This is a genomic window from Streptomyces sp. JW3 (assembly GCF_052216785.1).
Lineage (GTDB): Bacteria > Actinomycetota > Actinomycetes > Streptomycetales > Streptomycetaceae > Streptomyces.
The window spans coordinates 1-54,956 of the sequence record NZ_JBQOUX010000036.1 but is presented as its reverse complement, the minus strand read 5'-3'; the positions used below and the strand labels follow the sequence as shown (position 1 = coordinate 54,956).

Here is a 54,956-nt window from a genome sequence, read left to right as displayed (position 1 = left end):
AAGGGCTTCAAGGACGCGTTCAACCCGCAGGGCCTGTTCGAGGACCTCGGACTGAAGTACGTCGGCCCGATCGACGGACACGACCTCGGGGCTGTCGAATCGGCGCTGCGGCGCGCGAAACGCTTCCACGGGCCCGTCCTGGTCCACGTCCTCACCGAGAAGGGCCGCGGCTACGAACCCGCCCTCGCCCACGAGGAGGACCACTTCCACGCCGTCGGCGCGATGGACCCGCTCACCTGCGAACCGCTCGCCCCGTCGGGCGGGCCGTCCTGGACCTCGGTGTTCGGCGAGGAGATCGCCCGGATCGGCGCGGAGCGCGAGGACGTCGTGGCCATCACGGCGGCCATGCTGCACCCCGTGGGCCTGGGGAAGTTCGCCGAGAAGTTCCCCGACCGGGTCTACGACGTCGGCATCGCCGAGCAGCACGCCGCCGTCTGTGCGGCCGGCCTCGCCACCGGCGGCGTCCACCCGGTCGTCGCCGTCTACGCCACCTTCCTCAACCGCGCCTTCGACCAGGTGCTGATGGACGTGGCCCTGCACAAGTGCGGCGTGACCTTCGTCCTGGACCGGGCCGGGGTCACCGGCGTCGACGGTGCCTCGCACAACGGCATGTGGGACATGTCGATCCTCCAGGTCGTCCCGGGCCTGCGGATCGCCGCGCCGCGCGACGCCGACCAGCTCCGCGCCCAGTTGCGCGAGGCCCTCGCCGTCGACGACGCGCCGACCCTGCTGCGTTTCCCCAAGGAGGCCGTGGGCCCCGCCCTTCCGGCGGTGGACCGGATCGGCGGCCTCGACGTCCTGCACGCCGCCGACGCGTCCGAGGTGCTGCTCGTCGCCGTCGGGGTGATGGCGCCGGTCTGCCTGAAGGCCGCCGAGCTGCTGGAAGCCCGGGGTGTTGCGTGCACCGTTGTGGACCCCCGCTGGGTCAAGCCCGTCGACCCCGCGCTGGCGCCGCTGGCCGCCCGGCACCGGCTGGTCGCCGTGGTCGAGGACAACAGCCGCGCGGCCGGCGTCGGGGCGGCGGTCGCGCTGGCTCTGTCGGACGCCGAAGTCGACGTACCGGTACGGCGGTTCGGCATCCCGGAGCAATTCCTCGCGCACGCCAAACGGGCCGAGGTGCTCGCCGACATCGGCCTCACCCCGGTCGAGATCGCCGGCCGGATCAGCGCGAGCCTGGCCCTCGCGGCAGGACCGCTCGCGTCAGGACAAGGAGAGAACTGAATGTCCAAGGAGTTCGACCTCGGCGCGCTCTTGGCCGAGCGCGGGGCCGAGCGGTACGAGCTGCACACCCGGCACCTCAACCACCAGCTTCCGCGCATGCTGCGCACCATCGGCTTCGACAAGGTCTACGAGCGCGCCGAGGGCGCGTACTTCTTCGACGCGGCCGGTGCCGACTACCTCGACATGCTGGCCGGCTTCGGGGTGATGGGCCTCGGCCGTCACCACCCGGTCGTGCGCGAAGCGCTGCACGACGTCCTCGACGCCTCGCTCGCCGACCTGACCCGCTTCGACTGCCAGCCGCTGCCCGGCCTGCTCGCCGAGAAGCTGCTCTCCCACAGCCCGCACCTGGACCGGGTGTTCTTCGGCAACAGCGGCACGGAGGCGGTGGAGACCGCGCTGAAGTTCGCCCGGTTCGCCACCGGCCGGCCGCGCGTCCTGTACTGCGACCACGCCTTCCACGGGCTGACCACCGGCTCCCTGTCGGTCAACGGCGAGGGCGGCTTCCGGGACGGCTTCGCGCCGCTGCTGCCGGACACCCCGGTGCCGCTCGGCGACCTCGACGCGCTCGCCCGCGAGCTGAAGAAGGGCGACGTCGCCGCCCTGATCGTCGAACCCATCCAGGGCAAGGGCGTGCACGAGGCGCCGCCCGGCTATCTGCGCGCCGCCCAGGAACTGCTGCACCGGCACAAGGCGCTGCTCATCGCCGACGAGGTGCAGACCGGCCTCGGCCGCACCGGCACCTTCTACGCCTACCAGCACGAGGCCGGCGTCGAGCCGGACCTGGTGTGCGTGGCCAAGGCGCTGTCCGGCGGATACGTGCCGGTGGGCGCCACCCTCGGCAAGGACTGGATCTTCAAGAAGGTCTACTCCTCGATGGACCGGGTGCTGGTCCACTCGGCCAGCTTCGGCGCCAACGCGCAGGCCATGGCGGCCGGGCTGGCCGTCCTGCACGTGATGGCCGACGAACGGATCGTCGAGAACGCCCGGACCACCGGTGACCTGCTGCGCTCCCGGCTCGCCGCCCTCATCGACAAGTACGAGCTGCTCGCCGACGTACGCGGCCGGGGGCTGATGGTCGGCATCGAGTTCGGCCGGCCCAGGTCACTGAAGCTGCGCAGCCGCTGGACCATGCTCCAGGCCGCCCGCAAGGGCCTGTTCGCGCAGATGGTGGTGGTGCCGCTGCTCCAGCGGCACCGCATCCTCACCCAGGTCTCGGGCGACCACCTGGAGGTCATCAAGCTCATCCCGCCGCTGATCGTGGGGGAGCGGGAGGTGGACCGGTTCGTGGACGCCTTCACCGAGGTGATGGACGACGCGCACAGCGGCGGCGGACTGATGTGGGACTTCGGCAAGACGCTGGTGAAGCAGGCGGTGGCACACCGCTGAGGCGGTCTTTTGCCTGTGGGGCAAAAAAGTTGTCCCACAGGCAAAGGTGCGGCTGAATGGAAGGCATGAGCCCTTCGGAAGCCTCGGGCCCCTCGGACACCGAGCCGGCGGCGGATCTGACCGCCGTCGCTCCCCAGCTCCGCGCGCTGCGCCGCCGCGCCTCCCTCACCCTGGAGGCCGCGGCCCGCGCCGCCGGACTCTCCCCGGCCCACCTCTCCCGGCTGGAGACCGGACAGCGCCAGCCCTCACTGCCCATGCTGCTGGCGCTGGCCCGTATCTACGCTACGACCGTCTCGGACCTGCTCGGTGAGACGGCCGCCGAACGGGACGCCGTGGTCCGCGCCGCCGACACGGAACCGATCGCCGCGGGCGGCTGGACGTACTGGCCGGCCGGCGCGTCCGGCCGCGGCATGCAGGCCCTCAGAGTCCAGGTGCCGTACGGCTCCCAGGGCGACATCGTGCGCGTGCACCCCGGCGAGGAGTGGCTGTACGTGCTCGGCGGGCGGCTGCGGCTGCGGCTCGGCGACACCACTCAGCTGCTCACCCGCGGGGACAGCGCGCACTTCGACTCGCTGACCCCGCACCGCATCGCGGCCCAGGATCCCGACGGGGTCGAGCTGCTGTTCGTCCACACCCTGCTCCAGAGCCCCACGGCCGCGCTGTGCCTGGGCCCCACCGACGGAGTCACACCATGAGCGACATCGAGGAGAAGTTCCCCCGCGCCCTGTGGGTGCGGCTCATCATCTACATCGCCGTGGGCCATGTCTTCGCGGCCTTCGTGTACTTGCTCTTCGAGGTGGGCGCGAAGTGACGTCCCGCGCGAGGGTCCCAGTCCGCGCGAGGTGTCTCAGTCGAGCAGGCGGTCGCGCAGCCGTTCCCGGGTCCCGGGGGTGATCCGCAGCCCCCGCTCCAGGTAGGCGTCGACGCCGCCCCAGGTCCGCTCGACGGTCTCGAACGCGGCCGTCAGATACTCGGCACGCGCGTCGAACAGAGGGCTCAGCAACTCCATGACCTCGGCGGAGTAGGCCGACTCCGAGGTGCCGCTGCGCTTCACCTTGTACCGGCGGTGCTTCTCGTTGGACTTCAGGTAGTCCTCGACGATCGCGTCCCGCTCGACGCCCAGCGCGAGCAGCGTCACCGCGATGGACAGCCCCGCGCGGTCCTTGCCGGCCGCGCAGTGCATCAGGGCCGGGACGCTGTCCTCGGCCAGCGCGTGCAGCACCCGGGAGTGCTCGGCGGTGCGGTCCGTGATGATCGAACGGTACGAGGCGATCATCCGGTCCGCGCCCTTGCCGCCATCGAGGATCTCGCGCAGCTGGTCGAGGTCGCCGTCGCGGACCATCTTCCAGAACTCGGCGCCGTCGGCGGGGTCGGACAGCGGCAGGTTCACATTGCGCACGCCCGGCAGGGTCACGTCGGGGCCTTCGAGCTTCTGGTCGGCCGCGTTGCGGAAGTCGAAGACGGTGTGCAGGCCCAGGCCGGCGAGGAACGCCGCGTCCTCGGCGGTCGCGTGGGCGAGGTGGCCGCTGCGGAACAGCACGCCGAACCGCACCCGCCGTCCGTCGGTGGCCGGCAGCCCGCCGACGTCACGGAAGTTACGTACCCCGGCCAGCTCCGGCTCGGTCGACGGGACCTGTTGCGTCATGGAGGCTCCTCACGGTCGCGCACACCGCCGCGGCTCGGCGGTCCGCACGGACCGACGATACGGCATGACCCCGCCCGGACCCGGCCGTGTTCCGAGGTCCCGCGGACCGCCCCGGGACCGGACTGAACAGGGTGCCGACCGTGCCGCCGAGCCGGGCGTCCACACGATCGATCTGACCGTTAAGTCCCAATGGATACGAATAGTTCGTTTTCCTTTAACGTGCCCCGATCCAGCGGTATATGAGCGAAGGCGCGTGAGCAGCGTCATATCCGTACCTGGTGGTGACGAGAAGCCTTTCGCCATGCGCACGTAATCGACGTGCTCTCAAAGGGTTTTCGCTGAAGGGTGAAGATCCTTAATCCACGGAGAGTGACCGGGAATTGGTCGGCCATTCCCGCACAGTGCGAACTACGGGCCGGCATCGGCTTGTCCACGCGTGTTCCCGTCACTTACGTTCACCACCGATCCGGACGGACGCCTAATCCTGCCGCCGCCCGGAGACCCCACCCACTCACCACCCGTGTTCGGCAGGAGCGGGGGACCCACAGGTAAAACCGCCTGTTCCGGTTCCCGGGACGGCTAGGGGTAAAGCCGCGCCTTTTCCGGCGCGGCCGGGCAGCTCCAGCCCGCACCCGACAGCTCACCTCGCAGGCGCCGGAGAGGAATTCGTCATGCCCGCGAAGGGTAAGCACCGCCGTACCAGGACCCAGCGTCTGACCCGCACGCTCGCCGTCGCCACGACCGGCGGCGCCGCACTCGCCCTGCCGCTCGTCGGAGCGGCCGGCGCGCACGCCGCCCCCGCCGCCCAGTCCGACTCCGCGAAAACCGCGCAGACCTACACCGTGCGCGCCGGTGACTCGCTGGCGAAGATCGCCGACGCGCAGCACGTCAGCGGCGGCTGGAAGAAGCTCTACGAGGACAACCGCGCCGCCGTCGGCTCGGATCCCTCGCTGATCCGCCCCGGCCTGAAGCTCACCCTCGGCGCCGGGGCCGAGGCGTCCGCCACGGCCGAGAAGAAGACGACGGCGCAGCCCGCGGCGGACACCTCCACCGCGGCCACCGGCTTCGTCGCCCCCGTCGACGGCGCCACCGAGGGCACCCCGTACCACCAGTCCGGCAGCATGTGGTCCAGCGGCTACCACACCGGCACCGACTTCGTCGTCCCGACCGGCACCTCGGTGAAGGCCGTCGGCGCGGGCACCGTCGTCACGGCCGGCTGGGGCGGCGCGTACGGCAACCAGGTCGTCATCAAGCTCGCCGACGGCCACTACGCCCAGTACGCCCACCTGTCCGCGCTCTCCGTCTCCAGCGGCGACGCGGTGACGGCGGGACAGCAGCTCGGCCTCTCCGGTGCCACCGGCAACGTGACCGGCCCGCACCTGCATTTCGAGATCCGCACCACGCCGGACTACGGCTCGGACATCGACCCGCTCGCCTACCTGCGGTCGCAGGGCGTCTCCGTCTGACGCCGGCTGCCCCAGCCCCGTGCTCACCGAAGGCCGGACCCCGATCCCCGGGTCCGGCCTTCGGTGTGGGTGACCTGTGGAACGGCGCTCACTTATTCCGGAATTGGCCAACACTTTAGAAGTGGCCTTTCTCACCGCTCGTCAACCCCGTCCTACGGTCGCGTAGGTCACAATCCAAGGTGAATCATGGGTCGACGTGGCAGACGATTCGAGAAGTGAGAAGAGTGCCGGCAAGGCAGTGATCGGGTCGTACGTGGCGGTGGGGGACAGCTTCACCGAGGGGGTCGGCGACCCCGGCCCCGACGGGGCGTTCGTCGGCTGGGCCGACCGCTTCGCCGTCCTGCTCGCGGACCGGCGGCCCGAGGGCGACTTCACGTACACCAACCTCGCCGTACGCGGGAAGCTGCTCGACCAGATCGTGGCGGACCAGGTGCCCAGGGCGGCCCGGCTCGCACCGGACCTGGTCTCCTTCTGCGCGGGCGGCAACGACATCATCCGGCCCGGCACCGACCCGGACGAGCTGGCCGAGCGGTTCGAGCGGGCGGTCGCCGCGCTCACCGCCACGGCCGGCACCGTCATGGTGACCACCGGCTTCGACACCCGCCGGGTGCCCGTCCTCAAACACCTGCGGGGCAAGATCGCCACGTACAACGGGCATGTGCGGGCCGTCGCCGACCGCTACGGCTGCCCGGTGCTCGACCTGTGGTCGCTGCGCAGCATCCAGGACCGCCGCGCCTGGGACACCGACCGGCTGCACCTCTCGCCCGAGGGGCACACCCGGGTGGCGCTCCGGGCCGGCCAGGTGCTCGGCCTGCCGGTGCCGGCCGACCCGGAACAGCCCTGGCCGCCGCTGCCGCCGCGCGGCACCCTCGAGATCCGCCGGGACGACGTGCAGTGGGCGCGGGAGTACCTGGTGCCGTGGTTCGGGCGCCGGCTGCGCGGTGAGTCCTCCGGCGACCACGTGACAGCCAAGGGCACGCTGTCGGCGGACGACATCAGGATGCGGATCTCGGCGGTGGCGTGAGACGGCGGGGCGGGGGACCGCCGAGCGGGACGGCTGAGTTCCCGGAAACCGGTGATACGCGGTGGGCGTAAGTGACCTGCGGCGAAGGCCGCTGTCACACCGGACGACCATAATGAAGGTCTGTCCTACTCCACTTGGAGGTACCGTGGCCGGTTTCCGTTCCCCCAGCTCCGGGCTCCGCGCGCTGCGGCCCGAGGCCTTCGGCGCGGACCCGAGCGGTGAGCGCATGGCGCGCATCCGCAGATCACCGCACTTCGCGAACGGCGTCTTCCAGAACCCGGGAGGCACCGCCCGCACCCGGCCCTCCGGATCGACGTCGCAGCTCGCCAAGAGCTACCTCGACCGCCAGGCTCGGGCCCGCCGGGCCCCGGCCGGCACCATCCCGGTGCACCCCACCACCGTCGCCGACCTGTCCCGTCCCCCGGCCACCGGTCTCCGGCTGACCTGGGCCGGGCACTCCAGCGTCCTGGCCGAGATAGACGGGCAGCGCGTGCTCTTCGACCCGGTCTGGGGCGAGCGCTGCTCCCCGTTCCCGTTCGCCGGACCCAAGCGGCTGCACCCGGTCCCGCTGCCGCTGGCCGCCCTCGGCCCGGTGGACGTCGTGGTCATCTCGCACGACCACTACGACCACCTCGACCTGCCCACCATCAAGGCACTGGCCGGCACGGACACCCTGTTCGCCGTGCCCCTCGGCGTCGGTGCCCACCTGGAACACTGGGGCGTGCCCGCGGACCGGCTGCGCGAACTCGACTGGCACGAGTCGACCAAGATCGGCGGCCTCACCCTGACCGCCACCCCGGCCCGCCACTTCTGCGGCCGGGCCCTGCGCAACACCCAGCACACCCTCTGGGCCTCCTGGGTGGTCGCCGGACCGGAACACCGCGTCTACCACAGCGGCGACACCGGCTACTTCGACGGCTTCAAGGACATCGGCGCGGCACACGGCCCGTTCGACGCGACGATGATCCAGGTCGGCGCGTACTCCGAGTTCTGGCCGGACATCCACATGACCCCGGAAGAGGGCGTCCGGACCCACCTCGACCTCCAGGGCGGCCGGCCCGGCGGTGTGCTGCTGCCGATCCACTGGGGCACGTTCAATCTGGCGCCGCACGCGTGGGCGGAGCCGGGAGAGTGGATGAAGGACGCCGGCGAGCAGGCCGGCCAGCCGGTGGTGTTCCCCCGCCCGGGCGAGCCGTTCGAGCCGACGGGGGAGCTGCCGGTGGAGGCGTGGTGGCGGTCGCTGTCCGGGCCGATCGCGCGTCCGTGGCGTCGTGCGGGAATCGCTGAGGGCGCGGCCGGCACGAGCAAGGGGGATCTCGACCTCGCGGGGGAGCGGTGACGTCGGCCGGGCTCGAACGGTGGGTCCGGCGCGGGCGATGGACGAACCCGGGGATCAGCCGGTACCGCCGAGAGGTCCCTCGCCGGACTCCACCAGTTCCTTGAGGCGGGCCAGGTCGGCGGCGACCATGTCGGCGTCGCGCTCGAAGTCGGCATCGCTGGTCTCCGGCCCTCGACGGAGGGTGAACACCACTTCGCTCCCCGCGCCGTTGGCGATCACGCGGACCGGGTTGTAGACGGTCTCTCCGGAGGGCAGCGTGACGTCGTGGTCGAGCACGCCCAGCTCGTTGGGCGGGGTGAAGGTGATCACGACCCGTCCCATGGGGGAGTACTCCGCGACCCAGTGGTCGTCGCTCTTCTCGATGGACCGTCCCAGGCCGTGGGCCCACGCGGGCAGGTTGGCCGGGTCTGACGCATAGGCGTAGACGTCGTTGACGGTGCGGTCGATGCGGATGCTGAGATGACGTGATCCCTCGCCGATGTCGTTCATGGCGGTGACGGTAGCGAACCGGTGTCACCGACTTCTTGAACGAATCGGACGTGGCGCCCTGCCGGGGCCTCTGGACGCCCGGCCCCGGCCGACGTCCGGCCGGGGTGGCTCGGTCATGCTCCGGCAGGCTTCACCAGCGCTCCGGTGACTCCCGCGTGCCCGCCCTCACGCCCGAGCCGACGTCACCTCCGTGACCAGTGCCACGAGGGCGTCGGCGGCCGGGGCCGAGGAGGCGGGGTTCTGGCCGGTGATGAGCAGGCCGTCGCGCACGACGTACGGCGCCCAGTCGTCGGTCTTGGAGTAGGTGCCGCCGAGGCGCTTGAGCTCGTCCTCTACGAGGAAGGGGACGATGTCGGTGAGGCCGACGCCGGCTTCCTCGGAGTCGGCGAATCCGGTGACCTTCTTGCCCCGGACCAGGGGGGTGCCGTCCGCGTCGACGGTGTGGCGCAGGACGCCGGGGGCGTGGCAGACCAGGGCGAGCGGCTTGCCGGCCCGCAGGGTGGTCTCGATCAGGCGGGCCGAGCGCCTGTTCTCGGCGAGGTCCCACAGCGGGCCGTGTCCGCCGGGGTAGAAGACCGTGTCGAAGTCGTCGGCCGAGACCGCGTCCAGGCGCACGGTGCGGGAGAGCGCCGCGGTCGCCTCGGCGTCGGACTCGAACCGGCGGGTCTGCTCCGTCTGGAAGCCCGGCTCGTTGCTCTTGGGGTCCAGCGGCGGCCGGCCGCCCTTCGGCGAGGCGAGGGTGATCTCCCAGCCGGCCTCCTTGAAGCGGTAGTACGGCGCCGCCAGCTCCTCCAGCCAGAAGCCGGTCTTGCGGCCGGTGTCGCCGAGCTCGTCGTGCGAGGTCAGAACGATGAGGACCTTCATGTCTGCTTCTCCTTGAAATAGACCGGTCGTCTAGTGGGCGGCGCAAGGAATGCCCGCGCCTTCCGACCGGCGAGGAATTGCCGGGCTCAGATGTGCAGGAGGTGCCTGGTGACCGTCATGGCGGTGTCGAGGGGGGCGAGGTCGCGGTGGATCTTGGCCATGACGCTGGCACCGAGCCACATGTCGTACAGGGCCTGTGCGGTACGGCCGGGGTCGCCGTCGACCGTGATCGATCCGTCCGCTAGACCGCCGGCGACCGTGCGCTCGATGCGGTCGACGATCGCCCCGGTGCCCTCCTTCAGGACCAGTCGCATCGGCTCCGACAGGTCGGCGACCTCGGCGCCGAGCTTCACGGCCAGACACTTGCCCTGGCACTCGTCCAGACTCTGCGTCTGCCGCCACTGCTCCCAGTAGGCCATCAGCCGCTCGGCGGCCGACGCGCCGGGCCGGGCGAGAACGCGGTCCATGTCGGAGGCGTACTCGTCGAAGTAACTCCTCAGCAGTGCTTCACCGAAGGCGTCCTTGGAGGCGAAGTAGTGGTAGAAGGAGCCCTTCGGCACGCCGGCCTCGGCGAGCACCTCGTTGATGCCGACCGCGGAGTAGCCCTTGTGGGCCATGATCCGCTGGGCGACGTCGAGGATGCTTCGGCGAAGGTCGGTGCTGCGTGGGGTACTGGGCATGACGTGAACGTAGCAGATGATTAGACCGGTCGTCTAGTACTCCGTCCGCGTCGAGAGCCGGCTGCGGCTCGCCGCTGTCAGCGGACCAACTCTGGTCGGTCCCGACTGGCCTGCTCCGCAGCGCTGTTGACGGGCCGTCACCGCTCGCCCCGGGGTGCGCGACCGTCGGGCGACGGCGTTCGGCGGGCGGTGTCAAGTGATCTACAGTGGCGCTCTGTCCAGCACACGGGGTGCGTCACCGGCACCTGTACCGGCTCCGGGCCGTGCTCGTACGAAAGGCAAGCTGTGCGTCCGCTTGAGGAAACCGATCCGGTGCGTATGGGCCGGTATCGCCTGGTAGGCAGACTCGGTCAAGGCGGAATGGGCAGGGTGTACCTCGCCCGCTCGCCGGGCGGACGCCCCGCGGCGGTGAAGGTGATCAACGATCACTTGCAGTACGACGAGCAGATCATGGTGAGGTTCCGGCGCGAGGTGGAGACATTGGGGACGATCCGCAGCGCCTACACCGCCACCCTGATCGACTCCGAGCTCGCCACGCCCCCGTACTGGCTGGCCACCGAGTACGTGCCGGGGCCGACCCTGCACGCGGCCGTGACGACGGACGGGCCCTTCGCGGCGGAGCTGTGCCGGGCCCTGCTGGCCGCCCTGGCCGAAGGGCTGGACGACATCCACGTCCACGGCGTGTGGCACCGTGACATCAAGCCGCACAACATCATCCTCTCCAGCACGGGTCCGCAGCTGATCGACTTCGGTATCGCCCGCAGCGCGCACACCGCCGGCCTGACCCAGGCGGGCAGTTGGGTCGGCAGCCCCGGCTACACGGCGCCGGAAACCATCACCCGGGGCGAGACCGGACCCGCCGCCGACGTCTTCGCCCTCGGTGCCACCCTCGCGTTCGTCGCCACCGGCCGGCCGCCCTACGGCGACGGCGACATCGCCACCGTCTCCTACCGGTCGGTCCACGAGGACGTCGATCTGCGCGGTGTGGCACCGGACCTCGCGGCACTCGTCGCGGCCTGTACGCACCGCGATCCGGACCGGCGCCCCGGGCCGCGGGAGATCATCGAGATGTGCGCGGCCCGGACCGACCTGGTCCTGCACCCCACCTATCAACGGGCGCTCACCTCCGGTATGGCGACGGCTCCGGCACTCGCCGCCCCGGTGACCGCCGACCGCCCCACGCACCCCGCGACCCTGGTGGCCGCCACCCGGGTCGGCCCGCCGCCGGCCCTCGACGCGGCCGCCACGCAGCCGCGGGCGCCGATCCCCGCGGCCGTGCCGCCGCCCGCCGGGGCGGCCGGGACAGGGATGCGAAGACGGCCGCTGGTGCTGGCGGGCGGCGCCGTGGCGGCGGTGGCCGTCGTCGCCGCGGTGCTGTTGAGCCTGCGGGGAGCCGGAACGGCGGATCACCCGTCCGCGAAAGCGAAGGCGAAGGCATCGACCGCCGCCGGCCGGGCCGTCGGCGACTCGAAGGGCTCGGCCGTGTCGCCGTCCCCGACCCGAGCCGCGGCGACGGAGCCGGCCGCGGACGGTACGGACCTGCCGGACACCCTCGTCGTGGAAGCGGGGCGCCGGCTGACCGCGGGAGAGTACCTCCAGACCGGCCGCGCCAAGCTGATCATGCAGCCGGACGGCAACCTGGTCGTCTACGACGAGCAGGGCGCGGCCCGCTGGGCCAGCAGGACGACGGGGGACGGCATCTGGGCCGTCTTCCAGGACGACGGCAACCTGGTGCTCTACGGCGGCGACGCCAAGCCGGTGTGGGCGAGCCGGACCCCGGGGCACCAGGGGGCCGTGCTCGAACTGGAGCAGGACGGGAACGTGGTCATCAGGCAGGGCGACGACACCGTGTGGCAGACCGGCACCGGCCACTGACGACACCCCGGCGGAGGACTTCCGCGTACCCGTCCGTCACCGGCCCCCGGGCCCGCTGTTCCGGGCGCCCGGTGTGTGAGAGCCAGGTGAGCGGACAGACGCAGGGCATGAGCACTTTTCCGGAGAGGAGCGCGGCACCCCGAAGCCCGGCGACGCCCGGTCTGTCGGCCGGGGCGGCGCCGATGCGGCCCAGCCGGGACGGCGAGGGCAGCCTGGCGCACGTGGTGGAGACCCTGCTCGACAAGGGACTCGTCCTCAACGCCGACATCATGGTCTCGGTGGCCGGGGTCGAGCTGCTGGGCATCCGGCTGCGGGCCGCGCTCGCCTCCTTCGAGACGGCCGCGCGCTACGGACTGGAGTTCCCGTCGGGCACGGACACGGAGACCGCCGCGTGGCGGGAGGCCCGCGCGGAGAAGGAGACCTGCCCGGAGTGCGGCAAGCGCGCCCCCGTCGAGCAACTGCTCAACCAGTGGTGTCCCTGGTGCGGTTGGCGCAGCGCACAGGCGCGGCACGGGCAGCGGGGAGCGCAGGAGAGTCCCCGGGCCGTAGCCGGTGCCGAGGAGGACCGCGCGGTCGGCTCCGGGCGGTGTGGCGGTGAGGCGTCGGACGGGGGCCCGGACGCGGACGACCGCCGCGTCGCCGAGCCCGGGGCGACGCGGGGCGGTTCCGAGTGACGGCCGGACAGCCGCCGTTGCGGCCCACCCGGGACCCGCGGGTGACCTTGGACGACCTGGTGGAGGTACTGCTCAACAAGGGCGCGGTCCTGCACCTCGACCTCATCGTCGCGGTGGCCGACATCCCGTTGATCGGCGTCAGCATCCGGGCCGCGATAGCGGGCATGGAGACGATGCTGGAGTACGGCATGATGCGCGACTGGGACGAGGCCACCCGGGCCTGGGCCGAGCGGTCCGCCGTGCGCCGGGCGCTGGAACTGCGGGACGGCGAGACCTTCGTCTCCCGCATGAGCGGCGGCCACTTGGAGACGGAAGGCATCTGTACCGGGTGGCGGCCCGGCACCGTCTGCCTCACCGACCAGCGCCTGGTCGTACTGCGGGAGGAGCCGCAGGAGATCCTCTGGCAGACCGGACTCGACGCCGTCGCGGCCGTACGGCTGGAGCCCGAACGCACCGTCGGGGGCGAGGAACGGCTGCGGCTGCGGGTGGCCCTGGCCGACGGTCGGCAGGCGCTGCTGTCGGCCCGGGAGCCGGGGAAACTGCGGGACCTGCTCGCCGACGCGTGCGGCGGGCGCCTGCTCCGGCCCTTCCCGTTCGACTCCGCCGACGAGGAGGAAACGCTCGCCGAGGGGCATCTGTGGTACCAGGAACCCCGGCGCGGCGAGGCGTTGTGGCGCGGCGGCCAGGGACGGCTGACCGCCGGCCGGCTGACCTGGAAGTCACCGGTGGACTCCCGGCCCGCCCTGGCGCTGCCGACGACCGGCATCGGCGAGATACGGCAGGCGGCCGAGCGGGGACCGGCCGGGGACGGCCGGGTGCTGGTGCTGCGGACCGCCGCGCACGGCGAGGTGCGGCTGGCCGCCGACGACCCCTTGGCCTGGGCCCGGAAGCTGACCGAGGCCGCCGCGGCGGCCGGACGACCCGTCGAACACAGTGACTTCAGAGGTGAGCACCATGTCCTTGACCGTTGACGAGAAGAGCCTGAAACACGGGGTGCTGTCCCTCGTGGTCACCCTGGTGGAGGTCATCCAGGAGGCGCTGGAGCGGCAGGCCATGCGCCGCATGAACGGCCAGGACCTCACCATGGAGGAGATGGAACGCCTGGCGGACGCCCTGCTGGAACTGGACGAGGCACTGGAACAGATCAAGGACGACCACGGCATCACCTCCTCCGTCGCCGATCTGCACCGGGGGCTGGACGAGGTGGTCGACGACGTCGTGGACAAGCTGATCAACCCCCGGCGCTGGGCGGAGGAGACCCGCGGATGACCGACGGCAGTGCCCTGTACGTGTACGCCCTCGTCCGCCACCGGGAGGCGGCGGCCGACGGGGTGACCGGTCTCGACGGCCGGCCCCTGCGCCTGCTGCGGGCACCCGGCACCGAGGTCGCCGCCCTGGTGCACGAGGCGTCACCGGTTCCCTTCCAGGGCGGTGACGAGCAGGTCCGCCGCTGGGTCGGGGAACAGAACGCCGCGGTGACCACCGTGTGGGAACGGACCGGCAGCGTCCTGCCCATGACCTTCAACGTCCTGGTCGCCGACGAGCCGCCCTCGGACCGGCTGCCCGGTGGACGGTCCGCCGAACAGCGCCTGACGAGCTGGATCACCGAGCGGGCACAGGAGATCACCGAGCGGCTGGCGGAGTTGGCCGGCCGCTGCGAACTCCGGGTCGAGATCACCGTCGACCGGACGGCCGTCGGAGCACCGGAGCAGGCGGCGCGGGCGGGCGAGGAGCAGCCCGAGAGCCGGTCCGCCGGTATGCGCCGGCTCCTCGCCAAACAGCGGGAACAGCAGGCCAAGAACGTCGCGGGGCAGCTCGCCGACACCCTGCACGCCCAGACGCGACACGCCCTGCTGGCCGTCGCCGAAGACCTCCGCGACCGCGGCCACGCCCGTACCGGGCCGGACGAGACCGGGGTCCTGTCCGCCGCCCTGCTGGTGCGCGACGAGGACATCGACACGGTCGGCCGCCTGCTGAGCGACCTGCGCACCCGGGAACCCGCCACCCGCGTCCGCTTCCTGGGACCCTGGCCTCCGTACTCCTTCACCGACGACGCCGCGTCCCCGGCGACGGCGTGACCTCCCCGGTGGACCCGTGCCCCGCGCCCGCGTCACGCCCGATGCCCGATGCCCGATGAGGGTGCGCGATCAGACGGGTGCGTTCGATTGTGCAACGACAGGCAGGCCGGTTCGCCGGAGCTCTGGGGAGAGCATCCCGCGCTGTGGCCAAAGTTGTTGTACAATACCGGCCGCACCGGCATCGCCAGGCGGGCCGGGAATCTGTCGGAGACAACGCAACGCGTGTGCTGATCCGGGCCACGTTGGAGGACCACACCATGGCGTCAGCTACGGGGACGGGACCGGGCAACGGGGGCGGTGCGGACGCGAGCGCCAACCGGACGGTACAGGCGTACAACGACCTCCGTGCGCTGCTCCTGTCCGGTCACTATCCACCGGACGCACGGCTGACCGAGTCGGAGCTCACCAGCCGGCTGGGAGTCTCCCGGGGCACGCTGCGGTCCGTGCTCGCGCGGCTCGCCCAGGAGGGGTACGTCACCGCCGAGGCCCACCGCAGCGCCCGTACCCGCTCCTTCTCGGTCAGCGAGGCGCTCGAGATCCTGGAGACCCGCGAGGTGCTCGAGTCGGCGCTGGCGGCGAGCGCGGCCACCCGGGCCACCGCCGCCGACATCGCCGCGATGACCGAGACCTGCGAGCGGATGTGGGAGTGCCAGGTGCCGGGCGGCCGCGACGAGTACTGGCGGCTCAACCGCCGCTTCCACGAACAGATCCGGGAGGCGGCCCGGCACGCCACGCTCGCCAGGTTCGTCGACAGCCTGCTCTACCCCCTGGTCATGCAGCAGTACCGGGACGCGGACCGGGCACATCCGCGGACCGACTCGGTCCGGGAGCACGAGGCCATTCTCGCCACGATCGCCACCGGCAACCCGGAGGCCGCCGCGGCGGCGATGAAGCACCATCTGTCGGCGGCCCGGCGGGCTCTCCAGCTGCAACTGGCCGAGCCCGCCGACCCGTCGCGGCCGGCCGGCCGGTAGGGCACGGGTCCGGCGGTCAGGACCACAGGGCGATGGTCCACTCGGGGTCCAGGACCACGGTCACCTCGTCGCCCGGACGGGCGCCGAGGTGGGCGGAGGCGTGCGCGCGCAGTTCCACGTCGCCCACCGCCACGACCACCTCCTGACGGTCCCCGAGGTACTCGCTGGACACGATGCGCGCGGTGAACCGGTTGGCGGTCTCGGTCATTGGTGCCCCCGCGGTGACGCGGATGTTCTCCGGCCGGACGCACACGGACAGTTCCTGGCCGGCGGTGGGCAGCACCGGGGGAGCGGTGAAGCGCTCGCAGCGCACCACGCCGACGGCGGTCTTGGCGTCGACCACGCGGTCACCGGAACCCACCGCCGTCTGCGTCACCCCGGGGATCAGGTTGGCGCTGCCGACGAAGTCGGCCACGAACCGGGAGGCCGGCGAGTCGTAGATCTCGTTCGGCGTGCCGATCTGCTCGATCCGGCCCCGGTTCATGACGACGATCGTGTCGGACATGGCCAGTGCCTCGCCCTGGTCGTGTGTCACGTAGATCGTGGTGACGCCGAACTTCTGCTGGAACGAACGGAGTTCGGCGCGCAGCTGGGCGCGCAGCTTGGCGTCCAGGTTGGACAGCGGCTCGTCCAGCAGCAGCACCTCCGGCTCGCACAGCAGGGCCCGGGCCAGCGCCAGCCGCTGCTGCTGGCCGCCACTGAGCTGGGTCGCCCACCGGTCGGCGTACTCGGTCAGACCCACCTGTTCCAGCATGGCCAGGACCCGCCCCCGGGTCTCGTCCCGGGAGTAGGTGGTGCGGCCGTGCCGCAGCGGGAACGCGGCGTTGTCGAAGACCTTCATGTGCGGCCAGATGCCGTAGGACTGCGGCACCATCGCGATCGGCCGGGCCTCGGGGGAGACGTCGCGGCGGGTCGCGGCGGAGAAGACCGGCCGGCCGTTCATCGAGATCTCGCCGCGATCGGCCGTCTCCAGCCCGGCGAGACAGCGCAACGTGGTCGTCTTGCCGCACCCGCTGGGCCCCAGCAGGGTGAGGAACTCGCCGTGTGGCACGGTGAAGTTGACATCCTCGATGCCGCGGCTGCCCTCGCCGCCGCGCTGCGGGGTGTATCGCTTCTCCAGGCCGGAGATCTCGACGGAGTAGTCGGAGGAAACCAGGTTCTGCACGGTCACGACACCTCAGATGTGTTGTTGGAAGCCACGCCGGTTGACCCACCAGACGGAGACGGAGGAGAGGGCGAGCAGCAGGACGGCGAGGGCGCTGGCCTCGGGATAGTTCGCGCTCTCGCCGATCATGTCCCACAGCAGGACCACGACGGTGCGGTTGTCCGAGCTGGACAGCAGCAGTGCGATGGGCAGTTCGCCCAGCGCGTTGGCGAACACCCACAGCCAGGTCCGTGACACGGCCGGCGCGATGAGCGGAAGCACCACCCGGCGCAGCACCGTGACGTTCGACGCGCCCGAGACCCGGCCCACTTCCTCGAGACCGGGGTCGAGTTGCAGCAGGGACGTCTGGATCATGCGGGAACCGCGCGGTATGTAGCGGGTGGTGAGCGCGATGACGATGATCCACACAGTGCCGTACACCGGGATGGGCAGGAACAGGTACAGGAACAGCACCGCGACGCCCAGGACCACGCTGGGGATGGCGAAGACCAGGAAGGACAGGTCGAACAGGGCCTGGCCGGCGCGGCCGCCGCGGGCCGAGGCCAGCGCCAGCCAGGTGCCGAAGACGGCCGTCAGGGTCGCGGTGAGCAGGCTGATGACCAGGGTGTTGAGGACCGCGTGGGTCAGGTTCGGGTCGGTGAAGATCGAGCCGTAGTTGGCGAAGCTCAGCCCGTCCAGGTTGTCGACACTGATCGGCTGGAGGAACGGGGTCAGGCTGGTCCAGATCAGGGTCAGGATCGGCACGACGATCGCCACACACACGTAGAGCGTCACCAGGACGGCGACCGGGACGCGCCACCGTCCCAGCCGCACCGGCGCGGCCCGGTACCCCTTGCCCGACACCACCCGGAAGCGGTGTGCCTCGCGGGTCTGGCGCCGGTAGACGGCGATCATCACCAGGGACAGCAGGACCAGGAGGATGCCGTAGGCGCTGGCCTGGCCGTAGTCGGGCAGACCCGAGGGGGGTTGCAGCGCGGCCTGGACGTAGCTGCTGAACACGTAGATCTGGTTCGGCATCCCGAGCATGGCCGGGATGGCGAACTCCTCCAGCGCGATGACCACCAGCAGCATGCTCGCCGCGGTGATGGACGGCAGGGTGAGCGGCAGCACCACCTTGCGGGTCCGGGTCCACCAGCCGGCTCCCGAGGTGGCCGCGGCCTCCTCGAACTCCAGGTTGAGCCGGGCGAAGGTCGGCGCCAGCATGATGTACATGCCCGGTACGCCGAAGACGCCGGCCACCAGGATCATGCCGGGCAGCGAGTAGATGTCGACGGTGAATCCGAGGGTCCGCTCGATGGCGATCGCGAGCGGGCCGTTGGCGGGGTTGGCCGCCAGCACCCAGGCGACCGCCATCACCGTGGCCGGCACGGCCATCGGGGCCAGGGTGCTCGGCGCGAGCAGGCGGCGGCCGGGGATGTCGGTGCGTTCGAAGAGGTAGGCGAGGGTGACGCTGATGACCGAGGCCAGCACCACGGTGCCGGCCACGAAGACCACCGAGTTGAGGGTGACTTCGAGCAGCCGCTCGGAGCTGAAGACCTGGGTGAAGTTGGAGAGCGAGAAACCGGCGACCTGGAAGGGCAGTTTGAACTCGCTGTCCTTGAGACTGCTGTAGACCAGCATGCCCAGGGGGAAGAGCACGAGATAGGCGAGGACGGCGCCGATGGCGATGTTGACGCCGCCCAGGACACGGTCCCGGCGCCGGGGGCGTAGGTCGGCCACGTCGGCCTGGACGCGGTCCTGACGTTCGGGGTCAGGGCGTACAGCGACGGAGGGCTGGGTGCCAGACTGCATCGTCGAAGTCTCCAAGAAGGGGCGGACGGGCCCGCTGCCCGCGGCGGCCGCCGGCCGCGGGCAGCGGTGCGTCGGGGCGGTCCGTCAGTTGACGTCGGTGCCCAAGGCGTCTTCGACCTTGGGGAAGAAGGCGGAGAACTGCTCGTACTGCTTGATGTCGGTCTCGCTGAACCACTTGACGCCGGCCTCGCACAGCGCACCGATCACCTTGTTGGTGGCGGCCTGCGTGCAGTCCGTGTCGGTGGGGATGACCGAGTTGTAGGTGTCGACCAGGGCGGCCTGCCCCTGCGCGGAGGCGAGGAAGGCGGTCAGCAGGCGGCCCGCCGCCGGATGGGGGGAGCCCTTGGGCACGAACAGATAGGACTTGTTGGCGTTGGTGGGACCGACCGGCGCCACACTGATCGGCGCGCCCTTGGCCTGGTCCTCCAGCACGAGGTTGATCAGGTCGGTGCCCACCGGTGTCTGGCCGGAGACGATGTTGGTGTGCGCCTGTGTGGTGTTCTCGGTGTAGTGCGGGTTCAGCTTCGCCAGCCGGGAGGCGTAGTCGAGAGCGGCGTCGGAGCCCAGGGAGGGGTCCTGGTCCCACACGGTCATGAAGGAGCCGCGTGACTCGACGGTGAGCTTGCCGCCGTTCCATCGGGAGGCGAGCAGGTCGTCCCAGCTCGCGGGCGCGTTCTTCGCGGCGACGGCGTCGGTGTTGTACGCCCACACCTTCGGGACGGCCCACACGTAGACGAAGTCGTCGGCGAAGACCTGGTCGGCGGGCACCTGGTAGTCGGCCCAGTCCACCTTCGCCGCCATGTCCAGCGACGGCAGCACGGTGAGCCCGCCGGCGTTGGAGACGTCGAAGCTCACCCGCTCCGCGGCCTGTTCGACATTGAGCTGGGTGACGAGGTCGGGGGCCTTCTTGTTCGTGTACTTGACGTCGATCCCCGGGTACTTCTTCTTGAACGCGTCGATGGCCGGCCGCATCTGCGCCTCCGGCTTCGGCGCGAACCAGATGACCTGTCCCTCGGCCTTGGCCTCCTGGTACAGGGTGTCGAGGTCCTTGGCCTTCGGGTCGGGCGGCGGGCCACTGCCGCACGCGGTCGCCAGCAGGGCGACCACCAGGCCGAGGGCGGTCAGGGCGGCGCCGCGGCGCCGGCGGTCGGCGGGGGGCCGGGCTCGGTTCATGGCCGCCGCCTAGCGCCGAAAGGCGGCGGAGTCGTCACCGGCGAGGCCGTACAGCCGGGCCGCGGTGCCGCCCGCGACCAGCGCCAGGTCCGCGGCGTCGAGGGCCGGCAGCTGCTCCTTGACGAGGTCGGCCAGCTCGGCCAGCTTCCCGGCGGAGGCCGGGTAGTTGGAGCCCCACATCACGTGTGCCGCGCCGAACTCCTCGATCAGCGTCGCGACCAGCGGTGCCGCGGAGCCGGCCTCGCGCTGGGCCCGCAGGACGGCCGGCGGGGTGAGCTTGACGAAGACCCGGCCGGTCGCGTGCAGCGGGGGCAGGCCCGGGGCGTCGGGGTACGGCGGAGCGCCGGCGTCGAGGCGCGGCCGGCCCGCGTGGTCGAGGATCACGGTGAGTCCGGGGTACTGCTGAAGCAGGCCGGCGAGTATGGGCGCGTGCTGGGCGTGCATCTGGACGCACACCGGCACCCGGCGTTCGGACAGGAACTGCCAGACCGGCGCCATGCGCTCGTCGTCGAGGCCGCGGCCGGGGGTGGGGACCGCGGTCGTCCCGTCGGCGGCGCGGATACGGACCCCCGTGAAGCCCCGCTCGTCGATCCAGTGCCGCAGGTCGTCGACGGCACCGGGGGAGAGGAAGTCGACCGAACAGACGCCGCTGACGCGGTCGGCGTGCCGGGTGAGCTGGTCGGCCACGTAGCTGTTGTCGAAGCCGTAGACGGTGGACGCCTGGACGATAACGAGGTGGTCGACGGCGGCGGCGTCGGCCTGGCGCAGCAGGCCGTCGATGTCGACGGGCCGTTCCCTGGACCAGTCGGAGCGGTGACCGCCGAGCGGGGCCGCGGGGTAGGCGGCGGTGTCGGGCGAGATGATGTGGGTGTGGGTGTCGACGTGGAACATGAATACCTCGGTACGGGTGGAGGGCGCGCGGCGGGGCGGATGTGATCAGGTGTGCTCGCGGAGCTGCCGGGTGCGGGCGGCGAGGCGGTCGGCGACGGGAGCGGGGCAGCGGCTGCCGTGGCGCCGCGGGGCGGGGGCGACGCCGGGCGGGTGGCTCATCCCGAGCCGCGGGACGGGTACGCGGCGGGGGCCGGACCCGGTCCTCGGCCGCCTCGCGTACCGCGGTCCGGGCGCCGCACCGCAGCGGTGAACGCGCACATGGTGCTGGACATGAAACAACTCCTCTGTTGCTTCCGGACCCGGAACCCGCACTGCCGCCGATACGCCGACGGCGCGACTCGACCCGCAGGCCGACGTGAAGTGTCTTACATTTTCGGCCACCGTACGCGCGCGAAACGGCTCTATCAAGACTTGGGTGTCAGGATCGTCAAACAATCCTGACGCGCTCGGTACTGGTGGTCAGGAGGCGACGTATTTCGTGTAGTCGGCGAACAGGTCCTCGGGTGTCACCGCGGACCGGATGAGCCGCTGTTCACGGGCGTACTGGATCGCCAGGCGCACCCCCGCGAGGAGTGTGTCGTTGAGGCCGTGCGTGACGGCACGCTCCCGGACCGAGCGGGGGGTGTCCGTGCGGGTGTCGTCGATGCTCGCGGTGAAGGCGGCGTAGATGTCGCGGACCGCCTCCGGGTCGCTGCGCAGCAGCTCCGTGCGGACGGTGAGCATGTGGTTGATCGGCACGGTCCGGTGCCGGGCGGACCACGCCTGTTCGGCCGTCTCCCAGTCCTGGATGACCGGGACGAGTCCGCTCCCGCCGATCACGGCGGCGATGTCGCCGTCCCACAGCAGGTCCTTGAGGGCGCCGTCGGTCCGCTCCACGTTCGAAGGCTCGGCGTACTCCGCCACGTGCGGGCCCTCGGTGGTGACCCAGGTGATCCGGTCGGCGTCCACGCCGTAGTCCTCCTTCAGGACACCGCGCACCCACAGCCCCGTCGTCTGGCTGTACGCCCGCACGCCGACGCGCCGGCCCACCAGCTCGGCGGGGTGGCGGATCGGCCCGTCCGGCAACTGTGCCAGCGTGTTGTGGTGCAGCCGGCCGCTCATGACGATCGGCAGCAGACTGACGCCCTTGTCCTGTTCCCAGGCCTGGAGATACGTGGCGATCGCCAACTCGGCCACGTCGTACCGCAGTTCGCGGACCATGGGGGCGAACGCCCGGTGGATGGGCTCGATCTCGGGGAATTCGAGGGTGCGGTTCCTGACCTCGCGCTGCCCCGTCTTCAACGGGGTGGTGTGCGCGTAGTCCCGGACCGCCACGGTGTACGTGCTCAAAGGGTCCTCACCTTCCGATGGTGCTCAGGCGTACGTCGTCTCGATGACACCTTTGCGAGCGGGAAGCTCTTGTCGCGCCGAAGGGCCGGCGTTCGACGGGCGTGGCCAACTGGCCGGATCTGTCGGGTACATCAGTCCCGGTGAAGCGTCACGGTGACCGTCCGTTGTCAGGCTGAGGTGCTCGGCCAGGGTTGTCAACCCACTGGCATGACATTGATCGCTCTGATTGTTAAACACCTTGCCCGAAGCGCTCCGTCTATTGCGGACACGATGTGCCACTGTTACCGTCCTGGCCGCATTGATTGTTCGACAACTGTCCGAGGTGGGGTGAGCGTGCGAGCGGCCGACGAGCCGCAGTGGGCCGCCTCGGCCGGACAGTCGTGCCGCCGGGGTACCGGCCACGGCTCCTGACGGGACTCAACTTCCCGGTAGCAAAGGAGTCATCAGAAGGAAGCGGACTCAGGCATCACTGGAAGGCGGACGGCTCATGGGCGCATGTGTCACGAAGGTGGTCGGGGTACTGAGGCGGCGCGTGCGACTGGCGCTCGTGCTCGCGGTGGACCCGGAGACCGCGCTCCTGGAGGCCCCGTTCATCGCTCTCGACGCGCGGATGTGTGACGAACTGCGGCGGGTGGGGTCGTTCCGGTCGGAGAGATGCCCCGGGCGGTTCGCGGGGTGGTGTGCGACGGTGAGATCGAGCTCAACGGCAAGCCGGCCGAGCTGGTCGAGCCGGGGGCAGGGAGGACGGCGATGCCGACGCCGAGGCGCGACAGGGTGGTCGAGCGGCTCGCGGCCGGTGAGCACGTGTGCGCGACGTGCTCGGCCCCGGGCGCCGCTTCGACGGCACCACATACACCCTCGACGCCATCGGCACCCTGACCGGGGCGGACCGCCGGGCCGTCGTCAAGGAAGGCACCCGTGATGTCTTCGGCATGACGGGGGACGCCGCCATGCCGGCTGGACCGACTCGCCGACGATCTGGTCCGAGCCCTGCGCGACCCCCGGGGTGCTGCCGCCGCCTCCGTCCTCCCTCCGCTACAGCCGCAGGTCGTGTTCCACAAGACCGGTGCCGGGGGCGGCGGGCACGTGCAGGAACTCGGCGTGCGGCGCGTGGTCGGGTGTCGACACGACGAGGGTGTGGTTGCCGGGCCACAGCCCGTCGACCCGGTAGCGGCCGGCGCGGAACGGGCCCGCCGCGACCCGCTTGCCCCGGGCGTCGATCACGGTGACCCAGCCCGCACAGCCGGCGGGGTGCGCGGCACACCGGACGGCGCCCACGACGCCGACCCCGCCGGTGCCGTGCGGCACCGGCCGGGCGGCCGGCGCGGCCGGTGCCGTCGCCGTCCCGGCCGGGGTGCGCGGTGCGGGTTCCGCCGGGGCGACGGCGGTGGCCGTGTCCCGGGCCGCGGGCCGCACCGCCCACTGGGCCACGAGCGCCCGCGCCCGGCGTTCCATCGGCGAACTCGCCACCTCGCCGGGCGCGGCGCTGCGCAGGGTGAGCCCGCACCGCTCCGCGTACCCGGCCAACGTCTCGTCCAGCGCGGCCAGTTCCCGCAGCGCCCGGCGCAGCCGGGTGGCCCGGGGACCGGGCGGCGCCAGATCCAGCTCCGCCCGCAGCTCACCGATCAGCGGTCCCACCCGCTGCCAGGTGCCCTCGGGCTCGCCCGCCGCCAGCGAGCGTTCCAGCGCGCCCAGCGAGCCGGCCAGCGCCGTGGTGACCAGCGTGAACCGTTCGGCCTGCCGCGGCGCCAGATCGACGTCGATGTCGGCCGCCGAGGCCAGCGCGCGGGCGTGCCCGGTGGCCGTGGTCAGCAGCGCGGTGCGGTGCTCCGCGGCCCGGCCACGCACCCCGAGCGGCATCCGCACCAGCGGCCGGGCCAGGCTCACCACCTGCAACAGGGCGGCGTCCACCGCGCGGGCGGCGCCGCGCAGCCGGACCGGGGCCTCCGGGTCCCGCCAGCGCTCGCCGAGCTGCCCGACGAGGTCGTCGACGGCGGCGACGTAACCGCGCTCCGCCTCCCGGGTGATCCGCCGGCTGGACAGCGGGAAGATCAGCGCGGCGCAGGCGGTGGCGATCAGGATGCCGAGCCCGTTGTCCAGCAGCCGTTCACCGAGCAGATGGTCCATGCCGTCGTACGAGGTGGTCAGGCCGTACAGCTGCACCAGCGCGACCACCAGGCCGACCACCCACAGGGCGTAGGCGCGCTGCATCCCCCAGGCGCCGAAGGTGAGGCCCAGCACGATGACGGTGAGCGTCGCGTAGACATGGCCGGTGCCCAGCACGCCGAGCAGGGCGATGCCGATCACCGCGCCGATCACGGTGCCCGCCATGCGGTGGCCGAACTTGCGCAGCCGCTCATGCGTGGTGTTGGTGCCGAACAGCGTGATCATCACGCCGACCAGGCCCCAGTAGAAGCGCTGCGGGTCGATGGCGTCGGTGAGCGGGCAGACGATGGCGGCGGCGATCCCGGCGTGCAGGGGCGCGCGTACGAAGGGGACGATCCGGCGCCAGCTCCGGTCCGCGCCCGCCGCCAGGACCCGCCGGGTGGCGGGGGCCGAGCCGGGCGGAAGGCCGCGCTCCAGGGCCACGGTCGGCTGGAAGGGGACCTTCGCCGGGGCCGCGGGGGAGCTCCAGCCCAGGGTGAGCCACTGGGACAGCGAGCCGGCCAGCGAGTCGAGGAGACCGGCGACGCGGTGGGCCAGTTCGACGGTCTCCGCCTGCCGGTCGCCGGGGGCGGCGTGGTGGAGTACGTGGTCGGCCTGGCGGCGGATGTGCTCGGCCGCGGGGTGCAGCCCCTGGGCGCTGCCGAGGGGTGTGTCCCGGGCCAGCACGAAGCCGACGGCCATCGCCTCGCGCAACCGCGGGGGCACGTCCCGGCCGGCCAGGTCCTGGACGGCGCGGCCGATGCCGCGCAGCGCCAGTTCGGCGTCGAAGAGGTGCCGGTGCAGCAGCTCGGCCATGTCGGGGTTGGCGGCGACCTCGGGCTGGGCGAGGCAGCCGTCGATGGTGACGGTGGTGATGTTGAGGCGGCGCAGTGAGCGGGACATCCGGCGCACCGCCCGCTGCTGGTCGGCGTCGGGGTCGAGGGCGTCCACGGCCGCGTCCGCCACCCGGCGGGCCTCCACGACGAAGGCGCGCTGGGTGCGCAGCAGGTCCTCGCGGGGCATCGGGTAGCACAGCAGCAGCCGGGTGGCCAGGACCGCGGCGGCGGCGACCAGCGCGACGACGAACGCCTGGCCCGACATCGACGCCGGGATGTTCGCCATCATGCCGACCATCAGGCCGTTGAACAGCATCATGCCGGTGAGCAGGAAGAGCTGGCCGAACCGGGCGAGGAAGAAGGTCAGCGCGAGCGCGACGACCATCAGGCCGATCTCCAGCGCCCGCTCGTCGTGCAGTTCGGCGGCCAGGTAGAGGATCGCGGCGTAGGGGAACGGCATCCACAGGATGGCGCGGGCCAGCCGCTGCCAGGTGTTCTCGGCGACGGCGAAGGCGCTCATCAGGCCCATCATCCCGCCGACCATCATGCCGATCATCGCGGGCAGGTCCAGGGCCCGGGCCATGCCGTAGCCGGTCGCCAGGGCGGTCACCATGGCGACGAAGGTGCGCCAGCCCGACTGGAGCCGGCCGAGGCCGGGGTCGGCCGCGAGCACCCAGTCCCAGCGTCTCGGGGGGCCACCCACCCGGCGCGGCGCGAGGGTGCCCGCCGGGTGGGCGGGAGCGGGGGTGGCGGGGGTGGCGGGGGGTGGCGCGGGGGGCATCGCTTCCGGTGCCGTGTCCGACGCCGCGGTGCCTGGGCTGCTCAAGTGGCCTCCGAATCCTTGTCCATCGAGTCCGTCGTGTTCATCGAGTCCGTCGTGTTCATCGTGTGCACGGTGTCCGTCGTCTGCGCTGTGGTCATCGCGTTCGATGCGATCATCGCGTCCGACAGGACGGTGAGCGCGTCCCGGGCGGCGCCCACGGCGCGTTCGGAGTCCTCGACACCGGCGTCGAGGCCCCGCAGCAGGGCGGCGGCCATCCGCCGGCGCCCCTGTTCCAGCAGCTCCCGGCCGGTCGGCGTCAGGGACGCCTGGACCACCCGCCGGTCGGCCGCCGAGCGCTCGCGCGTGGCCAGGCCGCGCTCTTCGAGGCTCTGGAGGACCACGGTCACGCGCGGCTGGACCATGCCGGTGCACGCGGCGAGCGCGGTCACCCGCCGGGGGGCGTCCTCCAGCGCGTCCAGCACGGCCACCTGGCTGCGGGTCAGCCCGAAGCCACCGGTGCGGAAGAGCGCCTGTGCCAGCTGTCCGATGCCTCTGAGGAGGCCCCGAGCCGCGCACTCGATGCGCTGCTCGTCGGATTGATGCATATAGCAATCATATATATGTCGGAGAGGCGGGCGAACCATGTGCGGGCAAAAGGACCGAGTGGGGGGTGTGTGGTAACCGAGGGTGATTGCTATCTGATCGTTCTTGATCGTTATCTCGCGCTTTAAAGGTCATCTGCGGGGGATTTCGGCAAACAGCCCAGCACGCCTGATGCACACGCGACTACTGTGAGTGTCCGCCCACGGACCCGTACCCGAGGACACCGATGTCTCACCTCCGCGCCCCGGCCGTGCGCGCCGACCGCCGTGAAGGCGGCCGGCACGGCCGGCCGGCCGCCCGCACCGAGCCCGTGCTGCCCGAGACCCCCATACGGTCCCAGCTGCTCCGGCTCGCCGTGCTGCCGCCCGTCGCGGTCGCCCTCAGCGCCTCGGCGGCCGTCCTGTTCACCGTCCGGTCCACCGGCATCCGCCCGGCCCCCGCGCTGTGGGCCGTGCTGACCGGCGCCCTCTGCGTCACCGCGGCCGCCGTCGTCATCGCCGCCGTCGCCGCCGACCGCGCCGCCCGAACCGTGGGCGAACGCCTGGGCGCGCTGCGCCGCAGCACCGCCCGGGGCGAGGCGGAACTGCGCGCCCTGGTCGAGACGCTGCGGCGTGGCGAGGCCGCGCCGCAGCGCAAACCGCGCGGCGGACCGCCGGACGACGCCGACGACTTCGAACTGCTCGCCGCCGACCTGTCCCGCGCCCACGAGGGTGCCGTCAGCGCCGTCGTCCGGGCCGCCCAGCTCTCCAGCCAGGCGGGCAGCGAACAGAAACTGGAGGTCTTCGTCAACCTCGCCCGGCGCCTCCAGTCGCTGGTGCACCGGGAGATCTCCATCCTCGACGAGCTGGAGAACGAGCAGGAGGACCCCGACCTGCTCAAGGGCCTCTTCCACGTCGACCACCTGGCCACCCGCATCCGCCGCCACGCGGAGAACCTCGCGGTGCTCGGCGGCGCGGTCTCCCGCCGGCAGTGGAGCCACCCGGTCTCCATGACGGAGGTGCTGCGCTCGGCCATCGCCGAGGTCGAGCAGTACTCCCGGGTGCGGCTGGTGCCGCCGGTCGACGGCACCCTGCGCGGTCACGCCGTCGCCGACGTGATCCACCTGCTGGCCGAACTGGTGGAGAACGCCACGGTGTTCTCCGCCCCCGACACCCAGGTGCTGCTGCGCGCCAACCTGGTCACCGCCGGACTCGCCGTCGAGGTCGAGGACCGCGGCCTGGGCATGCCGGTCGCCGAACAGCAGCGGATGAACGGCCTGCTCGCCGACCCCGACCAGGTCAACGTCGCCCGGCTGCTGGCGGACGGCCGCATCGGCCTGTTCGTGGTCTCCCAGCTCGCCAAGCGGCACGGCATCGGCGTCCGCCTCCAGACCAACATCTACGGCGGCGTCCAGGCCGTCCTGATCGTGCCGGGGGCCCTGCTGGGGACGGCCCCGGACACCTCGGCCCCGGACACGGCGCCGCCGCCGGCGACCATCGGCGGCGGCCTGACGGCCGTACCGCCACCGCCCCTGTCCACGGCCGGACCCGTGTCCACGGCCGGATTCGAGTCCGCGGGCGGGTTCGAGTCCGCGGGCGGGTTCGCCCCCGCCGGAGGGGCCGCACCGGCCACCGGGCCCGGGTCGGCCACCGATTCCGCGTCTGCCGCCCCGACCCCGCACCCGACCCCGCACCCGGCCCCGCTACCCTCCCCACCCGCCGCCGCCGTACCGGCGTCGCCCGTCCCCCCCGAGCCCCGGCTCGCCCCGGCCGCTTCCCGCAGCACGGGCACGGGTGTCGCCCCGCCGCTGCCCGTGCGCGGTGCCCGGGGGGCGGTGCGGGCCACCCCCGCCGAGGCGGTGGCCGGCATCCGGCCCGGCGACCGGCCGCTGGTCGCCGAGCACACCACCGCACCGCCCGTCCCGCGCCACACCGCCGTGCGCGGCACCATGGACAAGCCCCGGCTGCCCCTCCGCCGCGCCCAGGAACATCTCGTGCCGCAACTGCGCGAGGGGCCCGCGCCCCGCCAGGACACCGACCAGGTCGCCGGGCACGATCCCGGCCTGATGGCCGCCTTCCAGCGCGGCATCGGCCTCGCCGAGGCCCAGCAGCGCCTGGAGCCGGGGCATCCGGAGCCGTTCCCGGCCGACACCGGCGACGTCCCCCGAACCACCGACGCCCGGTCGGCGCCCGCCCCCGGCAGCACCGACCCCCTCACCCGTCCCGACGGGAGCGCACCGGCCGGATGACCACACACCACCCCGCTCCCACCCCCACCCCCACCCCCGCCCTCAGCGCTTGCGCAGATCTTCGTACCCCAAGGAGTCGATCCACCATGGCGAGCGATGCGCCCACCGGACAGGTGTCCGACCTCGACTGGCTGATGAGCGGCCTCGTGCAGCGGGTGCCGCACACGTCCAGCGCGGTGCTGCTGTCCTGCGACGGACTGGTGAAGTCCGTCCACGGCCTCGACGCCGACAGCGCCGACCACATGGCCGCGCTGGCCTCCGGCCTCTACTCCCTCGGCCGCAGCGCCGGGATCCGGTTCGGCGACGGCGGGGACGTACGGCAGGTCGTCGTCGAACTCGACTCGACGCTGCTGTTCGTGACCACCGCGGGCTCCGGCACCTGTCTGGCCGTACTGGCCGGCCGCGAGGCCGACGCGGCGGTCCTCGGCTACGAGATGGCGATGCTCGTCAAGAGTGTCCGCCCCTACCTGGTGACCGCGCCCCGGCAGCACACCGTTCAGTCCGCGGTCTCCCCGGCTTCCCCGGCTTCCCCGGCGATGAGGCCGTGAGCGTGGTGACGGCCGGCGACGGGCCGTGGGTGGACGAGGCGGCCGGGCGCCTCGTGCGCCCCTTCACGGTCAGCAACGGCCGTACCCGGCCCACCGTCGCCCTCGACCTGATGTCGCAGGTGATGGCCACCGGGGCCACCCCCCTCGGTTATCTCGGTCCGGAGCACACCCAGGCCCTGGACCTGTGCCGCGCGCCCGTCCCGGTCGCCGAGGTGTCCGCCCATCTGCGGCTGCCGGTGGCGGTCGCCAAGGTGCTGCTGTCGGACCTCGTCGACTGCGGCGCGCTGACCACCAAGCCACCCGCCGAGTTCCACCACAACCCCACGGACCGGGCCCTTCTGGAGGCAGTGCTCGATGGACTACGACGACAGCTGTGAGTACGACGCGTCCGGCGCCGACCCGTTCCCCACCGCGCTGAAGATCCTGGTGGCGGGCGGATTCGGGGTGGGCAAGACCACCTTCGTCGGCGCGGTCAGCGAGATCGCGCCGCTCAGTACCGAGGAACTGCTCACCACGGTCAGCGCCGCGACCGACAACCTGGAAGGGATCGAGAACAAGCTCGAGACCACGGTGGCCATGGACTTCGGCCGCATCACCCTCGACCCGCGGCACGTGCTGTACCTGTTCGGCACGCCGGGCCAGGAACGGTTCTGGTTCATGTGGGACGAACTGTGCGAGGGCGCGCTCGGCGCGGTCGTCCTCGCCGACACCCGGCGGCTGGAGGAGTCCTTCGCCGCCATCGACTTCTTCGAGCAGCGCGGCCTGGCCTTCATCGTCGCCGTCAACGAGTTCGACGGCGCCCACCGCTACGACACCGAGGAGGTACGCGCCGCCATGGACCTGCCCGCCGAGGTCCCGATCGTGCGCTGCGACGCCCGTATCTCCAGCTCCGGCGTGAGGACCCTGCTCACCCTCGTACGCCACCTCATCGCCCACACGCCGGAGCCCGCCACGGGCCGCGGCGCCCACATGTGATCGCCCGCCCGCCCCGCCACAGCCCTCGCCCTGGAGCCGCCCATGACCTACGACCCGCCGCGCCCGCCCGGACGGCTGCTGCTCACGCCCGAGGACCGGGAGGCACCCGCGCGGGTACGGCGACTGCGGCTGCTCGGCCTCGCGGAGCGCCCCGACCCCGCGCTCGACGCCTTCGCCGACCGGCTCGCGGACGTGGCCGACGTGCCGTACGCGATGGTCAACTTCCTGGTGGAGAACGGGCAGTTGTTCGCCGGTCTGCACGCGCCCCGGGCCGCGGCGACGGGCGACGGCCGGGTCCTCGAGTTCGCCCGGGTGCAGCCCCGCGACCACGGCTTCTGCCCGCATGTGGCCGCCCGGCGCCGGGCGCTGGCCCTGGAGGACGTCCGCGACTATCCGCGGTTCGCGGGCAACCCGGTCGTCGACACCTTCGGCATCCGCTCCTATCTGGGCGCCCCGCTCATCGACAGCACCGGGACGGTACTGGGCGCGGTGAGCGCCGCCGACGTACGGCCCAGACCGTGGGGGAAGGCGGGGCTCGCCACCATCAAGGCGATGGCGGCGGAGCTGATGGGCCGGATCGAGCGGAGCGCGGCCGACGGTCTGCCGCTGTGAGGCTCCCGCGCCGGGACTGGTACGGCCGGGTGCGGGGCATGGGGCGCGCCCCGCTGGCGCTCGGGCACGAGTTCGCTGACGTGGCGAGCGGGCGCGGCGGCAGGGTCGTCCTCGACTGGACCCGCTGATCCGCCCGGTGCTGGACTCGCTGGCGGCGGCCGCCGAGGAGTGAGCGCCCCGTAACAAGGCTGTCTCACATCAGGGATACTGTCCCGGATATGAGACAGAGTGACCGCGATTCCCCGGACCCGATGGACGTCCGGCTCGGCACCCGGCTGGCCGAACTGCGCGCCGAACGCGGCTGGTCCCTGGACGAGTTGGCCGAACGCACCGGGGTGAGCCGCTCCACCCTGTCCCGCGCCGAACGGGCCGAGACCAGCCCCACCGCCGCCCTCCTCAACCGCCTGTGCGCGGTGCACGGACGCACCATGTCCCAGTTGCTCGGCGAGGTCGAGGCCCGGCCCGCCCCCGTGGTCCGGGTCGCCGACCAGCAGATCTGGACCGACCGCGCCGCAGGTTTCGTACGCCGGTCGGTGTCCCCGCCGCACGCCGGGCTGCGCGGCGAACTCGTGGAGGGCCGGCTCGCCGCGGGTGCCGACCTGGCGTACGACCGGCCACCCGTGCCCGGTCTGGAGCAGCACATCTGGGTGCTGGAGGGGGAGTTGGAGGTGACCGCGCAGGACACCGCGCACCACCTGGCGACCGGTGACTGTCTGCGGCTGCGGGTCTGGGGACCGACGCGGTTTTGCTGCCCCGGGCCGGACGGCGTCCGGTACGTACTGGCGGTGGTGCTGCCATGACCGCCGCCATGACGGTGACCCGGCTGGACGCGGCCCGGCTCACCGAGCGCGCGGGGGAGCTGGCCGACCTGCTGACCGACACCGTGCACGGCGGGGCCTCGATCGGCTTCCTCGCCCCGCTGGACCGGGCCGAGGCGCTGGCCTGGTGGCGGTCCCGGGCCGACGCGGTGGCCGCCGGGAGCCTCGCCGTATGGACGGCCCGGGAGAAGGGAGCGGATGGACCGGACGGACCGGTCACCGGTACCGTCAGTCTCGTTCTGCCGGACAAGCCCAACAGCCGCCACCGCGCCGAACTGGTCAAGCTGATGGTGCACCGCCGGGCCCGCGGCCGGGGTCTCGGCCGCACCCTTTTGGACACCGCCGAACGGGCCGCCGCCGCGTCCGGCATCACCCTGCTCCACCTGGACACCGAGACCGACAGCCCCGCCGAACGCCTCTACCGCGCGGCGGGCTGGACCCGGGCCGGCGAGATCCCCGACTACGCCGCCACCCCGGCCGGCGTCCTGCGGTCCACCACGCTGTACTTCAAGCACGTGGGACCGCCCGGCTGAGCCGGCTCAGGAGGCGCGCCGCGCGGCCCACACCATGCGCTCGGTACGCACCGTCAGGTCGGTGCGGCGCAGCACGCTGTGCGGACCGTCGGTGTCGAGCAGCCGGTCGAGGGCGGCCAGGTCCTCGGCCGACAGCAGGGCGGCGACCCCGCCGCGCATCCGGCGCAGACCGCTGAGCGCGTAACGGCCGACCGCCGCACTGCCCGGCAGGTCCACGGTGACGGTGCGCTCGGCCTCGACGGTGAAGCCGGCGGCGGTGAGTTTCGCGCCCCAGTCGGCGCCGCGGTGCGACAGGTGCTCGGCGTGGTGCCGGTCGAGCGCGGCGTGACAGCGTTCCTCCAGACCGGGCCGGTCGGCGGGCGCGTCCGGGGGCAGGAACCTGGGGAACCCGGCCAGTTCGACGACGGCGAACAGCCCGCCGGGCGCGAGCGCCTCGCGCACCTGGCGCAGCGTGCGGTCCGGATCGGCCATGTGGTGCAGGGCGGCGGACGCCCAGACCAGCTCGGGCCTGCCGAGGTCCGGCCAGCCGGCGTCGAGGTCGGCCTCGACGGTGCGCACCCGGTCGGTGAGACCGGCCGCGGCGGCCTTCTCGCGCAGCCGGTCCAGGTGCCCGGCCGAGGCGTCGACGGCGGTCACCTCGGCCGCGGGGAAGCGCTGGAGCAGGGCGAAGGTGCCGGTCCCGGTCCCGCAGCCCAGGTCCACGATCCGCTGGGGCGCGGCCGTGAGGGGCAGCCACGCGGTGATGTCGGCGAGCTGCTCGGCGAGCACTTCGGCGTCCAGGTCGAGGATCTCCGCCTGATCGCCGGCGTGCTCGTCCGTGCGGTGATCTGTGCGGTGATCTGTGCGGTGATCTGCGTGGTGGTCGGTGTGCGGGGTGGTGTGTGTCATGCCGGCCACGCTAGGAGCCGCACCGGCGGATCGCGTGGCCGCTTCCCGGAAGGGCAAGACACCGGCCGCCCGGCGTGCCGGTCGCGCAAGATCTCAAGGGGCGGGCCGGTCCGCGTGGCCCCGGCGGGCGTCCCGGTCGAAGATGCCCAGCACGTCGCACGGCCCGCCCTCGGCGCCGAGGGCGTGCGGGAGCATCGTCGGGAACTCGGCGGCCTGGTTGGTCTCCACCCGGAGCCGCCGGTCGCCCAGCAGCAGCACCGCGGTACCGGACAGGACGACGAGCCACTCCCGGCCGGGATGCGCGCGCATCCCCGCCGGACCGTCGGGCGGCGGGTCGGTCAGACGCTGACGTACGACGGTCAGCCCAGGATCGGCGCGCACCCGCCACTGCATGCGCTGCTGGGCCGCGTAGATCATCGGGCTGGAGATCACGTCGTCGGCGGCGGTCTCGACCAGCTGGTCGAGCGAGGTGTCCAGGGCGCGGGCGAGCGTGACGAGCTGGTCCAGCGCGAGCCGCCGCCGGCCGGTCTCGATCCGGCTGAGGGTGGAAGGGCTGAGCCGGGCCCGGCTCGCCAACTCGTCGAGGGACCAGCCCTGCGCCAGCCGCAGGGCGCGGATACGGGCGCGGACCAGGGCGTCGAGGCCGTCACCGCCGGATTCTTGCGTCATGGGCAAAAGCGTATGCGGGCCGGGCAAAGCACCCGGTACTGCGGGCGCCTGCGTCCCAGGCCGGCTGTCAGTGCCCCGGGCTACGGTGCCTGACATGCCGGACGCCGAAGACGTACGCCGTATCGCCCTGTCCCTGCCGGACACCGCGGAGAAGACCGCCTGGAGCATGCCGACCTTCCGGGTGGCGGGCAAGATGTTCGCCACGCTGCCCGAAGACGAGACGTCCGTCGCCGTGCGCTGCCCCAAGGAGGAGCGGGACGAACTCGCCCTCGCCGAACCGGAGAAGTTCTGGATCGCCGGGCACGAGGCCCAGTTCGCCTGGGTGCGGGTCCGGCTCGCCGCGCTGGAGGACGAGGGCGAACTGCGCGACATCCTCGCCGACTCCTGGCGCCAGGCCGCCCCGGCCGGCCTGCTGGAGAGCCACCCCCGGTTGGGCCTGCCGCCCACCGGCTGACGGCCCCCGGGGTCAGCCGCGCGCCGCCGCCCCGAGGAAACCGCCGATCCGGTCCCGCAGCGACCGGGCGTCCAGACCGTGCGCGGCGGTGTGCTCCTCGGCGAGCCCGTAGCGCCGCAGCTCCCGCCGCCCCACTCCCAGCCCCAGCACCCGGTGCGGTACGTCGGACAGCGCGTCGTTCACGGCCGCCGTGGAGGTGCCCGCGAGATACGGCTCCACCAGGACCACGTCCGCCCGCGCCGCCCGGACCGCCCGGCGCAGTGTCCCGGCGTCGAAGGGGCGGACCGTGGTGGCGTACAGCACGGTGACGTCGAGTCCCTGCGTGCCGGCGAGCACCTCGTCCAGCACCGGCCCGACGGCGACGACCACGCCCGACCCACCCTCGCGCAGGGTGCGGAACCGCCCGCCGCCGACCGGCAGCCCGTCCGCGTTCGACCGCACCGACAGCCGTACGTACACCTTGTCGTCCCCGGCGGCGACCGCGTGCCGCAGCAGCGTCTCGGCCTCGTCCGGATGTCCCGGCACGTGCACGGTCCAGCCGTCCAGGGTGTCCAGCAGTGCCACGTCGCCGGGCGCCATGTGGGTGTACCCGCCGGCCGGCCAGTCGAAGGACGCGGCGGCGCTGACCAGCACCGCGCCGGCGTCCTGATGGCCGAGGTCCAGTTTGACCTGCTCGAAGGGCCGCTCCACGAGGAAACTGGCGAAGGTGTGCACGACGGGCCGCAGTCCGGTCAGCGCCAGTCCCGCGGCGGCGCCGACCAGGAGCTGTTCCCGGATGCCGACGTTGATCACCCGGTCGGGATGCCGGCGCCCGGCCTCGGCGAAGCCGTCCGCGCCGATCTCGGCGAGGACCACGGCGACCCGCGGGTCCTCGTCCAGCAGTTCGGTCACGACCGGGGCGAAACGGTCACGCATGGTGTCCATCGGGAGTCCTTTCACAAGAAGACGTGCGGGGCGGGGCCGGGGCTCAGGCGGACTTCGGCTCGACCCGGGCCACCACCACGTGCGGGCGGCCCGGATGCGGCGCGGTGAAGGCGGCGTACAGCGCCGCGTGGTCCCGGCCGTCGACGGTCGCCGTCGACCAGCCCGCGGCCGCGAACCGGGCGGTGACACCGCCGGGCCGGGCGTGCCGGGCGGAGGCGTTGTCGACGACGACGGTGTGCAGCCGCTCCAGACCGGCCGCCCCGGCGAAGGCGATCGCCTCGTGGTTGCTGCCCTCGTCCAGCTCGGCGTCCCCGGTCAGCACCCACACCCGGGGCTCGCCGAGCCCCTGGGCACGCAGCCCCAGCGCGGTGCCCACGCCGATCGGCAGCCCGTGCCCGAGCGAACCGCTGCCGATCTCCACGCCCGGCACCAGCGTCCGGTCGGGATGGTGCCCGAGCGGCGAGTCGTACGTCCCGAAGCCGTCCAGCCAGTCCACGGGTACAAAGCCCTTGGCGGCGAGCACGGCGTAGTACGCCATCGGCCCGTGCCCCTTGGACAGCAGGAACCGGTCCCGTCCCGGATCGTCCGCGCGCTCCGGACCGACCCGCAGCACCCGGTCGTACAGCACCCACAGCACGTCCAGGGTGGACGTCGCGGCGGGCCCGTGCTTCTCGTCCCCCGTCATCAGCGCCATCAGGCCGGACAGGTCGGCGTACCCGTGGGCACGCCCGCGTTCCTCGGTGGTGGTCGTCATACCGGCGATCGTGCGACCTCAACCAAGCTTGAGGTCAAGTGCGGGCGGCGCGGGAAAGGGATGCGCGACCACCGCCTGGAGTGCGGTATGGTTTTCCTGCACGCCCTGCCGGGGAAACCCCAGGTCAGGCAGGCATCGGGACGTGGCGCAGCTTGGTAGCGCACTTGACTGGGGGTCAAGGGGTCGCAGGTTCAAATCCTGTCGTCCCGACTGGAGACAGTCGCAGAGCAGGCCGGTTTCGGAGATGTCCGAGACCGGCCTGCTTCGCGTGTGCCGGAAGTACCGGTCCTTGCCGTGTCAGGGCCGGGCGAGAGCGGGTCAGCCGGCCCGGTCGCCCGGCGTGGTGACGCGTCTGACGGCTTCCAGGGTCAGGGCGCGGTCGTGCGGGTGCTGGGCCAGTGCCCGGTGCAGGGTCAGGCCCTCGATGAGCGCGTCCAATTGCCGGGCGGTGTCCGGGTCGAAGTGCCGCTCCAGGTGGATGCGGCTGCGGGCCATCCAGGTGTGGGTGAGTTCCCGGTAGGCGGGGCGCCGGGCGGCCAGGGTGTACAGCTCCTGGGTCAGCACCAGGTCGCGCTGACTGCCCTCGGACAGGGTGTGGATGAGGTCGGTCACCGCCGCCCTGGCCTCCTCGCGGTCGGCCGGGGCGCTCAGATACCGGTCGAAGAGTTCGACGATGTGGTCGGTGAAACGCCGGAACGCCTCGCTCAGCAGGTCGTCCATGCCGTCGAAGTGGTACGTCATCGACCCCAGCGGCACGCCGGCGCGAGCGGCGATCCTGCGGTGCGAGACGCCGGCGACCCCCTCGTCGGCGATGAGGTCGAGGGCCGCGGCGAGGATGCGTTCGCGGCGCTGCGGGTCGGTGTGTCCGGTGGCCATGAGGACAGGCTCACAGACTCCGTACCACGCGGGCGGGATTGCCCACGGCGACGACGTCCGCGGGGACGTCCTTGGTGACGACCGCGCCGGCGCCGATCACCGAGTTGTCCCCGATGGTCACACCGGGCAGCACGATCGCGCCGCCGCCGAGCCAGACGTTGTCCCCGATGGTGATCGGCCGGGCGGCCTCCAGCTTGTCGCGGCGGGGCCCCGGCGCCAACGGGTGGGTCGGGGTGAGCAGTTGGACGTTCGGTCCGATCTGGCAGTCCGCGCCGATGGTGACGGCGGCGACGTCCAGCGCGGTCAGGTTGTAGTTGACGAAGGTCCTGGCGCCGATCGTGAGGTTGCTGCCGTAGTCGACGTACAGCGGCGGCCGTACGTGCGCCTCCGCGCCGAGCGCGCCGAGCAGTTCGGCCAGGAGCGGCCGGGCGGCGTCGGCGTCCTCGGTGTAGGCCGCCTGGTAGCGGGCGGCCAGGCGGACGGCCCGCTGCTGGCGGCGGGCGATCTCGGGGTCGTCGGCGATGTAGAGGTCGCCCGCCCGCATGCGTTCCAGGTTGCTGCGCGGGTCGTCCGCGAAGTGGTCCGTCGTCGACATGGGCAGGAGCGTAGCACCGGGAGTGTACGGGCGTACCTTCCGGTGCCGGGCGGGTTCGGTCAGCGTGCGCGTGGGCGCAGTACGACGGCGAGGAGGATGACCAGGACTCCGGCCAGCGGTACCACCAGCAGGCCGAGGCGGAGGCCCGCGGCGTCGGCGACGAGGCCGACCAGGGGCGGGGAGAGCAGGAAGCCGAGACGCATCAGCCAGGAGACGATCGTCAGCCCAGAGCCGGGTTTGAGGCCGGGCAGGGCGTCGGCCTCGTGCATCGCGGCGGGTACGAGGGTGGCGACGCCGAACCCGGCGGCGGCGAAGCCGGCGACGGTGCCGGGCAGGGTGGGCACGGCCAGGGCCAGGCCCATGCCGGCCGCGGTGATCAGGCCGCCGGCCCGGGCCACGGCGCGCTGCCCGAACCGGTCCACGAGCCGGTCGCCGATGACGCGGCCGGCGAACTGGGCGCCCACCAGGGCGATGTAGCCGCTCGCCGCGAGCGCCGCGGAGGCGTGCAGGGGGCCGGAGAGATAGAGGGCGGCCCAGGAGTTCCCGGCGTCCTCGACGAGGGTGCCGGCGGTGGCGATCAGGACGAGGGCGGTCAGTACGTACACCGTGCGGCGGGCGACGCCCGTGTGCCGGGGGCCCCGGGCCTCATCGCCGTCGCTCCCGGCCCCGGCGCCGGCCCCGGTGTCGGCCTCGGTGCCGGTGCCGGGACCGGTGTCGGGGCCGGGCAGGCAGTACCGCAGGGCGAGACCGGCGGCGGCGGTGAAGACGACCGCCGAGACCGTCAGATGCTGCCCGCGGGTCAGGTCCAGGGCGATGGCGGCGGCGGCCATGGCGCCGCCGGTGACGGCACCGATCGACCACACCGCGTGGAAGGAGTTGATGAGGGAGCGTCCGTAGCGGCGCTGTATCCGCAGGCCGTGCGCGTTCTGCGCGACGTCGGTGACCGCGTCCATCGCCCCGGCCCAGAACAGGGCCACCGCGAACACCGGCACCGAGCCCGCGGCGCCCGCGGCGAGGGTGCCGAGGCCGGTCAGCAGGGTGCCGGCCACGGCCACCCGCGCCGAGCCGAACCGGCGCACCAGCACCCCGGCCGCCGGCCCGGCCGCGATGGCGCCGGCCGGGAACGCGGCGACGGCCAGCCCGTAGCCGGCGTTGCCCATCCCGAGGTCGGTCTTGATCTCCGGATAGCGCGGCAACAGGTTGGCGAACAGGGCTCCGTTGGTGAGGAACAGCACGGCGACGGCTATGCGGGCCCGCCGCTCGGCCGCGGAGGGCTCCGCCAGGGTGTCGACTGTCATGAACGGGACCCTACCGGGAGAGCGTACGAACGTACACTGCCGGGATCGTGCGGCTGGTGCGGCCCAGAGGAGGGGGCGCCCTCCCGGCGACTGCGGCGTGCCTGGGTACACATGCGGCATATCCGATATATCACTGTCGGGTGCCCTGTCCTGGCGGACCCGTATGACCGCGCTCGTCCTGTGCCACTTCGTGCTCGCGCTGTGCGCCGCGCCGCTCGTGCGGTGGTGCGGGACGCGTGCCTTCCTGGTGCTGGCCCTGCCGCCCGCGGCCGCCGCCGTCTGGGCGGCGGGCCGGTGGCACACGGTGGCCGCGGGCGGCGCCGACACCCACGTCTGGACCTGGCTGCCCGCCTACCGCGTGGACTGGGCGCTGCGCCTGGACGCGCTCGCCGAACTGATGGTGCTGCTCGCCGCCGGGGTGGGCACCCTCGTGCTGGTCTACTGCGTCTCCTACTTCGACGACCGCTCGCCCCAGCTGGGCCGGTTCGCGGGCAGCCTGCTCGCCTTCGCCGGGGCGATGCTCGGTCTGGTCCTCGCCGACGACCTGATCCTGCTGTACATCTTCTGGGAACTGACCACCGTCTTCTCGTACCTGCTGATCGGCCAGACCAGCGACCACAAGCGCAACCGGCGCAGCGCCCTCCAGGCCCTCACCGTCACCACGCTCGGCGGACTGACCATGCTGGTCGGGTTTCTGCTGCTCGGCCAGGAAGCGGGGACGTACCGGATCTCGGCGATCCTCGCCGACCCGCCGCCCGCGTCCGGCGCGCTGTCCGCGGCCGTGGTGCTGATCCTGGTCGGCGCCCTGTCCAAGTCCGCGATCTGGCCGTTCAGCCTGTGGCTGCCCAACGCGATGGCCGCGCCGACCCCGGTCAGCGCCTATCTGCACGCCGCCGCGATGGTCAAGGCCGGCGTCTACCTGATCGCCCGGCTCGCGCCCGCCTTCGCCGAGGTCACGCCCTGGCGGCCGCTGCTGCTGGTCCTCGGCTCCGCCACCATGCTGCTCGGCGGCTGGCGGGCGCTGCGCCTGAACGACCTCAAACTGGTCCTCGCCCACGGCACCGTCAGCCAGCTCGGCTTCCTCACCGTCCTCACCGGGGCCGGCCGGTACGACACCGCGATCGCCGCCACCGCCATGATCCTCGGGCACGCCCTGTTCAAGGCGCCGCTGTTCCTCGTCACCGGCATCGTCGACCACGCCACCGACACCCGGGACCTCCGGCGGCTGTCCGGGCTGGGGCGGCGGCTGCCCGCGGTGTGCGCGGTCGCCGTGGTCGCCGGGCTGTCCATGGCCGCCGTACCGCCGCTGCTCGGGTTCACCGCCAAGGAGGCCGCGTTCCAGACCCTGCTGGACGGGGACACCGCCGACCGCTGGGCGCTCGCCGCCACCGTCGTCGGCTCGGCGCTGACCACCGCCTACACCCTGCGCTACCTGTGGGGTGCCTTCGCCCGCAAGCCGGGCGTCCCCGACACCCCCGCCCACCGGGTCCCGGCGGCCTTCCTCGCGCCGCCCGCCGTACTGGCCCTCGCCTGTCTGGTCCTCGGCCCCCAAGTCGCCTGGCTCCAGGGGCTGTTCGGCACGTACGCCGCGCAGTTCCCGGCGCCCGCGCACCCCTACCACCTGGCGCTCTGGCACGGCACGGGACTCGCCCTGCTGCTGTCCTGCGCGGCCTGGGCGGGCGGGGTGCTGCTGTTCCTCGCCGCCGGGCCCGTGCTGCGGACCGGGGAGCGGCTCGCCTGGCGCTCCGCCGACCGGAACTTCGGCAGGCTGCTGCTCGCCCTGGAACGCACCGCCCTCCAGTGCACCGGCTTCGTGCAGCGCGGCTCGCTGTCGGTGTACCTGGTGACGACCCTGAGCGTGGTGCTGGCCGGGCAGCTCGCCGTCCTGGTGGTGGACGAACCCTGGACCGGTGCCCCCGCCCCGCGCCTGTGGGACACCCCGGCCCAGGCCGCGGTCGCGGTCCTGGTCTGCGCGGTCGGCCTGCTCTGTCTCGGCGTACGGCGCCGGATGAAGGCCGTGGTGCTGGCCGGGCTCACCGGCTACGGCACGGCACTGCTCTTCGTCCTCCAGGGCGCCCCCGACCTCGCCCTCACCCAGTTCTGCGTCGAGACCGTCTCCATGATCGTCTTCGTGCTGGTGCTGCGCCGGATGCCGGTGCTCTTCGAGGAGAACTTCGTCCTCCTGCGGCGCGTCCTGCGGATGCCGGTCGCCCTGGTGGGCGGTGCCGCCGTCGCCTTCGTCGTCTGGATCATGGCGGGACACCGGCGGGACGGCGACTCCGCCGGGGACGCCATGGTCGAGGAGGTCGCCCACCACGGCCTCAAGGACGTCGTCGCCACCATCCTCGTGGACCTGCGGGCCTGGGACACGATGGGCGAGTCCGCCGTCCTCGCCGTCGCCGCGGTCGGCGTCACCAGCCTCATCTACCTGCACCGCCGCACCGACGGCGCCGACCAGCCGGTCCTGCCGCTGCCCGGCGACCACCCGGAGGCCGCGCTGCGCACCGAGGGCAGCGTCTCCTCGGGCACCCTGGCCGGCCTGCCCAGCGGTGACGAGAGCGCGCCGGAACGGACCTGGCTGGCGGCCGGCGCCACGCTCGCCCCCGAGCGCCGCTCCATCGTCCTCGAAGTCGTCGCCCGCCTCCTCTACCACCCGATCCTGGTCCTCTCCGTCTACCTGCTGATGTGCGCGGAGAACCTGCCGGGCGGCGGTTTCGTGGCCGGCCTGGTGGCCGGTGTCGCCTTCATCACCCGCTATCTGGCGGGCGGCCGGCACGAACTCGCCGACGCCGCGCCCTTCGCCCCCGGCCTGTTCACCGGCCTCGGCCTGTTCCTGTCCACGGCCGTGGCGCTCGGCGGCCTCGCCGAGGGCACTGTGCTGCACGGCTGGACCTGGCACGGTCACCTCCCGGTGTGGGGCGACGTCCACCTGTCCACCGCCGTGCTCTTCGACTGCGGGGTCTACCTTCTGGTCCTCGGCGTCGTCCTGGACATCGTGCGCGCGCTGGGCTCCCGCATCGACCGGCACATCGAACGGGCCGCCGCCCAGCGCGCCCGACGACGGGAGGCGGGTCCCGCGTGACGGTCGGTTCTTTCCTGGCTCCCTGCTCGCTCCCGGCCGTCGGCTTTCTCCCGGCCGTCGGCTTTCTCCCGGCCCTCGGCTTTCTCCTTGCCCCTGGTTTTCTCCCGGCCCCCGCCCGCACCGCCCACCCCCGCCCGCCCGCCCGGCGACGGGAGGTGGCCCCCGTATGACCGTCAGCCTCGCGCTCCTGGTGACCGCCGCCGTGCTGAACGCCGTCGGCGGTGTCCTGCTGCTCACCCGGTCCCTGACCCGCATCCTGCTCGGCGCCGTGATCCTCGGCAACGGCGTCAACCTGCTGGTCCTCACCTCGACCGGCAGCGCCGGCGACGCGCCGCTGCTCTACCCGAACGTCATCCGCAACCGCGTCACCGACCCGCTGCCCCAGGCCATCGCGCTCACCGCGATCGTCATCACCCTCGCCACCACCGCCTTCCTGCTCTCCATGGCCTACCGCAGCCACCAGGTCACCGGCTCCGACGAGATCCACGACGACACCGAGGACCGGCTGGTCGCGCTGCGCGCCGAAGTCCTGGACCGGCGCAGCGAACTGCGGTCCGGCTACCGCCGGGCGCGCGCCGAGCGCGGCACCACCCGGGAACAGCGCGACCGCTACCGGGCCGACCGCAAACGGCTGCGCGAACGGCTGCGGGAGGAACGCGCCTACCAGGCCCGCGCCACCGACGTCTCCGGCAACCTGTGGAACGACATCCTCGGCGCCGACCCGGAGGACTACCGCGCCGGCCAGGAACGGGGCTCCACCGACGCCGCCGGGCGCCCCGGCCCGGCCCCCGCCCGCGAGGCCGGACCCTCCAACGACCCCGGGGAGACCGGCCGCGAGCCCGACCAGGACGCCGAGCGGCCGGGCAGCCTCGCCCCCGACCGGCCCGACCGGCCCGACCGGCCCGACCGGCCCGACCGGCCCGACCAGCCCGACGACCCCGAGGGCGCCGGCCAGGAAGGCTCCCCGTGAACGCGCTCGTCCCCCTCCCCGTCCTGCTGCCCCTCTTCGTCACCGGCCTGAAGCTCGCCATCGGGCCCCGGCTCCAGCGCTTCCAGCGGCTGATCAGCCTCGCCGTGCTCGGCGTGGTCTTCGTGCTCTCGGTGATCCTGATGATCGCCGCCGACCGGCAGGGCCCGCTGCACGTGAACCTCGGCGACTTCCCGCCGCCGCTCGGCATCACCCTCGTCGCCGACCGGCTGGCCGGTCTGATGCTCACCGTGTCCAGCGCCGTCACCCTGCTCGTCCACCTGTACTCGCTCGGCCAGGGCATGGCCGACCGCGACGACCAGACCCCGTTCGGCGTCTTCCACCCCGCCTACCTGATCCTGGTCGCCGGGGTCTCCTGCACGTTCCTCGCCGGCGACCTCGTCAACCTCTACGTCGGCTTCGAGATCATGCTCGTGGCCAGCTTCGTGCTGCTCACCATCGGCGGCACCGCGACCCGGATCCGGGCCGGCGCCACATACGTGATCATCTCCCTCTTCTCCTCGCTGCTGTTCCTGATCGGCATCGCCATGACCTACGCGGTGGCCGGCACCGTCAACTTCGCCCAGCTCGCCGGCCGCCTCCAGGAGGTTCCGGCCGGGGTGCGCACCCTGCTGGAGGCCATGCTGCTGACCGTCTTCGCCATCAAGGCGGCCGTCTTCCCGCTCGCCGCCTGGCTGCCCGACTCCTACCCGACCGCGCCGGCGCCGGTCACCGCCGTCTTCGCGGGCCTGCTCACCAAGGTCGGCGTGTACTCGATGCTGCGCACCCAGACCCTGCTCTTCCCCGGCCACCGCCTCGGCGACCTGCTGATGCTGGCCGCGCTCGCCTCGATGGTCATCGGCGTCCTCGGCGCGGTCGCGCAGACCGACCTCAAACGCGTCCTGTCCTTCACCCTCATCAGCCACATCGGCTACATGGTCTTCGGCATCGGCCTGGCCGGCCGGGACGCACTGAGCGGGGCGATCGTCTACGTGGCCCACCACATCACCGTGCAGACCACCCTGTTCCTGGTCGCCGGGCTCATCGAGCGGCGGGCCGGCAGCACCGAACTCACCCGCCTCGGCGGCCTCGCCAAATCCGCGCCGCTGCTCGCCGTGCTGTTCTTCGTGCCCGCCATGAACCTCGCCGGCATCCCGCCGCTGTCCGGCTTCATCGGCAAGGTCGGCCTGATGCGGGCCGGCGTCGAGGACGGCGGCGGCTGGGCCTGGGTCCTGGTCGCCGGCTCCGCCGTCACCAGCCTGCTCACCCTGTACGTCATGGCCAAGGTGTGGAACCTCGCCTTCTGGCGCGAGGCCCCGCCCGGGTTCGCGGCGGAGGGGGTGGTCCTGGAGTCGGCGGAGGACGACTCCGACGATGCCGATGACGCCGAGGAGGGGAGCCGCAGGGGATCAGGGGCCCGCCGGCACGTCCCCGCCGGTGCCGTGGTCCCGGCCAGCTTCCTCGGCCAGTCCATCACCACCACCAAGCACCTGCCGTGGCCGATGGTCGTCGCCACCTGCGCCGCCGTCGCCCTCGGCCTGCTCTACACCGTGCTCGGCGGCCCGCTCACCACCTTCACCGAGCACGCCGCCGCCGAACTCCTCGCCCGCACCCCGTACATCGAGGCGGTGCTCGGCCGATGAGCGACCTCTTCCGGCACCGCTCCCCGTACAGCTGGTCCCTGCGCGTCGGCAGCGGACGACGGGTCCTGGACCTGCCGCTGGTCGCCTGGCTGACCGTCATCTGGAACCTGCTGTGGGGCACCGTGTCCTGGGGCAACCTGGTCAACGGGATCATCGTCGCGGTCGCCGTCTGCCTCGCCTTCCCGCTGCCCGCCGTCGACCTCGGCCTGCGACTGCGCCCCCTGGGCATCCTGCGGCTCGGCGCCTATCTGCTCTACGACATGTTCTCCTCCAGCGTCCAGGTCACCCGGCAGATCTTCGAGCAGGACCCCTACCACGCGGCGGTCGTCGCCGTCCCGCTGCGCAGCCGCAGCGACCTGATGCTCACCGCCACCGCGGTCGCCGTCTCCAACGTGCCGGGCGGCTCCATCATCGAGGTGCGGCGCGCGACGGCCACCGTGTTCGTGCACGTCCTGGACGCCGACGACCCCGGCGCCGTCGACAGCGCCAAGCGGCAGGTGTGGCGCATGGAGGAACTCGTCGCCCGCGCCTTCGGCACCGCCGGGGACATCGCCCTGGTCGCCCGGCCGGTACCGGAAGGGGAGCAGTCGCCGTGAAGACCCTGCACACCGTCGAGGAGGGCATGCTGATCGCCTCGGTCGTGCTGATCCTGGCCGCGGGCGCCCTGCTGCTGTTCCGGATCTGGCGCGGCCCCTCGATGCTGGACCGGGCGGTCGCCCTGGACGTGGCCGCCGCGCTGATCATCGCCGGCATCGGCGCCAAGTCCGCGCACGACGGCGACGCCTTCTACTTCCCCATCATGCTGGTGCTCGCCTTCCTGGGGTTCACCGGCTCGGTGGGCATCGCCCGGTTCATCGCCGTACGCGACCGGCCCACCGTCCGGCCCGACGGCACGGAGGACCACCGGTGAACCCCTGGGCCGAGGCCGCCGACCTGGCCGGCGCGTTCCTGCTGCTGCTCGGCAGCTTCCAGAGCCTGCTCGGCGTCATCGGCATGCTCCGCTTCCCCGACGTGCTCTCCCGCAGCCACGCCGCGACCAAGCCGCAGACCCTCGGCCTGCTGCTGGTGCTGGTCGGCGTGGCGCTGCGGCTGCGCAACGGCATCGACCTGGGCACCCTCGCGCTGATCGGCTTCTTCCAGTTCCTGACCGGCCCGGTCGCCTCGCACCTGGTGGCCCGCTCGGCCTACCGCACCGGCCAGACCGGCAGCCGGGGCCTGCTCCGCGACGACCTGGACCCGCAGCTCAGCGAAGCGGACCGCCGCTAGCGGCGGTTGCCCTCCATGACCTCCACCAGCCGCCGCAGCGCCCCCAGCACCCACTCCCGGTCCGCCCCGAGCCCCGCCAGCAGCTCGCCCTCGGTGGCCAGTTGCCGGGGGAAGAGGTCGTCCACGGTCCGGGCGCCCGCCTCGGTGATGGTCACCAGCACCGAGCGCCGGTCGGCCGGATTCGGCGTCCGCGCGATCAGTCCCCGCTTCTCCAGTTTGGCCAGCGTCTTGCTGACCCCCGCCGGGGACAGGCCCAGGCGTTCGGCGAGCCGGCGGGCGATGAGCGGCCGGGCGGCGTGCCGCAGCGGCACCAGGGTGCCGATCTCGGCCGGGGTGAGACAGGCACCCTCGTAGAGCGGGTCGAGGGCCTGGTCGAGCAGGCCGACCGCGTGCTTGAGCGCGGCCACCACCTCCATCGGCGAGGTGTCGAGACCGGGCAGCCGCGCCGCCCACTGGGCGCGGGTCTCGGCGGGGGAGGGGAACATCAGCGGTCGCCTCTCACTGGGCAAGACGAATTACGTTAACCAGTGAACCATTGGTTACCGTTATCGGCATGGTATCGCCGTCCCCCTCCCGAACCGCCGAACCCGGCGACGCGCCGGCCGTCCCCGCCGTGCGCCCCGCGCTGCTGATCACCGTACTGGCCGCGCTGACCGCCGTGGCACCGCTCGCCATCGACATGTACGTGCCGGGCTTTCCCGCGATGGGGGAGACGCTCGACGCGAGCAGTTCGGCCGTGCAGCTGACCATGACCGCGTTCCTCGCCGGCCTGGTCGTCGGGCAGTTGCTGATCGGACCCGTCAGCGACAGTGTCGGACGCCGCCGGCTGCTCATGGCCGGCACCACCGGCTTCATCGTCTTCTCCATAGCCTGTGCCGTCGCCCCCGACATCACCCTGCTGACCGCCGCCCGCTTCCTCCAGGGCGTGGCCGCGGCGGCCGGCATGGTGCTGGCCCGAGCCGTCCTCACCGACCGCTTCCAGGGCGCCGACCTGCCCCGCTACTTCGCGGTCCTCTCCCAGATCATGGGCGTCGCCCCGGTCGCCGCGCCGGTCCTCGGCGGTGCCGTCCTGTCGGTCTCCAGCTGGCGCGCGGTCTTCGCCGTCCTCACCCTCATAGGCGTCCTGCTGCTGCTCGCGGTGGTGCGCTCCGTCCCCGAGACCCTGCCGCCCGAGCGGCGGCACGGCGGCGGTGTCGGCAGCACCTTCCGCGCCATGGGCGCCCTCCTGGGCCGCCGGGCCTTCATGGGGTACGTGCTCGTCCTCGCCTGCGTCTCCGCCGCGCTGTTCTCCTACATCAGCGGGTCCAGCTTCGTCTTCGAGGAGATCCACGGTGTCTCCTCGACGCTCTACTCGCTGATCTTCGCCTGCAACGCCGTAGGCATCCTGATCTCCGGCTTCGTCTTCCAGAAACTGGCCGGCCGGCTGCGGCTGAACACCCTGCTGAGCGCGGGCGTCGGCATCGCGCTGCTCGGCGCGCTGGCGCAGGTGCTGCTGGTCGCCGCCGTGGGGGAGACTCTCGCCGGTACCTGGGCGGCGCTGTTCGTGACCTGCTTCGGCATCGGCATGGTCTTCCCCGGCACCATGAGCATCGGCCAGTCACTGGCCCGGCACGCCCCGGGCGCCGCGTCCGCGCTGCTCGGCGGCTGCCAGTTCCTGTTCGGCGCCGTCGCCTCGCCGCTGGTCGGCCTGTTCGGCGAGGACAGCTCGCTGCCGATGGCGACGATCATGCTGGTCAGCCTGGCCGGGGCGGCGCTCGCCCTCGCGGCACTCGCCCGCCCCTGGCAGGGACACGGCGAACCGGAGGGCGGCCGGCCGGGCGCCCGCTGACCGGCGAAGCGGATCAGAGCACGCAGCCCACATGGGCCAGCGCCTGCTTCAGCAGCACCCCGTGCCCGCCGGGCATCTCGCTCTGCACCGCCGGTGACAGCGCCTCGTGGGGGCTGAACCAGACCAGGTCCAGCGCGTCCTGCCGGGGCCGGCAGTCGCCGGTCACCGGCACCACGTAGGCGAGCGACACCGCGTGCTGCCGGGGGTCGTGGTACGGGGTGACACCCTGGGTCGGGAAGTACTCGGCCACCGTGAACGGCTGGAGCGCGGACGGCACCCGGGGCAGCGCCACCGGGCCGAGGTCCTTCTCCAGGTGCCGCAGCAGGGCGTCCCGGACCCGCTCGTGGTGCAGTACCCGGCCCGAGACCAGGGTCCGGCTGACCGTTCCGTCGGGTCCGATGCGCAGCAGCAGGCCGACGCTGGTGACTTCGCCGCTGTCGTCGACCCGCACGGGCACGGCCTCGACGTACAGGATGGGCAGGCGGGCGCGCGCCGACTCGAGCTCGTCGGTGGTCAGCCAGCCCGGCGTGGTTTCGGTCATGTCAGACATCGCTTGATCATACTTTCAGCGCCCGCCGTCGGGGAGTACGTCACGCCGACGCCCGCTCCCGGATGTCCCGCGCGACCTCCTTGTCCACCGACGCCCGGACCAGCGCGGCGGCGAGCACCGCCGGGTCCGTGCGCCCGGCGGCGGCCAGCAGCCGGGCCGGGTCCGCGGGCAGGCCGAGGCGTTCCGCGCCCTGCAGCGCCTTCTGGTCCAGGTAGGGAGCGACCTGCGGCCACACGCCCTGGACCTCGCGCAGGAAGATGTCGGCGCCGGTCGGCCCGATCCCGTTGAACTCCTGGAGCAGCCGGCGCAGGGCGGGCACCTCGCCGTCCGCCTCCTCGCGGAGCCGGCGCAGGTCCCCGCCCCAGCGGTCGTTCAGCAGCTCGGCCTCCGCGCCGAGCTGGTCGGCGGTGCGCTCGTCGTAGCGCCGGTAGCCGCCCCGGCCCAGCGCGTCCACCCGCGCCTGACGGCCGGCCGCGGCCATCCGGCCCGGGTCGGCCAGCCCCGCCTCGCGCAGCGCACGGGCGGTGGCCACCGCCACCGAGCCGCGGATGCGGGCGCTCAGCAGATGGGCCAGCACCAGCAGTCGGTACAGCGGCTGCGGGGTGTCCCGCAGCCGGACGCCCGCCTCCTCGGCGTACGTCCGGCCGTGCGTGCCGACGAGTTCGCGCACGAGGCGCGTCTCGCGGTCCACGGCTACCCCTTGAGCGGGTCGTGGCCAAGGCTCATCAGCCGGTGCCGGCGGTCGGTGTCCTCGGCCACCGGCTCGTTCGCCACGTCCGTCTCGTCGCTGACCGTGTCCACCACCGCCCGCATCACGCCCAGGTCGTCCTCGGTGAGGTCGGTGCGGCGTTTTTGGAGAATGGCGAGGACGTGCCGCCCGGCGGGCGAACCGGCCTGGTCCGGCAGCGGCTCGGTCCTCTCGTCGGCGTCGCTGACCCGCAGCCAGGCCGAGAGCTCGGCGGAGGTCATGTTCACCACGCGGTGGAAGTCCTCCCACAGCGCGTCGAGTTCGAGGGCGTCGGCCATGAGATGCCCCTCTTCCCTGGTGTCGCGTGTGATGTGCGTACCTGCGGCTCGGGCGCTCAGTCCTCCTTCGGCCAGTTCTCCGCGTCGAACATCCAGCGCTGCTTCTCCAGCTCCGCGGTGATGCTGATCAGCAGGTCCTGGGTGACCGGGTCGGGCTCGTCGGTGGCCTTGATCCGCTCCCGGAGCCGGGCGATGGCCTCCTGGAGCGTCTCGGTCATCAGCGCGACGGCGTCCTCGTCCCGGATCCAGCCGTTCTTCGGGGAGGGCAGCGTGAACGCGGTGGAGATCGTCTCCGGGCGGCCGTCGGCCGGCATCCCGAGGGCCGACGAGCGCTCGGCGACGGTGTCCGCGAACTCTCGGGCCGCCGAGACGATCTCGTCGAGCTGGAGGTGGATCGAGCGGAACCGGGGCCCCACGATGTTCCAGTGCACCTGCTTCCCGATCAGGGAGAGCCCGAGAAGATCCACGAGCGTGTTCTGCAACGCGTCCCCGGTGACCTGACGGGCCGACTCCGGAATCGTGCTCTTCACGACAGTCATACGGTGCTGCTCCTTGGGCGTCGACTTGTGTGGCGGTGCGGTGGCGCGCGCGGCCGCTCAAGGGGACCTGCGGTGCGATGTCCTCCCCGTCGGGGCCGGGCGGCGCGACCGCCCCATGACCCTCCGGGTGCCCCGGCGGTACCTGCGCAAACAACCGGCCGGGCGGGCGGCTCAGCGGCCGAGCACGCCGTCCAGGAACCCGGTCAGGTCCGCGCCCACCTCGGCGCGGTGCGTCTCCAGGAACACCTCGTGCCGGGCGCCCGGATAGATCCGCTCCGTCAGTTCCCCGCCGGACAGCCGCTCGACGCCGGGCCGGCTGCCGGTGAGCGGCACCAGCCGGTCGTCGGCGCCGTGCAGCCACAGCAGCGGCAGCCGGCCTACGTCGCCGCCGTCGGCGACGGTCTTCAGCGTCGTCACGAACGCCGCCACCGTCGGCCGCTTCATCGGGCCGTGCCACACCAGCGGGTCCGCCGCGTACGCCGCGCCGACCGCCGGGTCCCGGGACAGCGCGGCCGGGCTGATCGGGGTGTCGGGGATCTCGTCCAGGGCGAGCAGCCGGCGCGGCAGCTCCCAGTCGCCGATCACCGGACCGGACAGCACCAGCGCGGCGAGCCCGTCCGGATGGCGCTGGGCGTACCGGGCGGCGATCAGCCCGCCCATCGAGTGGCCGATCACCACGAGGGGCAGACCCGGGTGGGCGGCCCCGGCCAGTTCGGCCACGGCGCGCACATCGGTGACGACGTCCTCGAAGTCCTCGATCAGCACCCGCTCGCCGTCCGAGTGCCCGTGCCCGAGGTGGTCGGGCCCGTACACCGCCGCGCCGTGCCCGGTCAGCACGCCGGCGAGTTCGGTGTAGCGGCCCAGGTGCTCGCCGTAGCCGTGCACCAGCAGGGCCACGTACCGGGGACGGCCGGCGGGCCACTCGTGGACGGCGATCCGTCCCCGGGTCCCGGTCAGGGTGGTCAGGGTGTGCGTACGGGTCTCGGCCACGGGTCCTCCAGCTGCGGCGGTGAAGGGTCTGAAGAGGGATCTTCCCAGGGAGCCGCCGGGCGGTCTATAGTCCAAAACTAGCAGTGCTAATTAACGGTCACCGTGGACCGTGCGCCGGTATGGGGCAGGGCAGCGCGGTGCTCGTCGACGGCCGCAAGGAAACGGAGCATCACTCCATGGCAACCCTCTCCGTCGCCGCGATCCTCGCCGAGAACGCCCGGCGCCGCCCGCACAAGGAGGCGCTGGTCGAGGGCGAGCTGCGGCTCACCTTCGCCGAGGTGTGGCAGCGGGCCCTGACCCGGGCCGGCGCCCTCGTGGCACTCGGCGTCCGGCCGGGCGACCGGGTCGCGCTGATGGCGCCCAACACGGCGGAGTTCCCGCAGGCGTACTACGCGATCGCGGCGGCCGGCGGCGTGGTCGTCCCGGTCCATCTGCTGCTGTCCGCCGAGGAGGTCGAGCACGTCCTCACCGACAGCGGCGCCACCCTGCTGCTGTGCCACCCCGCGCAGGCCGTAACCGGCACCGCCGCGGCCCGCGCCGCCGGGATCCGGGTGGTCCAGCTCGGCGAGGAGTTCGCCAAGCTGGCCGCCGACGCCGAACCGCTCACCTCGTACGTCACCCGCGAGGCCGACGACCCCGCCGTCGTCTTCTACACCAGCGGCACCACCGGCGTCCCCAAGGGCGCCCTGCTCAGCCACTTCAACCTGGTGATGAACGCCACGGTCAACGCGTTCGACGCCAACGACATCCGGCCCGACGACTTCGCGCTGGGCGCGCTGCCGCTGTTCCACGCCTTCGGGCAGACCGTCTCCATGAACTCCGTGTGGCGGGCCGGGGCCACCCTCGTGCTGCTGCCGCGCTTCGACGCGGCGCGCGCGATCGAGCTGATGGTCGAGGAGAACGTCAACACCTTCCACGGGGTGCCCACCATGTTCGTCGCCCTCGCCGCCGCCGCGACCGCGGCGGAGCGCCTGCCCGGACTGCGGGTGTGCATCTCCGGCGGCGCCTCACTGCCGGTCGCCGTGCTGGAACGGTTCGAGACGGCGTTCGGCGCCAAGATCTACGAGGGGTACGGGCTGTCGGAGACCTCGCCGGCCGCCTCCGTCAACCAGCCGGTGTTCGGCGCGCGGCCCGGCACCATCGGGCACCCCCTGTGGGGCGTCGACGTGGAGATCGCCCGCGCCGAGCTGGAGGGCCGCGTCGAACTGCTGCCGCCCGGCGAACTCGGCGAGGTCGTCATCCGCGGCCACAACGTCTTCTCCGGCTACCTCGGCCGCCCCGAGGCCACCGCCGAGGCGCTGGTCGACGGCTGGTTCCGCACCGGCGACCTCGGCACCAAGGACGACGAGGGCTTCCTGCGCATCGTCGACCGCAAGAAGGACGTCATCATCCGCGGCGGCTACAACGTCTACCCGCGCGAGGTCGAGGAGGTGCTCGCCCGGCACCCGGCCATCGCCCAGGTCGCCGTCATCGGCCTCCCCGACGACCTGCACGGCGAGGAGGTGTGCGCCGTGGTGGTGCCCGCCCCCGGCACCGAACCGGACGCCGCCGGCCTCACCGCGTGGTCCAAGGAACACCTCGGCCGGCACAAGTACCCGCGCCGGGTGGAGTACACCGACGCGCTGCCGCTCGGCCCCAGCATGAAGGTGCTCAAGCGGGAACTGCGGGTGCGGTACGCCGCCGGGTAGGGACCGCTCAGCGAGACGGTCCTTACGGCACCGGACCGGTGCACATAGCATCAGTTGCCGTAATGGACATGATGACGCACTGGCACCTCACCGGCTGGGAGTTCGCGGCGCTCGCCTTCGCGGCCCTGCTCGTCGGCTTCGCCAAGACGGCCGTGAGCGGGGCCAACACGGTCAGCCTCGCGATCTTCGCGGCGCTGCTGCCCGCCCGGGCCTCCACCGGCGTGCTGCTGCCGGTGCTGATCGCCGGGGACGTGCTGGCCGTGCTCACCTACCGGCGGCACGCGCACTGGCCCACGCTGTGGCGGCTGTTCCCGGCGGTCGGCGCCGGGGTGGTGGCCGGCACCCTCTTCCTGATGTGGGCCGGCGACGGCGCGGTACGGATCTCGATCGGCGTCATCCTGCTGGTGATGGCCGCGGTGACGGTGTGGCGGCGGCGGACGGCCGAGGCACCGGAGCGGCCGGAGCGGGACACCGCCACCCGGGCCGGCCGGCTCAAGGCCCGCTCGTACGGCGTCCTCGGCGGCTTCACCACCATGGTCGCCAACGCGGGCGGCCCGGTGATGTCGATGTACCTGCTCTCCGCCGGCTTCCGCAAGCTGGGCTTCCTCGGCACCTCCGCCTTCTTCTTCCTGATCGTCAACGTCTCCAAGCTGCCGTTCAGCGTCGGCCTCGGCCTGATCGACGGGTACTCGCTGCTGCTCGACGCCGCGCTCGTCCTGTTCGTCGTGCCCGGCGCGCTGCTCGGCAAGTGGGCCGTGCACCGGATCAACCAGCAGCTCTTCGAACGGCTGGTGATCGCGGCGACCGTGCTGGGCGGCCTGCAACTGCTGCTGCGCTGAGCTCAGACCCCGGCGGTCGCGCCGGCCGGCCGCCGGGCCCGGGCCGGCAGCCCGCTGCTCAGGTCCTCCACCAGCAGCCGCTTGGCGATCGAGTCGACCGCCGCCCGCACCTCCGCGTCGCTGGGCCGGCCGATGTCCCGTTCCACCCGGTCCTCCAGCCAGGACGTCCAGGCCCGCGCGATCACCGCGGCCTCCCGGGCGCCCGCCGGGGTGTGCGACAGCAGCGAACCGTCCCGGGTCAGGTACCCCTCCTGCACCATCCGGTCGAACACCGGCAGCAGCACCTCCGGCGGTACCCGGTGCCGGGTGGCGATCAGCCCCAGGCCGGCATGCCCGACCAGCCGCGTGAACAGCTCGACCTGCATCACCGCCCAGGCACCCGCCACATCCAGCCGGGTGTCGCTGTCCGCGATGATCCGGCGCGCGGTCTCCAGCCGGGTACCGCCGATGATCTTCCCCACCGACGATTCGAGCACCCGCCGGGAATCGGTGTCGTTCGGCGAGGCGAACCCCTCGCCCAGGTCGGTGGACCCGGCGCGGGCGCTGTCCCGCAGCCGCACCTGCTTGAGGAACAGCGCGACCACGAAGCCGAGCGCCGCGACCGGCACCGTCCACAGGAAGACGGTCTGGATGGTGTCCGCGTAGGCCCCGACGACCGGTGCCGCCGCCTGGGGCGGCAGCCCGTGCACGCCCTCCGGGCTGGTCGCCGCCCGGCTGATCGTCGCCGGATCGGCGGCACCCGTCGCCGCCGCCGAGGCGATCCCGTCCCGCAGGTTGGGGGTGAGGGAGTTGGCGTAGATCGTGCCGAAGACGGCGGTGCCGAAGGAGGAGCCGAGGGTGCGGAAGAAGGTGACGCCCGAGGTGGCGGTGCCCAGTTCGGCGTACTCGACGGTGTTCTGCACGGCGATGATCAGCACCTGCATGCACAGCCCGATGCCGGCGCCGAGCACGAACATGTACAGCGACTCCAGCGCCGCGCCGGTGTCCGGGCCCATCCGGGACATCAGGTACAGGCCCAGCGCCATCACCAGGGCGCCGGCCACCGGGAACAGCCGGTACTGCCCGGTCCGGCTGACCACGGTGCCGCTGAGGATCGAGAAGGCGAGCAGCCCGATCACCATCGGCAGCGTCCGCACCCCGGAGACGGTGGCCGAGTCGCCGTCGACGTACTGGAGGTAGCTGGGCAGGTACGTCATCGCGCCGAGCATGGCGAAGCCGACGATGAAGCTGAGGATCGAGCAGACCGTGAACACCGGGTTGCGGAACAGGTGCATCGGCAGCATCGGCTCGGCCGCCCGGGTCTCCGCCCAGCAGAACAGCGCGAGCGCCACCACCCCGGCCGCGAACAGCCCGAGGATCACCGGCGACCCCCAGGCGTACTGGTTGCCGCCCCAGCTGGTGCCCAGGATCAGCGCGCTGGCGCCGATCGCGACCAGCGCGATGCCCAGGTAGTCGATGACCGGCCGCAGGGCCGACTTCACCACCGGGATGGTGCGGGCGGCGGCGAGCACCACCACGACCGCGATGGGCACGTTGACGTAGAACGCCCACCGCCAGGACAGATGGTCGGTGAACAGCCCGCCGAGCAGCGGCCCGATGACCGTGGCCACGCCGAACACGGCCCCGATCGCGCCCTGGTACTTGCCGCGCTCGCGCAGCGGGATGACATCCGCGATCAGCGCCATCGCGGTCACCATCAGGCCGCCCGCGCCGACACCCTGCATGGCCCGCCACACGATCAGCAGCGTCATGTTGGTGGCCAGCCCGCACAGGAACGAGCCCACGATGAACACGATCGCCGAGACCTGAAAGACGATCTTGCGTCCGAACAGGTCGCCGAACTTGCCGACCAGCACGGTCGCCACCGTCTCGGCCAGCAGATAGGACGTGACCACCCACGACATGTGCTCGGCCCCGCCCAGGTCCGAGACGATCGTCGGCAGCGCGGTGCCGACG

56 protein-coding genes, 1 tRNA gene and 1 riboswitch (1 of these 58 running past the window's edge) are annotated in these 54,956 nt (G+C 72.7%); of the genes, 32 read left to right on the top strand and 25 right to left on the bottom strand.

Going from position 1 to position 54,956, the window contains the following annotated elements:
* From dxs to ACTT8P_RS16970, 4 genes are all read left to right on the top strand, one after another.
* Window positions 1–1,221, top strand: the 3' portion of a protein-coding gene (dxs, locus tag ACTT8P_RS16985; protein ID WP_442832479.1) for a 1-deoxy-D-xylulose-5-phosphate synthase. Its footprint begins 681 nt before the window's first position; only the last 1,221 of its 1,902 coding nucleotides appear in the window; its start codon lies off the left edge, out of view; it ends in the stop codon at window positions 1,219–1,221.
* A complete protein-coding gene (locus ACTT8P_RS16980) occupies window positions 1,222–2,607 on the top strand; it encodes an aspartate aminotransferase family protein (protein ID WP_442832478.1) in 1,386 nt (461 codons plus the stop codon). It begins immediately after the preceding gene.
* Window positions 2,608–2,672: 65 nt separating this feature from the next.
* Entirely contained in the window at window positions 2,673–3,302 is a 630-nt protein-coding gene (locus tag ACTT8P_RS16975; RefSeq protein WP_442832477.1) for a helix-turn-helix domain-containing protein, read from the top strand.
* Window positions 3,299–3,418: a DUF6126 family protein gene (locus ACTT8P_RS16970; protein WP_320783372.1), complete on the top strand. Its 120-nt coding sequence runs from the start codon at window positions 3,299–3,301 to the stop codon at window positions 3,416–3,418. Before ACTT8P_RS16975 ends, ACTT8P_RS16970 begins: the two co-directional genes overlap by 4 nt.
* 36 nt (window positions 3,419–3,454) lie before the next feature.
* On the opposite strand, the gene ACTT8P_RS16965 is transcribed toward ACTT8P_RS16970, so the two are convergent.
* Window positions 3,455–4,252, bottom strand: a complete 798-nt coding sequence (locus ACTT8P_RS16965; protein WP_442832476.1) for a tyrosine-protein phosphatase — start codon at window positions 4,250–4,252, stop codon at window positions 3,455–3,457.
* 505 nt (window positions 4,253–4,757) lie between these two features.
* A riboswitch (cyclic di-AMP (ydaO/yuaA leader) is annotated at window positions 4,758–4,919 on the top strand.
* A gap of 4 nt (window positions 4,920–4,923) precedes the next feature.
* Here ACTT8P_RS16965 and ACTT8P_RS16960 point away from each other — a divergent pair.
* From ACTT8P_RS16960 to ACTT8P_RS16950, 3 genes are all read left to right on the top strand, one after another.
* The gene (locus tag ACTT8P_RS16960; RefSeq protein ID WP_442832475.1) at window positions 4,924–5,718 is read left to right on the top strand and encodes a LysM peptidoglycan-binding domain-containing M23 family metallopeptidase; all 795 of its coding nucleotides are present in this window, start codon (window positions 4,924–4,926) and stop codon (window positions 5,716–5,718) included.
* Between the two features lie 238 nt (window positions 5,719–5,956).
* Complete coding sequence (locus tag ACTT8P_RS16955) at window positions 5,957–6,742, top strand: SGNH/GDSL hydrolase family protein (RefSeq protein ID WP_442832492.1); 786 nt, start codon at window positions 5,957–5,959, stop codon at window positions 6,740–6,742.
* A gap of 145 nt (window positions 6,743–6,887) precedes the next feature.
* Window positions 6,888–8,081 carry an MBL fold metallo-hydrolase gene (locus ACTT8P_RS16950; protein WP_442832474.1) on the top strand — a complete coding sequence of 398 codons (1,194 nt, stop codon included), beginning with the start codon at window positions 6,888–6,890 and terminating at the stop codon, window positions 8,079–8,081.
* A 54-nt stretch (window positions 8,082–8,135) separates the two neighbouring features.
* Here ACTT8P_RS16950 and ACTT8P_RS16945 read toward each other — a convergent pair whose 3' ends face one another.
* The 3 genes from ACTT8P_RS16945 to ACTT8P_RS16935 form a co-directional block, all read right to left on the bottom strand.
* Window positions 8,136–8,570: an SRPBCC family protein gene (locus ACTT8P_RS16945; RefSeq protein WP_442832473.1), complete on the bottom strand. Its 435-nt coding sequence runs from the start codon at window positions 8,568–8,570 to the stop codon at window positions 8,136–8,138.
* 165 nt (window positions 8,571–8,735) lie between these two features.
* Entirely contained in the window at window positions 8,736–9,434 is a 699-nt protein-coding gene (locus tag ACTT8P_RS16940; RefSeq protein WP_442832472.1) for a type 1 glutamine amidotransferase domain-containing protein, read from the bottom strand.
* Between the two features lie 86 nt (window positions 9,435–9,520).
* A complete protein-coding gene (locus tag ACTT8P_RS16935; protein ID WP_442832471.1) occupies window positions 9,521–10,114 on the bottom strand; it encodes a TetR/AcrR family transcriptional regulator in 594 nt (197 codons plus the stop codon).
* A 318-nt stretch (window positions 10,115–10,432) separates the two neighbouring features.
* Between ACTT8P_RS16935 and ACTT8P_RS16930 the strand changes: the two genes are divergently transcribed.
* From ACTT8P_RS16930 to ACTT8P_RS16905, 6 genes are all read left to right on the top strand, one after another.
* Window positions 10,433–11,989 carry a protein kinase domain-containing protein gene (locus ACTT8P_RS16930; protein WP_442832470.1) on the top strand — a complete coding sequence of 519 codons (1,557 nt, stop codon included), beginning with the start codon at window positions 10,433–10,435 and terminating at the stop codon, window positions 11,987–11,989.
* A 107-nt stretch (window positions 11,990–12,096) separates the two neighbouring features.
* Complete coding sequence (locus tag ACTT8P_RS16925; RefSeq protein WP_442832469.1) at window positions 12,097–12,663, top strand: gas vesicle protein; 567 nt, start codon at window positions 12,097–12,099, stop codon at window positions 12,661–12,663.
* A gap of 41 nt (window positions 12,664–12,704) precedes the next feature.
* Entirely contained in the window at window positions 12,705–13,634 is a 930-nt protein-coding gene (locus ACTT8P_RS16920) for a gas vesicle protein (protein ID WP_442832468.1), read from the top strand.
* A complete protein-coding gene (locus ACTT8P_RS16915; protein WP_442832467.1) occupies window positions 13,618–13,932 on the top strand; it encodes a gas vesicle protein K in 315 nt (104 codons plus the stop codon). Before ACTT8P_RS16920 ends, ACTT8P_RS16915 begins: the two co-directional genes overlap by 17 nt.
* Window positions 13,929–14,741 carry a GvpL/GvpF family gas vesicle protein gene (locus ACTT8P_RS16910; protein WP_442832466.1) on the top strand — a complete coding sequence of 271 codons (813 nt, stop codon included), beginning with the start codon at window positions 13,929–13,931 and terminating at the stop codon, window positions 14,739–14,741. The genes ACTT8P_RS16915 and ACTT8P_RS16910 overlap by 4 nt, the downstream gene beginning before the upstream one ends.
* Window positions 14,742–14,998: 257 nt before the next feature.
* On the top strand, window positions 14,999–15,715 hold the full coding sequence (locus ACTT8P_RS16905) for a GntR family transcriptional regulator (protein ID WP_442832465.1): 717 nt from the start codon (window positions 14,999–15,001) through the stop codon (window positions 15,713–15,715).
* 16 nt (window positions 15,716–15,731) lie between these two features.
* Here the strand turns inward: ACTT8P_RS16905 and ACTT8P_RS16900 are convergent, their stop codons facing one another.
* The 7 genes from ACTT8P_RS16900 to ACTT8P_RS16870 form a co-directional block, all read right to left on the bottom strand.
* Window positions 15,732–16,880 carry an ABC transporter ATP-binding protein gene (locus ACTT8P_RS16900; protein WP_442832464.1) on the bottom strand — a complete coding sequence of 383 codons (1,149 nt, stop codon included), beginning with the start codon at window positions 16,878–16,880 and terminating at the stop codon, window positions 15,732–15,734.
* A 12-nt stretch (window positions 16,881–16,892) separates the two neighbouring features.
* The gene (locus ACTT8P_RS16895; protein ID WP_442832463.1) at window positions 16,893–18,671 is read right to left on the bottom strand and encodes an ABC transporter permease; all 1,779 of its coding nucleotides are present in this window, start codon (window positions 18,669–18,671) and stop codon (window positions 16,893–16,895) included.
* Window positions 18,672–18,755: 84 nt separating this feature from the next.
* The gene (locus ACTT8P_RS16890; protein WP_442832462.1) at window positions 18,756–19,844 is read right to left on the bottom strand and encodes an ABC transporter substrate-binding protein; all 1,089 of its coding nucleotides are present in this window, start codon (window positions 19,842–19,844) and stop codon (window positions 18,756–18,758) included.
* 9 nt (window positions 19,845–19,853) lie between these two features.
* Window positions 19,854–20,735 (bottom strand): amidohydrolase family protein, encoded by an 882-nt coding sequence (locus tag ACTT8P_RS16885; RefSeq protein WP_442832461.1) that lies wholly within the window; start codon window positions 20,733–20,735, stop codon window positions 19,854–19,856.
* 459 nt (window positions 20,736–21,194) lie between these two features.
* Entirely contained in the window at window positions 21,195–22,064 is an 870-nt protein-coding gene (locus tag ACTT8P_RS16880; RefSeq protein WP_442832460.1) for a hypothetical protein, read from the bottom strand.
* Between the two features lie 1,035 nt (window positions 22,065–23,099).
* Complete coding sequence (locus tag ACTT8P_RS16875; protein ID WP_442832459.1) at window positions 23,100–25,871, bottom strand: FUSC family protein; 2,772 nt, start codon at window positions 25,869–25,871, stop codon at window positions 23,100–23,102.
* Entirely contained in the window at window positions 25,868–26,413 is a 546-nt protein-coding gene (locus ACTT8P_RS16870; RefSeq protein WP_442832458.1) for a MarR family winged helix-turn-helix transcriptional regulator, read from the bottom strand. Before ACTT8P_RS16870 ends, ACTT8P_RS16875 begins: the two co-directional genes overlap by 4 nt.
* Window positions 26,414–26,637: 224 nt before the next feature.
* Between ACTT8P_RS16870 and ACTT8P_RS16865 the strand changes: the two genes are divergently transcribed.
* The 8 genes from ACTT8P_RS16865 (at window position 26,638) to ACTT8P_RS16830 (ending at window position 32,124) form a co-directional block, all read left to right on the top strand.
* Window positions 26,638–28,638 (top strand): ATP-binding protein, encoded by a 2,001-nt coding sequence (locus tag ACTT8P_RS16865; protein WP_442832457.1) that lies wholly within the window; start codon window positions 26,638–26,640, stop codon window positions 28,636–28,638.
* A gap of 86 nt (window positions 28,639–28,724) precedes the next feature.
* The gene (locus tag ACTT8P_RS16860) at window positions 28,725–29,186 is read left to right on the top strand and encodes a roadblock/LC7 domain-containing protein (protein WP_442832456.1); all 462 of its coding nucleotides are present in this window, start codon (window positions 28,725–28,727) and stop codon (window positions 29,184–29,186) included.
* 2 nt (window positions 29,187–29,188) lie between these two features.
* Window positions 29,189–29,563 (top strand): DUF742 domain-containing protein, encoded by a 375-nt coding sequence (locus tag ACTT8P_RS16855; protein WP_442832491.1) that lies wholly within the window; start codon window positions 29,189–29,191, stop codon window positions 29,561–29,563.
* Window positions 29,541–30,161: a GTP-binding protein gene (locus ACTT8P_RS16850; protein ID WP_442832455.1), complete on the top strand. Its 621-nt coding sequence runs from the start codon at window positions 29,541–29,543 to the stop codon at window positions 30,159–30,161. Before ACTT8P_RS16855 ends, ACTT8P_RS16850 begins: the two co-directional genes overlap by 23 nt.
* 42 nt (window positions 30,162–30,203) lie before the next feature.
* Window positions 30,204–30,773, top strand: a complete 570-nt coding sequence (locus ACTT8P_RS16845) for a GAF domain-containing protein (protein WP_442832454.1) — start codon at window positions 30,204–30,206, stop codon at window positions 30,771–30,773.
* On the top strand, window positions 30,770–30,901 hold the full coding sequence (locus ACTT8P_RS16840; RefSeq protein WP_442832453.1) for a hypothetical protein: 132 nt from the start codon (window positions 30,770–30,772) through the stop codon (window positions 30,899–30,901). Before ACTT8P_RS16845 ends, ACTT8P_RS16840 begins: the two co-directional genes overlap by 4 nt.
* 90 nt (window positions 30,902–30,991) lie before the next feature.
* Complete coding sequence (locus ACTT8P_RS16835; protein WP_442832452.1) at window positions 30,992–31,573, top strand: helix-turn-helix domain-containing protein; 582 nt, start codon at window positions 30,992–30,994, stop codon at window positions 31,571–31,573.
* An 8-nt stretch (window positions 31,574–31,581) separates the two neighbouring features.
* Window positions 31,582–32,124, top strand: coding sequence for a GNAT family N-acetyltransferase (locus ACTT8P_RS16830; RefSeq protein WP_442832490.1), 543 nt, complete (start codon window positions 31,582–31,584; stop codon window positions 32,122–32,124).
* Window positions 32,125–32,130: 6 nt separating this feature from the next.
* On the opposite strand, the gene ACTT8P_RS16825 is transcribed toward ACTT8P_RS16830, so the two are convergent.
* Together ACTT8P_RS16825 and ACTT8P_RS16820 are read right to left on the bottom strand one after the other, a co-directional pair.
* Window positions 32,131–33,012 (bottom strand): class I SAM-dependent methyltransferase, encoded by an 882-nt coding sequence (locus ACTT8P_RS16825; protein WP_442832451.1) that lies wholly within the window; start codon window positions 33,010–33,012, stop codon window positions 32,131–32,133.
* Window positions 33,013–33,105: 93 nt separating this feature from the next.
* Window positions 33,106–33,681 (bottom strand): helix-turn-helix domain-containing protein, encoded by a 576-nt coding sequence (locus ACTT8P_RS16820; protein WP_442832450.1) that lies wholly within the window; start codon window positions 33,679–33,681, stop codon window positions 33,106–33,108.
* Between the two features lie 94 nt (window positions 33,682–33,775).
* Here ACTT8P_RS16820 and ACTT8P_RS16815 point away from each other — a divergent pair, with 94 nt between their 5' ends.
* Window positions 33,776–34,135 (top strand): MmcQ/YjbR family DNA-binding protein, encoded by a 360-nt coding sequence (locus ACTT8P_RS16815; RefSeq protein WP_442832449.1) that lies wholly within the window; start codon window positions 33,776–33,778, stop codon window positions 34,133–34,135.
* 12 nt (window positions 34,136–34,147) lie between these two features.
* Here ACTT8P_RS16815 and ACTT8P_RS16810 read toward each other — a convergent pair whose 3' ends face one another.
* On the bottom strand, window positions 34,148–35,059 hold the full coding sequence (locus tag ACTT8P_RS16810) for a transketolase family protein (protein ID WP_442832448.1): 912 nt from the start codon (window positions 35,057–35,059) through the stop codon (window positions 34,148–34,150).
* 43 nt (window positions 35,060–35,102) lie between these two features.
* On the bottom strand, window positions 35,103–35,813 hold the full coding sequence (locus tag ACTT8P_RS16805; protein ID WP_442832447.1) for a transketolase: 711 nt from the start codon (window positions 35,811–35,813) through the stop codon (window positions 35,103–35,105).
* 136 nt (window positions 35,814–35,949) lie between these two features.
* Here ACTT8P_RS16805 and ACTT8P_RS16800 point away from each other — a divergent pair.
* A tRNA-Pro gene (locus ACTT8P_RS16800) sits at window positions 35,950–36,023 on the top strand.
* Window positions 36,024–36,131: 108 nt separating this feature from the next.
* On the opposite strand, the gene ACTT8P_RS16795 is transcribed toward ACTT8P_RS16800, so the two are convergent.
* The 3 genes from ACTT8P_RS16795 to ACTT8P_RS16785 are packed head-to-tail and all read right to left on the bottom strand — an operon-like array spanning window position 36,132 to window position 38,582.
* Window positions 36,132–36,689, bottom strand: coding sequence for a TetR/AcrR family transcriptional regulator (locus ACTT8P_RS16795; RefSeq protein WP_442832446.1), 558 nt, complete (start codon window positions 36,687–36,689; stop codon window positions 36,132–36,134).
* 10 nt (window positions 36,690–36,699) lie between these two features.
* A complete protein-coding gene (locus ACTT8P_RS16790) occupies window positions 36,700–37,284 on the bottom strand; it encodes a sugar O-acetyltransferase (RefSeq protein WP_442832445.1) in 585 nt (194 codons plus the stop codon).
* Between the two features lie 59 nt (window positions 37,285–37,343).
* Window positions 37,344–38,582 (bottom strand): MFS transporter, encoded by a 1,239-nt coding sequence (locus ACTT8P_RS16785; RefSeq protein WP_442832444.1) that lies wholly within the window; start codon window positions 38,580–38,582, stop codon window positions 37,344–37,346.
* Window positions 38,583–38,745: 163 nt separating this feature from the next.
* Between ACTT8P_RS16785 and ACTT8P_RS16780 the strand changes: the two genes are divergently transcribed.
* The 6 genes from ACTT8P_RS16780 to mnhG all read left to right on the top strand — a co-directional run bounded on the left by ACTT8P_RS16780 (window position 38,746) and on the right by mnhG (window position 45,540).
* Complete coding sequence (locus ACTT8P_RS16780; RefSeq protein WP_442832443.1) at window positions 38,746–41,664, top strand: Na+/H+ antiporter subunit A; 2,919 nt, start codon at window positions 38,746–38,748, stop codon at window positions 41,662–41,664.
* A 166-nt stretch (window positions 41,665–41,830) separates the two neighbouring features.
* The gene (locus ACTT8P_RS16775) at window positions 41,831–42,634 is read left to right on the top strand and encodes a Na(+)/H(+) antiporter subunit C (protein ID WP_442832442.1); all 804 of its coding nucleotides are present in this window, start codon (window positions 41,831–41,833) and stop codon (window positions 42,632–42,634) included.
* A complete protein-coding gene (locus ACTT8P_RS16770; protein ID WP_442832441.1) occupies window positions 42,631–44,274 on the top strand; it encodes a Na+/H+ antiporter subunit D in 1,644 nt (547 codons plus the stop codon). Before ACTT8P_RS16775 ends, ACTT8P_RS16770 begins: the two co-directional genes overlap by 4 nt.
* On the top strand, window positions 44,271–44,870 hold the full coding sequence (locus tag ACTT8P_RS16765) for a Na+/H+ antiporter subunit E (protein ID WP_442832440.1): 600 nt from the start codon (window positions 44,271–44,273) through the stop codon (window positions 44,868–44,870). Before ACTT8P_RS16770 ends, ACTT8P_RS16765 begins: the two co-directional genes overlap by 4 nt.
* Window positions 44,871–44,896: 26 nt before the next feature.
* Entirely contained in the window at window positions 44,897–45,184 is a 288-nt protein-coding gene (locus ACTT8P_RS16760) for a monovalent cation/H+ antiporter complex subunit F (protein WP_442832489.1), read from the top strand.
* Window positions 45,181–45,540 (top strand): monovalent cation/H(+) antiporter subunit G, encoded by a 360-nt coding sequence (gene mnhG / locus ACTT8P_RS16755; RefSeq protein WP_442832439.1) that lies wholly within the window; start codon window positions 45,181–45,183, stop codon window positions 45,538–45,540. Before ACTT8P_RS16760 ends, mnhG begins: the two co-directional genes overlap by 4 nt.
* Here the strand turns inward: mnhG and ACTT8P_RS16750 are convergent.
* A complete protein-coding gene (locus tag ACTT8P_RS16750) occupies window positions 45,537–46,025 on the bottom strand; it encodes a MarR family winged helix-turn-helix transcriptional regulator (protein WP_442832438.1) in 489 nt (162 codons plus the stop codon). The two genes, mnhG and ACTT8P_RS16750, sit on opposite strands and share 4 nt — an antisense overlap.
* A 68-nt stretch (window positions 46,026–46,093) precedes the next feature.
* On the opposite strand from ACTT8P_RS16750, the gene ACTT8P_RS16745 reads away from it, so the two are divergent.
* Complete coding sequence (locus ACTT8P_RS16745) at window positions 46,094–47,368, top strand: multidrug effflux MFS transporter (RefSeq protein ID WP_442832437.1); 1,275 nt, start codon at window positions 46,094–46,096, stop codon at window positions 47,366–47,368.
* Window positions 47,369–47,381: 13 nt separating this feature from the next.
* Here ACTT8P_RS16745 and ACTT8P_RS16740 read toward each other — a convergent pair whose 3' ends face one another.
* From ACTT8P_RS16740 to ACTT8P_RS16720, 5 genes are all read right to left on the bottom strand, one after another.
* Window positions 47,382–47,909: an NUDIX hydrolase family protein gene (locus ACTT8P_RS16740; protein WP_442832488.1), complete on the bottom strand. Its 528-nt coding sequence runs from the start codon at window positions 47,907–47,909 to the stop codon at window positions 47,382–47,384.
* A 49-nt stretch (window positions 47,910–47,958) separates the two neighbouring features.
* The gene (locus tag ACTT8P_RS16735; protein ID WP_442832436.1) at window positions 47,959–48,609 is read right to left on the bottom strand and encodes an endonuclease; all 651 of its coding nucleotides are present in this window, start codon (window positions 48,607–48,609) and stop codon (window positions 47,959–47,961) included.
* 2 nt (window positions 48,610–48,611) lie between these two features.
* The gene (locus ACTT8P_RS16730; protein ID WP_442832435.1) at window positions 48,612–48,944 is read right to left on the bottom strand and encodes a DUF3140 domain-containing protein; all 333 of its coding nucleotides are present in this window, start codon (window positions 48,942–48,944) and stop codon (window positions 48,612–48,614) included.
* 56 nt (window positions 48,945–49,000) lie between these two features.
* On the bottom strand, window positions 49,001–49,483 hold the full coding sequence (locus tag ACTT8P_RS16725) for a Dps family protein (protein WP_442832434.1): 483 nt from the start codon (window positions 49,481–49,483) through the stop codon (window positions 49,001–49,003).
* 171 nt (window positions 49,484–49,654) lie between these two features.
* Window positions 49,655–50,473, bottom strand: coding sequence for an alpha/beta hydrolase (locus ACTT8P_RS16720; protein WP_442832433.1), 819 nt, complete (start codon window positions 50,471–50,473; stop codon window positions 49,655–49,657).
* Between the two features lie 176 nt (window positions 50,474–50,649).
* Here ACTT8P_RS16720 and ACTT8P_RS16715 point away from each other — a divergent pair, with 176 nt between their 5' ends.
* Complete coding sequence (locus tag ACTT8P_RS16715; RefSeq protein WP_442832432.1) at window positions 50,650–52,161, top strand: long-chain-fatty-acid--CoA ligase; 1,512 nt, start codon at window positions 50,650–50,652, stop codon at window positions 52,159–52,161.
* A 62-nt stretch (window positions 52,162–52,223) separates the two neighbouring features.
* Window positions 52,224–53,000 carry a sulfite exporter TauE/SafE family protein gene (locus tag ACTT8P_RS16710; RefSeq protein WP_442832431.1) on the top strand — a complete coding sequence of 259 codons (777 nt, stop codon included), beginning with the start codon at window positions 52,224–52,226 and terminating at the stop codon, window positions 52,998–53,000.
* Between the two features lie 2 nt (window positions 53,001–53,002).
* On the opposite strand, the gene ACTT8P_RS16705 is transcribed toward ACTT8P_RS16710, so the two are convergent.
* Window positions 53,003–54,956, bottom strand: a 1,954-nt coding sequence (locus ACTT8P_RS16705) for an MDR family MFS transporter (RefSeq protein ID WP_442832430.1), incomplete at its 5' end; no start/stop codon positions are given.

Bases quoted from the DNA above. Each gene is read 5' to 3' on its own strand.
- ACTT8P_RS16980 (WP_442832478.1), top strand. From the start codon at position 1,222: ATGTCCAAGGAGTTCGACCTCGGCGCGCTCTTGGCCGAGCGCGGGGCC.
- ACTT8P_RS16975 (WP_442832477.1), top strand. From the start codon at position 2,673: ATGAGCCCTTCGGAAGCCTCGGGCCCCTCGGACACCGAGCCGGCGGCG.
- ACTT8P_RS16970 (WP_320783372.1), top strand. From the start codon at position 3,299: ATGAGCGACATCGAGGAGAAGTTCCCCCGCGCCCTGTGGGTGCGGCTC.
- ACTT8P_RS16965 (WP_442832476.1), bottom strand. From the start codon at position 4,252: ATGACGCAACAGGTCCCGTCGACCGAGCCGGAGCTGGCCGGGGTACGT.
- ACTT8P_RS16960 (WP_442832475.1), top strand. From the start codon at position 4,924: ATGCCCGCGAAGGGTAAGCACCGCCGTACCAGGACCCAGCGTCTGACC.
- ACTT8P_RS16945 (WP_442832473.1), bottom strand. From the start codon at position 8,570: ATGAACGACATCGGCGAGGGATCACGTCATCTCAGCATCCGCATCGAC.
- ACTT8P_RS16940 (WP_442832472.1), bottom strand. From the start codon at position 9,434: ATGAAGGTCCTCATCGTTCTGACCTCGCACGACGAGCTCGGCGACACC.
- ACTT8P_RS16935 (WP_442832471.1), bottom strand. From the start codon at position 10,114: ATGCCCAGTACCCCACGCAGCACCGACCTTCGCCGAAGCATCCTCGAC.
- ACTT8P_RS16930 (WP_442832470.1), top strand. From the start codon at position 10,433: ATGGGCCGGTATCGCCTGGTAGGCAGACTCGGTCAAGGCGGAATGGGC.
- ACTT8P_RS16925 (WP_442832469.1), top strand. From the start codon at position 12,097: ATGAGCACTTTTCCGGAGAGGAGCGCGGCACCCCGAAGCCCGGCGACG.
- ACTT8P_RS16915 (WP_442832467.1), top strand. From the start codon at position 13,618: ATGTCCTTGACCGTTGACGAGAAGAGCCTGAAACACGGGGTGCTGTCC.
- ACTT8P_RS16910 (WP_442832466.1), top strand. From the start codon at position 13,929: ATGACCGACGGCAGTGCCCTGTACGTGTACGCCCTCGTCCGCCACCGG.
- ACTT8P_RS16905 (WP_442832465.1), top strand. From the start codon at position 14,999: ATGGCGTCAGCTACGGGGACGGGACCGGGCAACGGGGGCGGTGCGGAC.
- ACTT8P_RS16895 (WP_442832463.1), bottom strand. From the start codon at position 18,671: ATGCAGTCTGGCACCCAGCCCTCCGTCGCTGTACGCCCTGACCCCGAA.
- ACTT8P_RS16890 (WP_442832462.1), bottom strand. From the start codon at position 19,844: ATGAACCGAGCCCGGCCCCCCGCCGACCGCCGGCGCCGCGGCGCCGCC.
- ACTT8P_RS16885 (WP_442832461.1), bottom strand. From the start codon at position 20,735: ATGTTCCACGTCGACACCCACACCCACATCATCTCGCCCGACACCGCC.
- ACTT8P_RS16870 (WP_442832458.1), bottom strand. From the start codon at position 26,413: ATGCATCAATCCGACGAGCAGCGCATCGAGTGCGCGGCTCGGGGCCTC.
- ACTT8P_RS16865 (WP_442832457.1), top strand. From the start codon at position 26,638: ATGTCTCACCTCCGCGCCCCGGCCGTGCGCGCCGACCGCCGTGAAGGC.
- ACTT8P_RS16860 (WP_442832456.1), top strand. From the start codon at position 28,725: ATGGCGAGCGATGCGCCCACCGGACAGGTGTCCGACCTCGACTGGCTG.
- ACTT8P_RS16850 (WP_442832455.1), top strand. From the start codon at position 29,541: ATGGACTACGACGACAGCTGTGAGTACGACGCGTCCGGCGCCGACCCG.
- ACTT8P_RS16845 (WP_442832454.1), top strand. From the start codon at position 30,204: ATGACCTACGACCCGCCGCGCCCGCCCGGACGGCTGCTGCTCACGCCC.
- ACTT8P_RS16835 (WP_442832452.1), top strand. From the start codon at position 30,992: ATGAGACAGAGTGACCGCGATTCCCCGGACCCGATGGACGTCCGGCTC.
- ACTT8P_RS16830 (WP_442832490.1), top strand. From the start codon at position 31,582: ATGACGGTGACCCGGCTGGACGCGGCCCGGCTCACCGAGCGCGCGGGG.
- ACTT8P_RS16825 (WP_442832451.1), bottom strand. From the start codon at position 33,012: ATGACACACACCACCCCGCACACCGACCACCACGCAGATCACCGCACA.
- ACTT8P_RS16820 (WP_442832450.1), bottom strand. From the start codon at position 33,681: ATGACGCAAGAATCCGGCGGTGACGGCCTCGACGCCCTGGTCCGCGCC.
- ACTT8P_RS16815 (WP_442832449.1), top strand. From the start codon at position 33,776: ATGCCGGACGCCGAAGACGTACGCCGTATCGCCCTGTCCCTGCCGGAC.
- ACTT8P_RS16810 (WP_442832448.1), bottom strand. From the start codon at position 35,059: ATGGACACCATGCGTGACCGTTTCGCCCCGGTCGTGACCGAACTGCTG.
- ACTT8P_RS16805 (WP_442832447.1), bottom strand. From the start codon at position 35,813: ATGACGACCACCACCGAGGAACGCGGGCGTGCCCACGGGTACGCCGAC.
- ACTT8P_RS16795 (WP_442832446.1), bottom strand. From the start codon at position 36,689: ATGGCCACCGGACACACCGACCCGCAGCGCCGCGAACGCATCCTCGCC.
- ACTT8P_RS16790 (WP_442832445.1), bottom strand. From the start codon at position 37,284: ATGTCGACGACGGACCACTTCGCGGACGACCCGCGCAGCAACCTGGAA.
- ACTT8P_RS16785 (WP_442832444.1), bottom strand. From the start codon at position 38,582: ATGACAGTCGACACCCTGGCGGAGCCCTCCGCGGCCGAGCGGCGGGCC.
- ACTT8P_RS16780 (WP_442832443.1), top strand. From the start codon at position 38,746: ATGACCGCGCTCGTCCTGTGCCACTTCGTGCTCGCGCTGTGCGCCGCG.
- ACTT8P_RS16775 (WP_442832442.1), top strand. From the start codon at position 41,831: ATGACCGTCAGCCTCGCGCTCCTGGTGACCGCCGCCGTGCTGAACGCC.
- ACTT8P_RS16765 (WP_442832440.1), top strand. From the start codon at position 44,271: ATGAGCGACCTCTTCCGGCACCGCTCCCCGTACAGCTGGTCCCTGCGC.
- ACTT8P_RS16760 (WP_442832489.1), top strand. From the start codon at position 44,897: ATGCTGATCGCCTCGGTCGTGCTGATCCTGGCCGCGGGCGCCCTGCTG.
- ACTT8P_RS16750 (WP_442832438.1), bottom strand. From the start codon at position 46,025: ATGTTCCCCTCCCCCGCCGAGACCCGCGCCCAGTGGGCGGCGCGGCTG.
- ACTT8P_RS16745 (WP_442832437.1), top strand. From the start codon at position 46,094: ATGGTATCGCCGTCCCCCTCCCGAACCGCCGAACCCGGCGACGCGCCG.
- ACTT8P_RS16740 (WP_442832488.1), bottom strand. From the start codon at position 47,909: ATGACCGAAACCACGCCGGGCTGGCTGACCACCGACGAGCTCGAGTCG.
- ACTT8P_RS16730 (WP_442832435.1), bottom strand. From the start codon at position 48,944: ATGGCCGACGCCCTCGAACTCGACGCGCTGTGGGAGGACTTCCACCGC.
- ACTT8P_RS16725 (WP_442832434.1), bottom strand. From the start codon at position 49,483: ATGACTGTCGTGAAGAGCACGATTCCGGAGTCGGCCCGTCAGGTCACC.
- ACTT8P_RS16715 (WP_442832432.1), top strand. From the start codon at position 50,650: ATGGCAACCCTCTCCGTCGCCGCGATCCTCGCCGAGAACGCCCGGCGC.
- ACTT8P_RS16710 (WP_442832431.1), top strand. From the start codon at position 52,224: ATGGACATGATGACGCACTGGCACCTCACCGGCTGGGAGTTCGCGGCG.